At 34.1% G+C, this 49,780-nt stretch carries 44 protein-coding genes and 3 tRNA genes; 21 read left to right on the top strand and 26 right to left on the bottom strand.

The genetic code is table 11. The features are described 5' to 3' along the window. The 7 genes from IE051_RS17950 to IE051_RS17920 all read left to right on the top strand — a co-directional run. The coding region (locus IE051_RS17950; protein ID WP_189362799.1) for a malectin domain-containing carbohydrate-binding protein at nt 1-1,222 on the top strand (1,222 nt) is incomplete at its 5' end. A 487-nt stretch (nt 1,223-1,709) separates the two neighbouring features. Then, complete coding sequence (locus IE051_RS17945) at nt 1,710-4,946, top strand: S41 family peptidase (protein WP_189362798.1); 3,237 nt, start codon at nt 1,710-1,712, stop codon at nt 4,944-4,946. A gap of 22 nt (nt 4,947-4,968) precedes the next feature. Next, the gene (locus IE051_RS17940; protein WP_189362797.1) at nt 4,969-6,198 is read left to right on the top strand and encodes an Nramp family divalent metal transporter; all 1,230 of its coding nucleotides are present in this window, start codon (nt 4,969-4,971) and stop codon (nt 6,196-6,198) included. A gap of 2 nt (nt 6,199-6,200) precedes the next feature. Next, nucleotides 6,201-6,938, top strand: coding sequence for a 5-oxoprolinase subunit PxpA (gene pxpA, locus IE051_RS17935; protein WP_189362796.1), 738 nt, complete (start codon nt 6,201-6,203; stop codon nt 6,936-6,938). Between the two features lies 1 nt (nt 6,939). After that, nucleotides 6,940-7,674 (top strand): 5-oxoprolinase subunit PxpB, encoded by a 735-nt coding sequence (gene pxpB / locus IE051_RS17930; RefSeq protein ID WP_189362795.1) that lies wholly within the window; start codon nt 6,940-6,942, stop codon nt 7,672-7,674. Beyond that, nucleotides 7,667-8,515 carry a 5-oxoprolinase subunit C family protein gene (locus tag IE051_RS17925; protein WP_189362794.1) on the top strand — a complete coding sequence of 283 codons (849 nt, stop codon included), beginning with the start codon at nt 7,667-7,669 and terminating at the stop codon, nt 8,513-8,515. Before pxpB ends, IE051_RS17925 begins: the two co-directional genes overlap by 8 nt. Nucleotides 8,516-8,583: 68 nt before the next feature. Next, nucleotides 8,584-9,321, top strand: a complete 738-nt coding sequence (locus IE051_RS17920; RefSeq protein ID WP_189362793.1) for a DUF6503 family protein — start codon at nt 8,584-8,586, stop codon at nt 9,319-9,321. Here the strand turns inward: IE051_RS17920 and IE051_RS17915 are convergent. From IE051_RS17915 to clpB, 5 genes are all read right to left on the bottom strand, one after another. Continuing rightward, nucleotides 9,314-9,835, bottom strand: coding sequence for a SixA phosphatase family protein (locus IE051_RS17915; RefSeq protein WP_189362792.1), 522 nt, complete (start codon nt 9,833-9,835; stop codon nt 9,314-9,316). The two genes, IE051_RS17920 and IE051_RS17915, sit on opposite strands and share 8 nt — an antisense overlap. Before the next feature lie 5 nt (nt 9,836-9,840). Further along, entirely contained in the window at nt 9,841-10,539 is a 699-nt protein-coding gene (gene deoD, locus IE051_RS17910; protein ID WP_189362791.1) for a purine-nucleoside phosphorylase, read from the bottom strand. A 52-nt stretch (nt 10,540-10,591) separates the two neighbouring features. Then, nucleotides 10,592-11,260, bottom strand: coding sequence for a deoxyribose-phosphate aldolase (gene deoC / locus IE051_RS17905; RefSeq protein WP_189362790.1), 669 nt, complete (start codon nt 11,258-11,260; stop codon nt 10,592-10,594). A 155-nt stretch (nt 11,261-11,415) separates the two neighbouring features. After that, nucleotides 11,416-12,159, bottom strand: a complete 744-nt coding sequence (deoC, locus tag IE051_RS17900; protein WP_189362789.1) for a deoxyribose-phosphate aldolase — start codon at nt 12,157-12,159, stop codon at nt 11,416-11,418. 343 nt (nt 12,160-12,502) lie between these two features. After that, nucleotides 12,503-15,109: an ATP-dependent chaperone ClpB gene (gene clpB, locus IE051_RS17895; protein WP_189362788.1), complete on the bottom strand. Its 2,607-nt coding sequence runs from the start codon at nt 15,107-15,109 to the stop codon at nt 12,503-12,505. Between the two features lie 207 nt (nt 15,110-15,316). Between clpB and IE051_RS17890 the strand changes: the two genes are divergently transcribed. Both IE051_RS17890 and ytxJ read left to right on the top strand, forming a co-directional pair. After that, complete coding sequence (locus IE051_RS17890; RefSeq protein ID WP_229796866.1) at nt 15,317-16,258, top strand: glycoside hydrolase family 16 protein; 942 nt, start codon at nt 15,317-15,319, stop codon at nt 16,256-16,258. Nucleotides 16,259-16,336: 78 nt separating this feature from the next. After that, nucleotides 16,337-16,726: a bacillithiol system redox-active protein YtxJ gene (gene ytxJ / locus IE051_RS17885; protein ID WP_189362787.1), complete on the top strand. Its 390-nt coding sequence runs from the start codon at nt 16,337-16,339 to the stop codon at nt 16,724-16,726. Nucleotides 16,727-16,806: 80 nt separating this feature from the next. Here the strand turns inward: ytxJ and IE051_RS17880 are convergent, their stop codons facing one another. Together IE051_RS17880 and fahA are read right to left on the bottom strand one after the other, a co-directional pair. Next, nucleotides 16,807-17,988: a hypothetical protein gene (locus IE051_RS17880; protein WP_189362786.1), complete on the bottom strand. Its 1,182-nt coding sequence runs from the start codon at nt 17,986-17,988 to the stop codon at nt 16,807-16,809. Nucleotides 17,989-18,111: 123 nt separating this feature from the next. Then, nucleotides 18,112-19,395 carry a fumarylacetoacetase gene (fahA, locus tag IE051_RS17875; protein ID WP_189362785.1) on the bottom strand — a complete coding sequence of 428 codons (1,284 nt, stop codon included), beginning with the start codon at nt 19,393-19,395 and terminating at the stop codon, nt 18,112-18,114. A gap of 199 nt (nt 19,396-19,594) precedes the next feature. Between fahA and glyA the strand changes: the two genes are divergently transcribed. Continuing rightward, the gene (gene glyA, locus IE051_RS17870) at nt 19,595-20,866 is read left to right on the top strand and encodes a serine hydroxymethyltransferase (RefSeq protein ID WP_189362784.1); all 1,272 of its coding nucleotides are present in this window, start codon (nt 19,595-19,597) and stop codon (nt 20,864-20,866) included. A gap of 319 nt (nt 20,867-21,185) precedes the next feature. Here the strand turns inward: glyA and IE051_RS17865 are convergent, their stop codons facing one another. The 7 genes from IE051_RS17865 to IE051_RS17835 form a co-directional block, all read right to left on the bottom strand. Then, nucleotides 21,186-22,301, bottom strand: coding sequence for a DUF2914 domain-containing protein (locus tag IE051_RS17865; protein WP_189362783.1), 1,116 nt, complete (start codon nt 22,299-22,301; stop codon nt 21,186-21,188). 137 nt (nt 22,302-22,438) lie between these two features. Then, entirely contained in the window at nt 22,439-24,028 is a 1,590-nt protein-coding gene (locus tag IE051_RS17860; protein ID WP_189362782.1) for a hypothetical protein, read from the bottom strand. Between the two features lie 87 nt (nt 24,029-24,115). Continuing rightward, the gene (locus tag IE051_RS17855; protein ID WP_189362781.1) at nt 24,116-24,850 is read right to left on the bottom strand and encodes a hypothetical protein; all 735 of its coding nucleotides are present in this window, start codon (nt 24,848-24,850) and stop codon (nt 24,116-24,118) included. Nucleotides 24,851-24,993: 143 nt separating this feature from the next. Beyond that, nucleotides 24,994-26,016 (bottom strand): UDP-glucose--hexose-1-phosphate uridylyltransferase, encoded by a 1,023-nt coding sequence (locus IE051_RS17850; RefSeq protein WP_189362780.1) that lies wholly within the window; start codon nt 26,014-26,016, stop codon nt 24,994-24,996. 20 nt (nt 26,017-26,036) lie between these two features. Next, complete coding sequence (galK, locus tag IE051_RS17845) at nt 26,037-27,185, bottom strand: galactokinase (RefSeq protein WP_189362779.1); 1,149 nt, start codon at nt 27,183-27,185, stop codon at nt 26,037-26,039. A 5-nt stretch (nt 27,186-27,190) separates the two neighbouring features. Then, a complete protein-coding gene (locus IE051_RS17840) occupies nt 27,191-28,081 on the bottom strand; it encodes an aldose 1-epimerase (protein ID WP_189362778.1) in 891 nt (296 codons plus the stop codon). A gap of 17 nt (nt 28,082-28,098) precedes the next feature. Further along, a complete protein-coding gene (locus tag IE051_RS17835) occupies nt 28,099-29,091 on the bottom strand; it encodes a GntR family transcriptional regulator (protein WP_189362777.1) in 993 nt (330 codons plus the stop codon). A gap of 207 nt (nt 29,092-29,298) precedes the next feature. Between IE051_RS17835 and IE051_RS17830 the strand changes: the two genes are divergently transcribed. Further along, nucleotides 29,299-30,927 carry a sodium/sugar symporter gene (locus IE051_RS17830; RefSeq protein WP_189362776.1) on the top strand — a complete coding sequence of 543 codons (1,629 nt, stop codon included), beginning with the start codon at nt 29,299-29,301 and terminating at the stop codon, nt 30,925-30,927. Nucleotides 30,928-31,136: 209 nt separating this feature from the next. Beyond that, nucleotides 31,137-31,210, top strand: a tRNA-Arg gene (locus IE051_RS17825). Between the two features lie 216 nt (nt 31,211-31,426). Here the strand turns inward: IE051_RS17825 and IE051_RS17820 are convergent. Both IE051_RS17820 and IE051_RS17815 read right to left on the bottom strand, forming a co-directional pair. After that, nucleotides 31,427-31,499, bottom strand: a tRNA-Lys gene (locus IE051_RS17820). A 91-nt stretch (nt 31,500-31,590) separates the two neighbouring features. Continuing rightward, nucleotides 31,591-31,663: transfer RNA gene (locus IE051_RS17815), tRNA-Lys, on the bottom strand. Between the two features lie 141 nt (nt 31,664-31,804). Here IE051_RS17815 and IE051_RS17810 point away from each other — a divergent pair. Further along, entirely contained in the window at nt 31,805-32,329 is a 525-nt protein-coding gene (locus tag IE051_RS17810) for a shikimate kinase (protein WP_189362775.1), read from the top strand. Here IE051_RS17810 and IE051_RS17805 read toward each other — a convergent pair. Both IE051_RS17805 and IE051_RS17800 read right to left on the bottom strand, forming a co-directional pair. Next, nucleotides 32,321-32,824 (bottom strand): phosphoribosyltransferase family protein, encoded by a 504-nt coding sequence (locus IE051_RS17805; RefSeq protein WP_189362774.1) that lies wholly within the window; start codon nt 32,822-32,824, stop codon nt 32,321-32,323. The two genes, IE051_RS17810 and IE051_RS17805, sit on opposite strands and share 9 nt — an antisense overlap. Nucleotides 32,825-32,927: 103 nt before the next feature. After that, nucleotides 32,928-33,311 (bottom strand): RNA-binding S4 domain-containing protein, encoded by a 384-nt coding sequence (locus IE051_RS17800; RefSeq protein ID WP_189362773.1) that lies wholly within the window; start codon nt 33,309-33,311, stop codon nt 32,928-32,930. A gap of 147 nt (nt 33,312-33,458) precedes the next feature. On the opposite strand from IE051_RS17800, the gene IE051_RS17795 reads away from it, so the two are divergent. The 8 genes from IE051_RS17795 to IE051_RS17760 all read left to right on the top strand — a co-directional run bounded on the left by IE051_RS17795 (nt 33,459) and on the right by IE051_RS17760 (nt 42,232). Beyond that, on the top strand, nt 33,459-34,436 hold the full coding sequence (locus IE051_RS17795) for an FKBP-type peptidyl-prolyl cis-trans isomerase (RefSeq protein WP_189362772.1): 978 nt from the start codon (nt 33,459-33,461) through the stop codon (nt 34,434-34,436). 182 nt (nt 34,437-34,618) lie between these two features. Further along, nucleotides 34,619-35,749 (top strand): tRNA guanosine(34) transglycosylase Tgt, encoded by a 1,131-nt coding sequence (gene tgt / locus IE051_RS17790; protein WP_189362771.1) that lies wholly within the window; start codon nt 34,619-34,621, stop codon nt 35,747-35,749. 4 nt (nt 35,750-35,753) lie between these two features. Continuing rightward, a complete protein-coding gene (locus IE051_RS17785) occupies nt 35,754-36,830 on the top strand; it encodes an LptF/LptG family permease (RefSeq protein ID WP_189362770.1) in 1,077 nt (358 codons plus the stop codon). After that, the gene (locus IE051_RS17780) at nt 36,817-37,737 is read left to right on the top strand and encodes a DMT family transporter (RefSeq protein ID WP_189362769.1); all 921 of its coding nucleotides are present in this window, start codon (nt 36,817-36,819) and stop codon (nt 37,735-37,737) included. Before IE051_RS17785 ends, IE051_RS17780 begins: the two co-directional genes overlap by 14 nt. A 68-nt stretch (nt 37,738-37,805) precedes the next feature. Continuing rightward, nucleotides 37,806-38,759: an acetyl-CoA carboxylase carboxyltransferase subunit alpha gene (locus tag IE051_RS17775; RefSeq protein WP_189362768.1), complete on the top strand. Its 954-nt coding sequence runs from the start codon at nt 37,806-37,808 to the stop codon at nt 38,757-38,759. A 168-nt stretch (nt 38,760-38,927) separates the two neighbouring features. Beyond that, a complete protein-coding gene (dnaB, locus tag IE051_RS17770; protein WP_189362767.1) occupies nt 38,928-40,466 on the top strand; it encodes a replicative DNA helicase in 1,539 nt (512 codons plus the stop codon). A gap of 159 nt (nt 40,467-40,625) precedes the next feature. Then, a complete protein-coding gene (locus IE051_RS17765; RefSeq protein ID WP_189362766.1) occupies nt 40,626-41,810 on the top strand; it encodes an asparagine synthetase B in 1,185 nt (394 codons plus the stop codon). After that, complete coding sequence (locus tag IE051_RS17760) at nt 41,810-42,232, top strand: secondary thiamine-phosphate synthase enzyme YjbQ (RefSeq protein WP_189362765.1); 423 nt, start codon at nt 41,810-41,812, stop codon at nt 42,230-42,232. Before IE051_RS17765 ends, IE051_RS17760 begins: the two co-directional genes overlap by 1 nt. A gap of 1 nt (nt 42,233) precedes the next feature. Here the strand turns inward: IE051_RS17760 and IE051_RS17755 are convergent, their stop codons facing one another. From IE051_RS17755 to thrS, 8 genes are all read right to left on the bottom strand, one after another. Further along, nucleotides 42,234-43,046 carry an HAD family hydrolase gene (locus IE051_RS17755; RefSeq protein ID WP_189362764.1) on the bottom strand — a complete coding sequence of 271 codons (813 nt, stop codon included), beginning with the start codon at nt 43,044-43,046 and terminating at the stop codon, nt 42,234-42,236. Between the two features lie 82 nt (nt 43,047-43,128). Then, nucleotides 43,129-43,692: a phenylacetate--CoA ligase family protein gene (locus IE051_RS17750; protein WP_189362763.1), complete on the bottom strand. Its 564-nt coding sequence runs from the start codon at nt 43,690-43,692 to the stop codon at nt 43,129-43,131. A 417-nt stretch (nt 43,693-44,109) separates the two neighbouring features. Next, nucleotides 44,110-44,436, bottom strand: coding sequence for a hypothetical protein (locus IE051_RS17745; RefSeq protein ID WP_189362762.1), 327 nt, complete (start codon nt 44,434-44,436; stop codon nt 44,110-44,112). Between the two features lie 100 nt (nt 44,437-44,536). After that, nucleotides 44,537-45,634, bottom strand: a complete 1,098-nt coding sequence (locus IE051_RS17740) for a hypothetical protein (RefSeq protein ID WP_189362761.1) — start codon at nt 45,632-45,634, stop codon at nt 44,537-44,539. A 280-nt stretch (nt 45,635-45,914) separates the two neighbouring features. Continuing rightward, nucleotides 45,915-46,259 (bottom strand): 50S ribosomal protein L20, encoded by a 345-nt coding sequence (rplT, locus tag IE051_RS17735; protein WP_044626052.1) that lies wholly within the window; start codon nt 46,257-46,259, stop codon nt 45,915-45,917. Between the two features lie 99 nt (nt 46,260-46,358). Beyond that, nucleotides 46,359-46,556, bottom strand: coding sequence for a 50S ribosomal protein L35 (rpmI, locus tag IE051_RS17730; RefSeq protein ID WP_044634010.1), 198 nt, complete (start codon nt 46,554-46,556; stop codon nt 46,359-46,361). 51 nt (nt 46,557-46,607) lie between these two features. Next, nucleotides 46,608-47,153, bottom strand: coding sequence for a translation initiation factor IF-3 (gene infC / locus IE051_RS17725; RefSeq protein WP_262891399.1), 546 nt, complete (start codon nt 47,151-47,153; stop codon nt 46,608-46,610). 32 nt (nt 47,154-47,185) lie between these two features. After that, nucleotides 47,186-49,120, bottom strand: a complete 1,935-nt coding sequence (gene thrS, locus IE051_RS17720) for a threonine--tRNA ligase (protein WP_189362760.1) — start codon at nt 49,118-49,120, stop codon at nt 47,186-47,188. Nucleotides 49,121-49,780 lie beyond the last annotated feature (660 nt).

Genomic DNA, 49,780 nt, shown 5'->3' with positions numbered 1-49,780 from the left:
AGATGATTATGATTTAACAGCAGAAGTAGGAGCGCAAACAGAAGTGACCAAAACTTTTACAGTAGTGGTAACAGATGGTTCTCTTGACATGGACTTTGATGCTCTGGGAAGTGACGGCAAAGATCAGCCTAAGCTATCGGCCATAGAAATTCTTGGTCAAGCCATAAATCAGGCGCCAGTAGCTTTAGCCGGTTCAGATCTTACATCAGGGCCTGCACCATTGACGATATCATTTAATTCAATAGGGTCTAGTGACGATAAAGGTATTACGGCTTACGCTTGGGACTTTGGTGATGGAACTTCTGTGAGTAATGAGGCATCGCCAAGTCATATATTTACAGCTGCCGGTAACTATACGGTAACTTTAACGGTAAGCGATGTAGAAGGAGAAACACATAGCGATACCATTGCTATTGAAGTGGAAGAGTCTGTATCAAATGACTTTGCGCTGCGCATTAATGCAGGTGGACCAAGCTTAGATTTCGAAGGAGAGACCTTCATAAGCGATCAATACTTTGAAGGAGGAAAGTCATTTGAAAATATAAGTGCCACGGTAGTGAGTCTTTATCAAACAGAACGTAGTTCGGATGAAAAGGAATTTAATTATAACATACCTTTAGCAAATGGAACCTATGAAGTCACGCTGCACTTTGCAGAGATTTACTGGGGAGCTACAGGTGGAGGAGCAGGAGGCTTAGGTAAGCGTGTTTTTGATGTTGAAATTGAAGGTGCCAAGGTATTGAATGATTATGACGTAAGTGCCGATGTAGGACCTCAAACGGAAGCCACTAAGACATTTTCAGTTGTTGTTATTGATGGAGCTCTTGATATGTACTTTGATGCTCTGGGAAGTGACGGTAAAAATCAACCTACCCTTGCAGGAATTGAAATTCTTGGTCAAGTTGATAATATTGAAAGTGATATTGTTAGCGATGCTGCGGATTCTGTATTGTCCGATGACCCAGAGACATCTATTAATGAAATAGGAATATTTCCTAACCCAGCTTCAAATGAAGTGACATTAAACTTTACGTATCTAATTGAGATTGTTTCTTATGAAATATACGATTTAACTGGAAGGTTGGCGAAAAGAGTAGATGTAAACAAAATGATTAAAACGGATAAGATTTTTGTTAATGAATTAACCGATGGATCATATTTTATTCTAGCAATAGGCAAACAAGGTGGAGTCTATCAAAAACAACTTGTTGTAAAAAAATGATAGAAATAAATTAAATTTAAAAAAGAAAGGCCTCTATTTTTTAGAGGCTTTTTTATGCTTACCAATAATTAGGTTTATTATATTGTTCCTGATAATTTTTTATAGTCACAATTTATCCTCATCATAGATATATTGACTGTACTAATGATGAGAATCATTCTGAAATGTCTATTCAGAAGCGCTTTACAAAGATAAAAACATATTTATAATATAGGTCCTGGTCCCTTATTAGCAGCAGCAATTATAGGACCGGTAACTGTGGATTTTTAAATTCTTATGGGCGTAAATTTTGGCTGTGCTTTATTGTGGGCTATGCTTTTATCCATTGTAACTACAATAGTCCTTAAGGAAATGACAGTATGCTAAGGTGTTATTTCGGAAAAAAGATCAGCTAATATTTTCTATTGTTAAGGAATCATTAATTATGTATTTTTTTATTCAGGTAATTAGGTCTAATTTTGAGTTTAAAATAAAAAAACGCCCGTTAATGAAATTATCCTCAATAATAAGAACTGCATTTGTTTTGGTTGTTAGCACATGTTTGGCTCAAACCCCTTTATTAAATTATCCTTCAATGAGTCCTGACGGGCAAACCATTGCCTTTAATTTTCAAGGTGATATTTGGACGGTAAATAAAGATGGTGAAAATTTAAACCGAATCACCGTACATGAAGCTTATGATACAAAGCCACTGTGGAGTCCTGATGGAAAATCTATAGTCTTTCAAAGTGATAGATACGGTAATAATGATGTTTATTCAATACCATCTCAAGGCGGTTTGTCTAAAAGGTTGACCTATCATTCTGCAGCTGATATCGTTACAGATTATACCTCAAATGGTGATATTTTATTTTCTACAAGAAGAAATTTTGCTCAAGTTGAACGCGAGCCAGAAATTCATATTATAAATAAAAATGGAGGTACGCCAAAGCGTTATATGAGTGCTTTAGGGTTTGATGCTGCGATATCTCCTAGTGGCGAGTTTGTTGTTTTTACGAGGGGTACTTGTCGACTAGAAAGAGAATTTTATAATGGACCTGCGAATAGAGATATTTGGTTGTATAATATAAAAGAGGATAAATACGTACAATTAACCTCCTTTGAAGGGAATGACTTTTATCCGCAATGGGCAGATGATACTACTATTTATTTTCAGTCGTCAAGAAGTGGACGATATAATATACATAAGTTAAATGTTTCAGTTCTTGGGGAAAAACAAGGCAATGTTTCTCAGATTACTAATTTTAAAAATATGGGAATATTTTCTTTTCACTTAAGTAAAAACGGAAAGGATATCATTCTTGCACAAGCCAATCATCTTTATCTTTTGGATGTCATTTCAAAGTCGCAAAAAGAAATTAAATTGGAGATCCCCACTGATTATAAATTTGATCCTATTGTGCATAAAACATATAGTGCTAATATTAATGAATTAGCAATAGCCCCAAGCGGCAAACTGTTAGCACTAGTTGTAAGAGGTGAAATTTTTGTTAGAAAGACAGAGAAGGATAAAAAGCGTACGGTAAATATTTCTAAATCGGAATATAGAGATAGGATGCCAACGTGGTTAAATGATAGTTCACTGCTGTTTATATCAGATAGAGAAGGGCAGAACGATTTATACGTGGTACATTCTGGTGATGATAATGAATCTAATCTTTTTAAGACATTAAAACATAAAATAACTAGAATAACTAATACAAAGGAAAACGAGAGTAACCCCGTGTTGTCACCTGATGGGAAATCTATAGCTTTTAATAGAGGTAGAGGAAAGTTAATTGTTGCAAGTATTAATTCTGATGGTAAATTATCAAACGAAAAGGTGTTGCAAGATGGATGGGCTACTTCAAACGGCGTGTCTTGGTCTCCAGATTCAAAATGGTTAGCATACAGTTTGACGGATTTAGATTTTAATAGAGAAATATATATTCACAAAGCTGATAATTCTATCAAACCAGTAAATATTTCAATGCATCCTAAGCAAGATAGAAATCCTATTTGGAGTCCTGATGGTAAAAAACTTATGTTTTCTTCAAATAGAAATAATAACGATTATGATGTTTGGTTTACGTGGTTGAATAAGGAAGATTGGGAAAAAACAACACAAGATTGGGAAGAAGATACAGATGATCTGCCAGAATCAAAGACTGATAAATCCCCGAATAAGAAAGATGAAAATGGAAAGCAAGAAGATGAAGTACCAGAGGTGGTTATCGATTTTGATGATATTCATAGAAGACAGGTTCAGGTAACATCTTTTGTTGGTGGTGAGCAGGGTAGGTTCTTTTCAAAAGATTGTAAGACTATATATTTTACCACTGGGAATAGAGCAAGAGGTAATGCTAAAACGACATCAGATTTATATAAAATAAAATGGACAGGAAAAGATCAAAAAGCAATTACTTCAAAAGATACCAAGCCAACTAATATTATTATTGATAGGAGCTTTTCAAACATTTATTTTACCAAGGAAGGCGGTAGTTTATCCAGTATAAAGGTGTCAAACGACAAGTTAGTAAACTTACCCTTTTCCGCTAAACTTGATATTGATTATGAAGGTGAGACAAAACAGATATTTAATGAAGCATGGAAAGCGATTAATGATGGGTTTTATGATCCAGATTTTCATGGTCAAGATTGGAATAAATTAAGAGCTACATATGAACCATTAGCTTTAGGAGCATCAACACGTATCGATTTTCAAAATATGTTCAACCGGATGTTGGGGCAAATTAATGCGAGTCATATGGGTTTATATAGCACTGAAAAGAGAGAAGTTGTTCAAAAAGAGGCTACAGGTTTGTTAGGGGTTGAATTTGAACCACAGACCAATGGGGCTCTAAAAGTCATAGGTGTTGTACCCAATATGCCAGCAGATCGAAGCGCTAGCAAATTAGTTCTAGGTGATATTCTAACTCGTGTTAATGGCATAGAACTTAGTAAACAGACTAATATTTATAGTTTGCTAGAGGGTACGGTAAATGAAAAGATTTATTTAGAAGTGGATAGATCTGGATCGACTAAGGAAGTGATTATTAGACCACAAAGTAGTAACCGTACGGCTAATTATAATGCTTGGGTAAAAGAGCGCCAACGATTAACTGCTAAATACTCAAACGGTCGATTAGGATACATACATATTCAAGGGATGAACTGGGAGAGTTTTGAGCGCTTTGAACGTGAGCTTACTGCTGCAGGTCTAGGTAAGGAAGGTATTGTTATCGATGTGCGTTATAATGGTGGGGGTTGGACGACGGATTATTTAATGGCAGTGCTTAGTGTTAAACAACATGCCTATACCGTCCCTAGAGGCGCTGCAAAAAGCTTAGAAGATGAGCATACTAAATTTAGAAACCATTATCCATTTAGTGAACGTTTGCCCTTAGCATCTTGGACAAAGCCTTCAATAGCTTTGTGTAATCAAAATAGTTACTCTAACGCAGAAATATTTTCACATGCTTATAAAGCGCTTAATATTGGCACTCTTGTTGGTAGGCCTACTTTTGGAGCTGTAATATCAACTGGGAGTACGCGATTAATTGATGGCTCTTATGTAAGAATGCCTTTTAGGGGGTGGTATGTTAAGAGGACACAATCTAATATGGAGTTGGGACCAGCAGTGCCTGATATAATAGTTTCCAATAACCCTGATGATAAGGCTAAAAATAAAGATACTCAGCTTAAAAGGGCTGTGGATGAATTATTAAGCCAGTTGAAAAAATAGGACCTTAACAGTTTTGAGCGTTGTGAAACATTTCTTTAAGAATATTGGTCCAGGGCCGCTTATAGCGGCAGCTTTTATAGGGCCAGGAACGGTAACCGTTTGTACACTTGCTGGAGTTGGCTTTGGTTATACCTTATTGTGGGCCATGCTGCTTTCAATTTTGGCAACGGTTGGACTTCAAGAAATGGCCGCTCGATTAGGAATTATTTCTCAAAAGGGTTTGGCTGAAATTATTAGAGAAGAATTTAAAAACCCTGTCTTAAAAACCTTGGCTATTCTCTTAATTCTATCAGCTATAGTCATTGGTAACGCAGCATATGAAGCTGGTAATATTAGCGGTGGTGTTTTGGGTATTGAGACTATATTGGGGCCTCAGCGTACAGATATTATGACATTTTCTCTTAACTTGTGGAGTGTTGCAATTGGTGCTATCGCTTTTTTGTTATTGTATCTTGGAAATTATAAAATTTTAGAAAAGGTTTTGGTGTTTTTGGTCATATTAATGAGTTTGGCTTTTTTAATAACGGCAATAATTACAAAACCAGACTTAGGTTCTATTATCAAGGGGACTTTTATTCCTAAACTTAATGAAGGCAATTTGTTGATGGTTATAGGTCTAATAGGTACAACGGTTGTACCTTATAATTTATTCTTACACGCCTCTTTAGTTAAGGAAAAATGGCAAAATAAAAAGGACTTAAAATATGCGCGAAAGGATACCTTTATTGCTGTAATTTTGGGAGGTTTAGTTTCTATGTGTATTATGATCTCGGCCACTTCAATTGACACTGGACAAGTTCATAATGCTGTTGATTTAGCCAAAGGATTGGAACCTCTATTTGGAAGTTTTGCTAAGTATTTTCTTGGCTTAGGTTTATTTGCAGCCGGCATTACAAGCGCTATTACGGCACCTCTGGCTGCTGCCTATGTGGCAACGGGATGCTTGGGCTGGAATACCAACTTAAAATCGATGCGATTTAGGATGGTTTGGGGTTTTGTTCTTATTATGGGGGTTTTGTTTTCTACATTGGGACTCAAGTCTATTGAAATAATAAAATTTGCACAGATTACAAATGGTATTTTATTACCCGTAATTGCTGGGTTTTTAATTTGGGTAATGAATAAATCTTCGGTTTTAGGTTCATATAAAAACAGTAATATTCAGAATGTTTATGGGTGTATTATATTATTAATCAGTATCTTACTCTCATTAGCAAGCTTAAGTAAGGTGTTCGGTTTTAATATATTCTAAAAATGACAACTCATATTGATATAAACGTAGATGTAGGTGAAGGCATTAATAATGAGGCTGAGATTATGCCTTTTATTTCATCATGCAATATAGCTTGTGGCGGACATGCCGGCGATTTAAAAAGCATGCGACATGTTGTGCAATTGGCAAAGGAATATAGTGTTAAAATAGGGGCGCATCCCTCATTTCCAGATAAAGAACATTTTGGTAGAAAACCTATGGAGATGTCTTGCGTTACGTTGTATACTTCTATTAAGAATCAAATTAAGACTTTAGTAAGTGTTTTAGACGAAGAACATCTACAACTTCATCACGTAAAGCCCCATGGTGCTTTATATAATATGGCGGCGGTAGATGAAAATATTGCCCAGATTATTGTTGAGGTGATGAAGGGGTTAATGCTACGAGCCAAACTTTATGTGCCGTATAAATCTGAAATTGCAAAACTGGCCATTGAGCAGGGTATACCAATATTGTATGAGGCATTTGCGGATAGAAATTATACAGAGGATTTGATATTGGTACCAAGAACGGCAAGTAATGCGGTGATTGAAAATGAAGAGGCTCTTTTTAATCATGTAAATACGATGTTGATGTCTCAAAAAGTAAGAACGGTATCAGGAGTTTTAAAAGAGATTAAGGCAGATACGTTTTGTATTCATGGGGACAATCCAAATGCAGTTCAATTGATTACAAGTCTAACCAAGAGACTGGAAGAAAACGGTATAAAGGTTACCTGAATTGTCATCCTACCAACCTACATATAAACGCTATAATGAACAGGCCATTCTAATTGAATGGCCCACTGATATTAATACGCGTATTTTGTCAGAGATACTTCGGTATAAGGAGAAAATTGAGCTTGTATTAAATCAAGAAGTTAGTGAAGTTCGTTCTGCTTATCAATCTTTGCTAATTATTTATAAATCCTATGTCACAGATGTCTCAGGGGCAATTGATGTTTTGAAAGCGGTTTATACTTCCGATGTAGAATTAAAACCTTTGACCTCTAAAATATGGAAAGTACCAGTATGCTACGATGATAGGTTTGGTTGGGATCTAGAAGAGATGTCCCTTAGTAAAAAAATATCAAAAGGCCGCATTATTAAATTGCATTCAGAAGTTATTTACACCGTTTATTTTATTGGGTTTTTACCCGGTTTTTTATATTTAGGCGGATTAAATGAAATGCTTTTTACGCCAAGAAAGGCTACGCCCAGGATGAACATAAGAAAAGGTGCAGTTGCTATTGGAGGTCGTCAAACAGGTATTTATCCAAATGACAGCCCTGCGGGTTGGCATATTATAGGAAATTCTCCTATTGATTTTTTTAAACCTAAAGCGTCATTACCATGTTTTGCAAAAGCGGGAGACCGTATACAGTTTATTCCTATTTCTTTAAAGGAATACGCTAGCATTGAAAAACTAATTGAGGAAGGTTATTATAATTTAGATAGCGAGGTCTGGCATGATTAAAGTATTAAAACCGGGTTTATTTTCAACCGTACAAGATTTAGGTCGTTTTGGATATCAAGACTTAGGTGTTCCCTATTCCGGGGTTATGGATATGCAGGCGGCTAAAATCGCCAATGTTTTACTGAATAATAGGGAGGACTCGGCTGTTTTGGAAATGACCATGACCGGCCCAGCCTTGCATTTTAATGCGCATACCATAATTTGTTTAACGGGTGCTGATATAAGTGCGAAGTTAAACTCTAAGGCATTAAGTAATTATGAGCTAATCAAAGTTCAGCCAAATGATGTATTAAGTTTTGGTGCTTTGAAAAAGGGATTTAGGTGTTATTTGTCCATTATGGGTGGATTTAAAACTGAAATTTGTATGCAAAGTAGAAGTATGTATACAGGAGTAACTTCAAATAATCGATTGCTAAAAGGAGACTATTTAGAAGTTGAAGAAAATCATGTCATGTTAAGTAATAAAAATGCTGGTTTAAAAATTGATACAACATACATGGATAGTTCTATAGTAGATGTTTTTAGAGGCCCTGAGTTTCATCTGCTTTCTAAAGAGCAACAAGAGGAATTGTTAAATAATGATTTTTCAATTTCAAATTATAATAACCGAATGGCGTATCAGCTAAATGAATTATTAGATAATAATTTGAGTCCAATAATAACCTCACCGGTATTGCCCGGAACGGTGCAATTGACCCCTTCAGGAAAAATAATAATATTAATGCGAGATTGTCAAACTACGGGAGGGTATCCTAGAATTTTCCAACTAACCGTTCAGGGTATAAATAGTATAGCTCAGAAACGAACTGGACAGAACATTACATTTAATTTACGTAAATAATAGCATGTTTTTGTCATATAAAGTAAGCATCACGTGTTTTTTCGACTGATTGAAAAATTAAGAAAATTATGAGGAACACGGCATGTGTTAGTTTGGTGCTACTATTGGTTTTTAATTGTTCTAAGAGTAGACACCAAGATGTCCAAACCATAGTCAATAAGTCTATTGAAATATCTGGTGGTAATCAAATAGATACTGCTACTATGGCCTTTACATTTCGCAATAAAATTTACAAGGCAAAAAGACAAAAAAATCGGTTTCGGTTGGAGAGAATTTCGGTGAAAGGTAAGGATACTATTTTAGATGTATTGGATAATAAAGGATTTCAAAGGATTGTAAATAAAGAGAATGTAAGTGTTCCAGATTCAATGGTTCCAAGATATTCAGCTTCGGTAAATTCCGTGCATTATTTTTCTGTTTTACCTTACCACTTGAATGATAGAGCTGTTAACAAAGAGCTTTTAGGAGAGTATAGTATTAAAGGGAAACCATATTTTAAAATAAAAGTGACATTTAATCAAGATGGTGGCGGTGAAGATTTTGATGATGTATTTTTATATTGGGTTAATACGGAAACTTATAAGGTTGATTATCTGGCATATTCCTATAGGGAATCGGATGGTTTAGGGCTTCGATTTAGGGAAGCTCATAATGAACGTTATATTAAGGGTATTCGGTTTGTTGATTATTATAATTATGAGCCCTTGATTAAGGATGTTAAGCTTAATGATTTGGATGAGCTGTTTCAAAAAGCGCAATTGAAGAAGATTTCAGAAATAAATTTACAGCAAATAACGGTTAATTAAATTTTAACAATTGGCTTGAAATACGGCCATCAATAATACTTACCAGATATAAGTTGCCATTATTTGTGTCTTTTATGGTTTCGTAATAAGTGTTTTTTGTAATAGCATTGACAAATTTGGGTATTGTATTACTATGCCCAACAATAAGTGTGTTTTTTCCATTGGTATGCTTTAAAAAGGTGTCATAATCGATAGTGTTTGGGTCGTAAATTGAAATTTCCTTATTGTTTTTAATGGCTGCAGGTTTGGCCGTTTCTATGGTCCTGTGGTAATTTGTAGAATACACTAAATCCAATGGAACCTGACTTAGAATAGCGCTCCATGTATTGGCTCGGTCAAGTCCTTTTTTAGTTAAATGCGGATTAGGTTCAGATGGATTGCTTCTATCCTTTTCAGCGTGCCTAATAAAGTAATAATTTGACACAATTCCTGTAGTGCTATGTGATGAGTTTTTTGACTCAAAACAGCATGTTAAAATAAAAAATGAAAGGATAAGAGCTATTTTTTGAGTCATAAGGATTAGGTTAATTCTAGAGCTATTTCTATCATATCCTTAAATGAGGTTTCTCGTTCTTTAGAAGTGGTGTGCTCCCCGCTAATAAGTGAGTCTGAAATAGTTAAAATGGAGAGAGCCTCTACCTGATGTTTTGCAGCTATAGTATATAAGCCAGCCGATTCCATTTCAACACAGAGCACCCCGAATTCTGACCATTTTTTATAGGATTCAAAGTTGTCCGCATAAAACTCATCTGAAGTAAGCACATTGCCTGCTTTAATAGCAATATTTTTTGATTTTGCTATGTCAAGTGCCTTTTGGAAGAGTTTGAAACTCGCGGTTGGTGCGTAATCTGCTCCATTAAAACGTAATGTATTTAGTCCAGAATTTGATGAAGCGGCCATTGCAAATACAATATCTCTTAGCTTTATATCTTTTTGATAGGATCCAGCACTGCCAACACGAATTAAATTTTTAACATCATATTCGGTTATGAGTTCATGGGCATAAATGGAAATGGATGGTACGCCCATACCTGTGCCCATTACCGAAATTGGCTTTCCTTGATACAAGCCTGTATAGCCAAACATGTTTCTAATCTTATTAAAGCAAAAGGTTTCCTCTAAATAAGTTTCAGCAATCCATTTAGCGCGTAAAGGATCTCCCGGAAGTAATATCGTTTCGGCGATGTCTCCTTTCTTAGCTTCTATATGTATGCTCATTGTTTCGGAAATAGTTAAAAAATGTCCTTTTGCTTCTGATGTGTCTCGGTATCTAATAGTTCTTATGTTCTGATTTTTCACCAGTAACTATGGCTATTCCTGATGACGTGCCTAAACGATGTACGCCTTGGTTAATATATTCTAAAGCGGTCTTTGCATCCTTAATACCTCCCGACGCTTTAATTTTTGCTAAACCTTGGCTAGCGCTTTTCATGAGCTTGATGTCTTTCTTACTGGCGCCTCTGCTTCCAAACCCAGTAGACGTTTTTATAAAGTCAGCGCCACTTTCAATGGCGAGCTCACTTGCCTTAATAATCTCAATATCATCAAGGTAACACGTTTCTAAAATGACTTTTAAGTTGTTTTTAGGGAGTTGTTTTTTTACAGCCGCAATGTCATTCTTGACCCCATCAAAATCTTTACCTTTTAGAAGGCCAATATTAATTACCATATCAATTTCATCGGCTCCGTTTCTAATTGCAGATGCGGCTTCCTGTGCTTTTGCTTCGGTGCTCATAGCGCCTAAGGGAAAGCCAACAACAGAGCAGATTTTAACATCAGATTCTATCAATTGTGCTTTAGCCAAAGCGACAAAACTACTGTTTACGCAAACAGCGAAGAAATTATATGTTTTGGCTTCTTCACATAATTTAATAATATCGCGCTTTGTTGCCGTAGCCTTTAAAAGTGTATGGTCTATATATTGGCTAAATGGACTCATGTTTATAATCTTTTAAGTGTGCCTATATGACTTCATTAGAATAGCCTAAGAATAAGATATGGCATTCTTTCAAAGATATTAACAATTATCTATTTATACTACTAGTTTGGGAAGAATGGTTGTTTGATTTATAAAATTTAAGTACGACTTAAAACCTAGAGTGTGGTCTTGTTGGTGGTTTTATTTAACTCTGAATTTGGCGTTTCTTGTCCCTTTTCTAAATATTTTCTATAAATTTTTGAGGTTCTAATTTGTCTAGCATTATTAACAGGATTGATGGCGGTAAACGCACCTATTCTATCCGTGCCAATTTCAAGATACTTTAAGGCGGTTTCAATGTCAAAGATATCGCCAGTAGCCTTTATCTGAGCTCTGTTTTTTATCGTTTTCTTTATAATTTTTATGGCAGTAAGGGTGGCGCCACTTTTGGAAAACCCTGTTGAAGTTTCTATCATATCTGCCCGTCCATCCAAGCATATTTCAGAAGCTTTAATAATCTCATTTTTGTTCAATTCTGAAATTTCAATAATCACTTTTAATGGATGTTTACCAATAATGCGTTTGACATCGGTAATGTCTTTTAAAATAGATACATAATTTTTACTTTTTAAATAACCAAGGTTGATTACCATGCCAATTTCTTCCGCACCATCAACAATAGCTTGTTTGGCTTCATACACTTTGACTTTTGTACTACTAGAGCCGAACGGAAACCCGACAACAGTAGATACCTTTACATTAGATTTAGACAGGAACTCTTTCGCTAACGGAACATAACAGCTGCTCACACAAACACTATGATAATTGTATTCTAGTGCTTTTTCGCAAAGCGCTATAATATCACGTTGTGTGGTCGTTGAATCTAATAATGTATAGTCAATATGTTTGGAAATGTTCATGTGTAAACGTAGGTTTTTGTAAGCTATGTACTTTTTAAGGATAATTTTGTTTGAATTTAATATTGGGTATGTATCGTTTTGGGGACTTACATGAAAGCTAATTTATGTATATATACTTTAGTGTAATTGCGTTTTTTACGCTTTTAGACTAACGGTGCTCAATTTGTGTAGATAACAGATTTTTTGCGAATTTATTTTATTATTCAATCTTTTTTTATTAAATCTTTATGATTTAAACAATAAAAGCAACAATCTGCTCATAATGAGCATCATGTTGCTTTTTGTTAATCAACCAATTAACGTTCTATTTGTGTTGCTACTTGTAAGGGGTGTACTGAGAGTATTAAATTTCTTCGGCTACCAAATTACTTTGATTTCTAAAGACGAGCTTCTCATCAAAGGCATCCAATAAAATAATACTATCGGTGGTAACTTTACCCGCTAGGATCTCCTTACTCAAAGCGTTTAATACTTCTTTTTGAATGACACGTTTTACTGGTCTTGCGCCATATTCTGGGTTGTAACCTTTATCAGCTAAATAAGCAATAGCTTCCTGTGTTGCATCAAAAGTAATGCCTTGTTGGGCAATCATTTTGGTAACATTTTTTAGCTGAAGACCTACAATATCTGTAATGTTCTCTTTGCTTAAAGGCGTGAACATCACAGTATCATCAATTCTATTTAGAAACTCCGGTCGCACCGTTTGTTTTAACAAACCTAAGACATCTACTTTAGCAGCTTCAATTGCTGAATCAATGTCTTTTGTAGCCTCAAAACGTTCTTGTATTATGTTGCTTCCCATATTGGAAGTCATTATAATAATAGTGTTTTTGAAATTAGCTACGCGCCCTTTGTTATCTGTTAAATGCCCTTCATCTAATACCTGTAACAATATATTAAAAGTATCAGGATGTGCTTTTTCAATTTCATCCAATAATACCACTGAATAAGGTTTACGTCTAACAGCTTCAGTTAATTGTCCACCTTCATCGTAACCTACGTATCCTGGAGGTGCTCCAACTAATCTGCTTACGGCATGGCGTTCTTGGTATTCGCTCATATCAATTCTAGTCATGGCGTTTTCATCATCAAACAAGTATTCGGCTAGAGCTTTTGCTAGTTCTGTTTTTCCAACACCTGTAGTACCTAAGAATAAAAAGGTGCCTATAGGTTTTTCTGGATTCTGCAGACCAGCACGACTTCTCCTTACGGCATCACTTACTGCTTCTATAGCTTCTTCTTGACCAACCACGCGCTTATGTAATTCAGCCTCTAATAAGAGAAGTTTTTCACGTTCACTTTGAATCATTTTTGTCACAGGAATTCCAGTCCATTTTGCTACAACTTCGGCAATATCGTCATAAGTGACTTCTTCTTTTATTAAGGATGTTTCCGATTGTTCTAGTAATTTCTTTTGAAGCACTTCTAATTGTTCTTGAGCTTCTTTTATTTTGCCATAGCGCAATTCTGCTACTTGACCATAATCACCTTGACGTTCGGCTTTTTCAGCTTCCAGTTTGTAGTTTTCAATATCCTGTTTAATATTTTGAATACCGTCAACTACTTCTTTTTCACTTTTCCACTTTGCATAGATGTCATTTCTAGCCTCTTTATTGTTAGCCAAATCAGCACGAAGTGATTTTAATTTTGTTTCATCTTTTTCCCTTTTAATGGCTTCAATTTCAATTTCTAGTTGCATGATTTTTCTATCCAAAACATCTAGTTCTTCGGGTTTAGAATTGATTTCCATACGCAGTTTTGATGCCGCTTCATCCATCAAATCAATGGCCTTATCAGGTAAAAATCGATTTTGAATGTAGCGTTGAGATAGTTCTACTGCACCAATAATAGCCTCATCTTTTATACGTACCTTATGGTGGGTTTCGTACTTTTCTTTGATACCTCTCAATATGGAAATGGCACTTTCATTATCTGGCTCGTCAACTAATACTTTTTGAAAACGACGTTCTAAAGCCTTATCTTTTTCAAAGTATTTCTGGTACTCATCTAAAGTGGTAGCTCCTATAGCGCGCAATTCGCCTCTTGCAAGTGCTGGTTTCAATATGTTAGCAGCATCCATTGCGCCTTGTCCTCCTCCTGCGCCAACAAGTGTATGGATTTCATCGATAAATAAAACAATATCACCATCACTTGTGGTTACTTCTTTAATCACGGATTTTAAGCGCTCTTCAAATTCTCCTTTATACTTAGCTCCGGCAATTAATGCGCCCATATCTAAGGCGAAAATTTCCTTGTCCTTCAGATTTTCGGGGATGTCACCATCTATAATTCTGTGCGCTAAACCTTCGGCAATAGCTGTTTTTCCCGTTCCAGGTTCACCTACTAGAATGGGGTTGTTTTTTGTTCTACGTGACAATATTTGAAGAATTCTACGTATTTCTTCATCGCGCCCAATTACAGGATCAAGCTTGCCATCTTTTGCCAATTGATTCAAGTTTTTTGCATACTTATTCAAAGCATTATAGGTGTCTTCTTGATTCTGCGATGTTACGTTTTCTCCTTTTCTTAGTTCTTCAATAGCAGATTTTAATCCCTTCTCAGTAACACTTTGGTCTTTTAGCATTTGAGCTATTTTACTGTTTGATTTAAAAACAGCTAAAATTAAATGTTCAATAGAAACGAAATCATCCTTCATTTTTTTAGCAATGATTGATGCTTCGTTCAAGCTTTTTCCGGCTTCGCGTGAAAGCATAAGCTCGGTGCCGGATACTTTAGAAAAACTTTCTATCTGTTTGTCTAAGGCTTGTTTTAATATGTTCACGTTTACATTTAATTTTTTCAAAATAAATGGTAAAACGTTTTCATCAACCTCAAAAATACCTTTAAAAATATGTTCATTTTCAATTTGTTGATGGCCATTACTTTGAGCAATTTGCTGAGCTTGCTGTATGGCTTCTTGCGATTTTATTGTATAATTATTTAAGTTCATTGTATTGTTTTTTATGTTTTTTATACCTCATTTTCGAGGTGATATTTTGTTTTTCATCAGGTAGATTTCAATAATCTTACCAACTCAATTAGCAAGACAAAATGTCGGTATAAGAGCTAGTTATAATGACTTTTTGTCGTTATTGGGTCATTTGTTTGGTTTATATATAGGTTGTTTTTTAGTTTTTTGAAAACAAGATGGTTAATTTTGAGAGAATTAAAATTAAGGGTGATGCGTCGGTATACTTTTTTATTTCCATTTTTTATAGGGACCTTGTTTTTTGTGTTAAATTTTTCTGTCTTAGGAGAATATGATGCTTTCGTTGTTTATGACCGTATTAATTTAAAACAGGTAGGGCGGGACGTGTCTTCTTCTAGATTAGAGAATTTAGATAAGTCCCATAAATTTACGTTTAATACCTTGGTATGGTCAGATGAGTTTGAGGGTCAAGGTGGTATTGATACATCGAAGTGGTTTCACCAAACAAAACTAATTCTTGGTGATCGTTGGGCCAATAATGAAGAGCAGCACTATACGGCTAGAATTGAAAATGCATATGTTGCAAATGGGACGCTGAGAATAAAAGCTAAGAAAGAACCTTATACTGACCAAGGTCATCAAAAAGAATATACTTCAGCAAGGTTAAATTCTAAATTTGCATTTAAATATGGTAAAGTAGTGGTTAGAGCAAAATTGCCAAATGTTGCTGGTACATGGCCAGCTATATGGTTATTGGGAAAGAATATTAAGGAAATAGGAGGGTATTGGACCAATGAAGGGTTTGGGAAGGTTACTTGGCCTCATTGTGGTGAAATTGATATTATGGAACCTAATATAGAAAAAACACAAACTTTAGCAACATGGCATTGGTTTAATGGTAGGGAGTATCAAATGAACTCAAAACAGATACCTCTGTCCAATGTAGATGCCTCGCAGAATTTTCATGATTTTATTTTAGAATGGGATTCTAAATCGATGCGGATTTATTTGGATGATACTCTTGTTAATGAAATGTCAACAGTAAAACCGTATGATAAGGAGTTTTATATTCTATTAAATTTGGCTATGGGCGGCAATCTTGGAGGTATTGTGGACCCTGATTTTACGGAGGATATTATGGAGATTGATTTTGTAAGAGTGTATCAGTAGGTATAGGGGCATTTTAAGAGTAATGTATTTTTAAAAAGTTATAGTGTAAGCTTACAAACATTATACGACTGTTAGTAAATGGGATTAATAAATAAATTGTTTGGAGGTTCAACAGAACCAAAAGAAGAAAAAGTATTGCCTTGGATTGCTTTAAATAATTTAGAACAATTAAATGCAATTCAAGAAAAATCAAAAACAAAAACGCAAGTTATTTTTAAACATTCTACGCGTTGTGGTATTAGCAGTATGGTTATGCGTCATTTTGTGAGTACTTATAACGTAACAGAGAATGACTTGGATTTGTACTATTTGGATTTATTAAACTACCGTGAGGTTTCTAATGAAATAGCTCATAGGTTTCAGGTGATGCATGAATCTCCTCAATTACTCGTGATTAGAAATGAAATTGTAGTAGCTCATGACTCTCATGGCGGAATTAATGAAATGGATTTAAATGCCTTTATTTAAAATACCAGATTGAACTGAGGTAAAAGAATCAAGTTGTGAATTTGAATAAAAAAAAGCCTTCCATATATGGAAGGCTTTTTTTATCTGTTGAAACTGTATGAGTTTATTATGTTTTTCAATTGCAGCTTTAAATCTTCGCCGGTATCATAAACCATTTGCTCATTATTGGGAAAGGGTACTCTTCGATTTTCTAAAAAGTTTATATCTTCTCGTCGCAGGGCGCGTCTATCTCCGGTAGACGTTGCATAGATGTATTCAAAAACAAATTGACTATCAATTGGGAATTTATTCAGAATTTGATTTGTTCTTAAATCTTTATAAACAACATCACCAATTACCTGAGATGATTTGGTCTGGATGGTCTCAAAATATCTACATTGTATTTTAACCAACTTGTCAACCTTAATATCATTGCCCAAGGTGTCTTTGGCTACATTTCCTGCATCATCCAAAACATATTGCCATCCATCGACTATTTCTTTCTCTCTAACAAACTCGCGTTCTTTAATCTGTTCAGGAGAAATATTGATTTGTTTCAAATTTAATTGTAACGTATAATCATAGTCTAGATTAGGTAGTTTATTTACGTGATAGGTGCTCCAAAACTTATTTAGGCCATAGGTATCTACACTTAGTAAGTCATCTTCTAAGCGTTTGGGGATAATTTGTTCTGTTTCATTATTAATGGCTACCAAAATATAATCCATACCACGTTGATGCGCTTCGTTTAAAAGTTCGGCTGTGTTTTCGTAATTTGGATTAATGGTCTGTAAATATTCCAGGGTATTGTATGCCTCTCGCATACTCGTTTTATCTTCATTTTCTAAAAGTGCAAGTCCTTTTTCAAATAAATAATTGGAGGCTTTGTTTCTGTATTGAAATATATTGTCGCTGTAGTTGTTGAATTTGAATGCTACATTTTCGCCATTAATATATAAAGGTAAAATAGGTTTTATAGCCTCCTGTCTTGCATCTAAGCCTTTATATAATTCATAAACCTTCACATACGCTTCTGGATTATCATCTTTTTTAAGATGGGCAATAGAACCTAAATCACGCTCAATTACTTTGTAATAGGCATCTTGAAGCATGACAACATAGTCGTAATTACGCTTTTTGTCTTTATTTGTTCTTAGTTTTCTTAGTGCTGTATTTATAGCTTGGTCATAATTGCCCGTATTTACAGCTTTCTCAACTTGTTTGCGCGTACTACAGGCAAAAGCAATGGCAATAACAGCTATTAAGAGTGGTATTTTTTTCATAGGTTATAGATTTTGATATTTGGGTAACCTTTTCAATAGTGGTGCCAAAATACAAAACCCACGGTCAAAATGCTAATAAATACGACAAAAGGTATTTTAAGGTTAAATTTTGTAGTTAAAGTCCTATTTTTTATTGTAAATAGGTAGTAGTTTACTCGAAACTTCTCCAAAACCAATTCTCGTGCCGTCTTTCTCACAATGTCCTCGCATTATTACGGTGTCATAATCATTTATGAATTTACGTTCACTACCATCCTTCATTTTAAGAGGTTTTTCGCCTTTCCAAGTTAATTCAAGCATGGAACCATAACTGTTTTCTGTTGGTCCAGATATTGTTCCGCTTCCCATCATATCTCCAGAGTTTACAGGACAGCCATTTACGGTATGATGTGCTAACTGTTGAGCCATATTCCAATACATATATTTGAAATTAGACTTACTTACAACATTTTCTTTAGCACCTTTGGGTTGTATAGAAACTTCTAAGTGTATATCATAGCTCTTTTTGCCTTTATATTGCAAATAGTCTAGCTGAGGTTTTATAGGTTTTGGACTGTTTACACGGTAGGGTTCCAAGGCATCTAAAGTCACAATCCAAGGTGAAATAGAAGATGCAAAGCTTTTAGCTAGAAATGGACCTAGCGGTACATATTCCCACTTTTGAATATCACGAGCACTCCAATCATTTAAAAGAACAAGTCCAAATATGTATTCTTCGGCTTCCTCAATAGGAATAGGTTCACCTAGGTCATTCGCATCTGTGGTAATAAAGGCCATTTCTAATTCAAAATCAACAAGTTTGCTTGGTCCAAAAACTGGTGTTTTGGCGCCATGAGGCATGGTTTGACCTTGAGGTCTATGAACGGGAATTCCAGAAGGAATTATTGAGGAACTTCTTCCATGATAACCAACAGGTATGTGTAACCAATTTGGTAATAAAGCATTTTCAGGGTCTCTAAACATAGTCCCTACATTAGTAGCGTGTTCTATGCTTGAATAAAAATCAGTATAATCACCTATTTGAACAGGTAATTGCATTTCAATTTCATCCAATCTAAATAAAATGGCTTCTTTATGTTTTGTGTTATTTCTTAACAAATCATTTTCAGCATCAAAAACTTGAGCAATTCTGTTTCTTACAGCGCGCCAAGTTTTTCTGCCATCAGCAATAAAATCATTGAGTGTATCTTGAAGAAAAATATCATCTGTAAGTGGGATGCCTTCAAAGTATCCTAATTGATGCAATGCCCCTAAATCTATAGCTGTATCACCTATTCTCGTTCCAATAGTTATGATATCATTACGGGTTAGGAACACCCCAAAAGGAATATTTTGAATCGGGAAATCTGAATTCTTATCTACGTGTAACCACGATGTTCTATCTGGATTATTAGCTGATAAAGGCATGACTTATATTTTTAGTGTTATTGTATTCTTATCAAACCTACATAATTTTTTTATTTTAATTGAAAAAATTGCTTAAAATATAGATTAACAATAGCCGTTAATAAAACCGTTAAAAACTTCATTGTTATTCTAGCTTTTTTAACAGTTATAACTGATGTATTTATTATTTTTGCCGAATATTTAATTAGAATTTCATTTTATGCAACGCGACGAACAAATTTTTGAACTTATCCAAGCCGAAAAGGAACGCCAATTACATGGTATTGAACTTATTGCTTCTGAGAACTTTGTGAGCCCACAAGTTATGGAAGCTGCAGGCTCTGTATTAACCAATAAATACGCTGAGGGGTACCCTGGAAAGCGTTATTATGGAGGCTGTGAAGTGGTTGATGAAGTTGAGCAAATTGCTATTGATAGAGCAAAAGCATTATTTGGTGCCGCTTATGTAAATGTACAACCGCACTCAGGAAGTCAGGCTAATACTGCAGTTTATCACGCATGTTTAACACCAGGTGATAAAATTTTAGGTTTTGATTTATCTCATGGAGGACATTTAACACACGGATCACCGGTAAACTTTTCTGGTAAACTTTACAATCCAGTTTTTTACGGCGTAGAGCAAGAGACGGGTGTATTAAATTATGATAAAATTCAAGAGATTGCTACAAAAGAACAGCCAAAATTAATTATTGCTGGAGCTTCTGCATATTCTCGTGATATTGATTTTAAACGTTTTAGAGTTATTGCTGATAGTGTTGGCGCAATTTTAATGGCTGATATTTCACATCCTGCTGGAATGATTGCTAAAGGCATTTTAAATGATCCGCTTCCACATTGTCATATTGTAACTACAACAACGCATAAAACCTTAAGAGGACCTCGAGGTGGAATGATAATGATGGGACAAGATTTTGAAAATCCGTTTGGTATTAAATTAAAGAATGGAAATTTACGTAAAATGTCATCTTTATTAGATTCTGCTGTTTTTCCAGGAAATCAAGGAGGCCCCTTAGAGCATATTATTGCTGCTAAAGCTATTGCTTTTGGAGAGGCTTTAACCGATGATTTTTTAAACTACCAATTACAGGTAAAGCATAATGCTAGCACTATGGCTGATGCATTAGTAGCTAAAGGTTATAATATTATTTCAGCTGGAACAGATAATCACTGCATGCTAATTGATTTACGTAATAAGAACCTATCTGGTAAAGATGCCGAACAAGCGCTAGTTAAGGCAGATATTACGGTAAACAAAAATATGGTACCTTTTGATGATAAGTCTCCATTTGTAACTTCAGGAATTCGTTTAGGCGTTGCTGCAGTAACTACGCGTGGTCTTAAAGAAGCGGATATGGGTGCTATTGTAGATCTTGTTGATGAGGTGATTACAAACTTTGAAGATGACACCGTATTAGCGGCTGTTAAGGAGAAAGTAAATGCTATGATGAAGGATTTACCTTTATTCCAATAATTGAATAATATTAAGTTAATTTACTTTGTGTTTAGATAAATAAAATCCTGCCATGAGCAGGATTTTTTTATTTCAATTATTAATTGTTCATTTAAGCTATAGTACTTTCTCTATTCGTTTTGCGCTTCTTTACTTCGTCATGGACTATACTTTTCCTGCGGTTTAATGAGGGCTACAGGATTCTAAACCAAGAGAAGGAGAAGTTAACCTATAATTTCTGATGCTCTTAAAATTTTGAATTAAGGGGTTTGGTCTCAATTAATTATTTCATAAGCTCTTAAGGCTGTTGACGGACTATTAAAGAAGCAGAGGTGAAGATTTACAGCTTTTCCTGTATGATTTTATTAGGCTTCAAGGTGGGATCTATTATGATTTCAAAATCAATAACGCCAATAACCAATTCTTCACTGGTAATTACCTGTACTTTCCATTCTCCGGGTTTTACATTAGTCTTAAAAGTATAACCTCGGTATCCAGTATCTCTACCGCCTGTAATTCTATAGCCAATATTGTCAGTAATCTCCCATTCTTTAGTTTCCTCATTATACCATTTCCAACGATGAAATATGGATTTTTTAATATCTGTTGGCGCAAATATTGACGCAAAAGCAAATACTTTATCTCCGGGGTTATAGATGAATTTTAACTTGTGATCTCTCCAAAACATTTTGCTATCTGCTCTTTCGTAGCTTACTAAATAGTCATTATTAACCAATGTGACTTCATGTGCTGCGATACCTCTATGTAAAGCAAGTGGCACCGGAGGAATGAGCTTTAGGAAATAGAAGCTATTAATAAGGGCATAGATGGATAAGATAAGTCCAATTATTTTACCTTTATGTATTTCTTTTCGGGTATTTGGGCTAGCGGCATAAATAATAATAATGACCACTAATGTTAATATTAAACTTACTAAACTTGAAAATATAAAAACATTTGTATTCATTTCTTTAATGAACACTGGAATCATGAAAGTGAAAAAAGTAAGGTTTAAAAAGAAATAGACACTAAATTGTAGGTACTTGTTCGATATTCTTTTCTTTAAAAATTCATTGGCAATAAGTAGAATAACTAAAATTACAAAAAATGACATTGTACTTGACAGGGAGACACTTCTTGAGAAATATATAACGTATGCACTAGAAAGTCCACCAAAGAAAAACTGAATGGCTAAAGGGAAGTATTCTTCATAACGATGAAGTATGGTGTTTTGCCATTTACCGTCATAAGCTACATTATAAAGATATAGGGTGATTGTAAGCGCTGACATATGCAGGCATAAAATTATGAGGTCATATAGTCTATCTATGCGTCCTAATGTAAAGGAGTCAAAAATAAAACCACCTATGAAAAAAATAAGTGGTGCATATTTTTTATGCTTTCGTATAAAAATTCGAAACTTGTTATTTCCAAACCTGTCTAATCTCCTTTTCATATAAGTTTTAGAAGTGTAAAAACCTCTAGGCTAAAAAAATATAAAACAAAAATTTCGACAAAAATAAGACTAATTTGGAATTATTGAAGTATAAAGATGGTCTATTGTTTTAATACAACTTTTTGAGAAATGAAGCCTTATTCCTTTTCGGGAAAAGTAACATGTTGGTAAGCTCCAATATCAGGTGAATCTATTCTATTGGTATTTAAAATATCTACAGGGACTTGCGCGGCAAACTCCTCATTTCCTTGATTTATTCCTGCAGATTCAGGACCAACCTCAAGTTGATTTAAATCGGTATTTTTAAAATCAGGTTCTTCATTAAAAATAATATTCTCATAAAGACTCGAGTTCTCAAAATCGTAATTAGGACCTACAAATTCATCTCGGGTGTCATCAAATTTAATTAAGCAATTAGTAAATTTAAAATTAAATTCGACAGTTTCTTCTTCAATTTCATCTAGTAAAAACTCCGTATTTTCATTGCCATAAATAATACAGTTGTTAAAATTAGCCTCAGCTAATTCTGCAATTATCGCATTGTCATCTTCATCAATAATAAAATTATTGATTAATAATGCCGGTATCTGTCTAAATCCTGTATTCCAATAATTGGCAATGGTACTATGTGTTAGGTTATATTTACCACCTAAAGTTCCTGCAAATGAAGCTAATCCCGAATTATTAATGACTAAGTTTTCACCTTCTATTGATGTGTTTCTACCTAAGATGCCAAAACTTGCAGAATTATATATTTGGGTATTGCTAATGCTTAATTTGTCAGAAGAAGTATTCGTGATAATATTATTAGAACCATCAGGATTACCGTCACTAAGAATACCAATAGTTGCATTTTTTATAGTTGCATAATTGATGGTATTGTTCAGGCTGCCTTCAAACAACCAAATAGTGCCCCATTGCCCTGGAATATCTGAAAATAACGGCTCCAGTCTATCACCTTCAAAGATCACTTCATTTTCTAGTAGCTCTTGGTCATTGCTGTAGGCGCCATTAACTTGAATGGATGCATTTGGAAAAACGATAAGTCCAGAATCTTCATGAAAGTGTAATCGGGCACCAGGATCAATTTTTAAAACTTTATTTTCTGGCACGGCCGCATAACCATAGATGACATACGGTTTTTCGTTTGTAAATGTGAGTTCATCTGATAATAATTCCCGTCCTTGGAGATCGGTTTCAAACGTTTCACCGTCTATTGTTATAGTTAAGGTCTCAATAACCTTAGTGGCTTCATCTCGTTCTGGGTAGATAAAAACGGCATCTTTGACCAAGGTCACTAAATCAACTTTTTGAAGTTTATCTCCAGCATCAAATTCAATTTGATCAGTATACAAATACTCATTATCCGGATTAGGAAAATTATTTATATCAATGGTGGATTCTACAAATACGAATAAGCTATCTTTTGCCAATATTTCAATATTTGTAAATGATTTTCCAGTAATACCATCAACGCTTAATCTGTAATTTGAGCTTTCACCTAAAGCTAATCTTACAGAGGGAATTGAAATATCATTTTCACTGCGGTTATAGACTTTAAGATTGTAAGTACTTGAACCTATATTTGTGAAAACGGTATCGAGATAAACCGTGTCTTTTGAAAATTGTAGATTTCCAGTAGAAGGCGAAAACTCAAAGTCTTTTCTACAGGAGCTCCAAAGTATTAAAAAACAAAATGAAATTATAAAGTATAAATAACGTGTCATTCGAAAGTACTGATAATAATAGGCTAAAATATAACTTTTGAAACTATCATTTAGTATATTAAGTGGGAATTAATTGAAAATTATAGATTAATCTTCGTCTGAAAATTGCATGACCTTTTGATGTTCCTCACTTAGAATTACTAATTCCTCTAGAAGTTCTAATTTGTTTTCTTTTTCAGTTAGTTCTTTATTGATTTGACTGGATTCGCAATAATCAAAAAACAACTGTTGCTGTGACTTCGGAATTTTTAAATCATGAATTAATAAGTTTTGGTTAAAGAATTCGTCATTTTTGAATAAAGAATCTAGACTCGCGGCATTTAGCAATTGCACTGGAGAGGGCTTGGTTTTTTTTCCTTTAATTAGTTTACTAACCATGCCAACAATTCTAACAATGTCAAAACCGTACTGCGATGAAGTGCTGTACAGATGAGGGTTTACTTTGGAGTCTTCAGTGATAGTTTTATCAATGCTTTCCTCTTGTTTTACCGCATTGAAATCATTAGGGTCGATATTATTTTCTAATAAGATCTCTTTGAGTTTATTTACTGTTTTAATGAGTTCAACAATCAGGGTGTCTTCAAAATCCTCCTTAGTAAGCGTTATTATTTTTGGATTATGAAATGTAGAATTAAAGGAAAGGGTATCACCAACAGCAGCATAAATTGTGAAATTACCTTCGCCATCGGTATATGCAATGGTTTTCTGGCTGATGTTATATACATCTATCCCTTTTACAGTGGATTCACTGTCATAAACTTTACCCGATATTTCTTGAGCGAAAGCAGTAAGTGGTAAAAGAAAGAATATCAAATACTTCATTTGGCTTGCTAATGTTACTCAAATTAAAGTTTTTTTTATATTCTAATTGTATTATTTAGGATACTTTAACAGCGGGCTATAAAAAACCTGATAAGATTTTAGGCTTATCAGGTTTAAACGTTACCAGTTAAAATGCTAAATGGCTAAAGAAGATCCCTAAGCATTTTTACAGCAGTTTCAGCTGTAATATCGCGTTGAGGCGAACCAAACATTTCATAACCAACCATGAACTTCTTAACGGTTGCACTTCTTAAAAGTGGTGGATAGAAACTCATATGCCAGTGCCAATGTTGGTTTTCATTCCCATCAGTAGGCGCTTGATGTATACCAGCTGAATATGGGAATGACGTATTAAATAACTTATCATATGCCTTAGTAATTACCGAAATAGCTTCTCCATATTGCAAGGTTTCAGCGTCATTCATATCTAAAATATTAGACATCTGTCTTTTGGGCACAATCATGGCTTCAAAAGGCCAAACCGCCCAAAATGGAATAAGTACTACAAAGCCCTCATTTTCAAAAATAATACGTTCTTGTTTCTCTAATTCTTGGGATAAGTAGTCTCCAAGAAGACTGCTATTATTCTTATTGAAATAATTTAATTGCTGAGTATTTTTCTTGTCAACCTCATTGGGTAAGGTTGATTGACTCCATATTTGTCCATGAGGATGTGGGTTACTACAGCCCATCACAGCACCTTTGTTTTCAAATATTTGAACGTAGTTTATTTTTGGATTATCAGCTAATTCTTTAAATTCTCTTTGCCATGCATAAGCTACTTTTTGTATTTCAGCAGGAGACATATCTGCTAAACTTTTTGAATGGTCTGGACTAAAGCAAATGACTTTACAAATACCGGTTTCACTCTCAGCAACTAATAAACCGTCATTAACATTGAATGTAGGTGAATCACTTTGTAAAGCGGCAAAGTCATTTGTAAAAACAAACACATCTTCATACTTGGGGTTTATTTCACCATTAATTCTTGTATTACCAGCACACAAATAACATGTTTCATCATAGGATGGACGCTTTTCATTATTTACAGCTTCATTTTGACCTTGCCAAGGTCTTTTAGCTCTATGAGGAGAAACTAAAACCCATTCACCTGTAAGAATGTTGTAACGCTTATGTGAATAATCTTGTAAATCATTATTTTTCATTTTTATATTTTTGAAGTCTGTTATTTTACGATGTGTGTGCCTTGAGAAAGTTCAATGAAATACACAGAACATTCCTTGCCAAATTTATTTTTGTAGGCTTTAGCGGCTATTTCAGAAAAGGTTTTAGCTTCTTTTTTAGCAACTAAGTTTATGGTACAGCCTCCAAAACCGCCGCCCATCATTCGGGCACCTAAAACGTGTTTGTTTTTTTTAGCTTGTTCTACCAGAAAATCTAATTCATCACAACTTACTTTATATTGGTTTGATAAGCCATTATGTGATTGATATATTAATTGTCCTAGTGTTTCTAAATCATTATTTTCAATTGCCTGGGCTGCCTTAATTGTTCTCGCGTTTTCTTGAATCACATATAAAGCCTTTTGGTAATTAGCAGGTGTAACCTTGTCAATTATTGCCTCTAAGTCGGCTTCAGTAGCATCTCTTAATGCTTTAATGCCTAGTAATTCTGAAATGCTCTCACAAGCCGAACGTCTGTCATTATAAGCACTATCAGATAAACTATGTTTAACATTGGTGTTAATAAGCATTAATTCATAATCTTTGAAATCAATTGTATAAGGCTTAGATTCTACTGTTCTACAATCTAAATGGAGGGCGGTATGCTTTACACCAAACATACTTGCATATTGGTCCATAATACCACAATTAACCCCAACATAATTATGCTCTGCTTTCTGAGATATTAATATCATTTCCTGTTTTGATAAACCCAAATCAAAAAGTTCGTTAAGACCAAATACAACACTGTTTTCTAATGCTGCAGACGATGACATGCCTGCACCTCCGGGAATATTACCTTTGAATATGATGTTAAAATCGCCCACAATTTTATTGCGATTTTGAATTTCTGCGACCACACCAAATACATAATTTTCCCATGAACCTTCTTTAGACGGTTTCAGTTTATCTAGGTCAAATTCTATGGTGCTATCTAAATCTAATGCAATGGCAGTGCAACTGCCAGAATCGCTTTTTTGAATAGCAGCGGCAATACCTTTATCTACTGCTGCTGGAAAAACAAAACCATCATTATAATCTGTATGTTCACCAATAATATTAATTCTACCTGGAGAAAATATTAGTAAAGGATCTGTTTTGAATGTTTCGATGAATTTTTTCTTTACATCTTGAACTAATGTCTTGCTCATGTTTGTTACTTGTTAGTTATACTTAAATCCCATATTATTTTGTAGGTATCATTCGCCTTTAATATTTGCAGGCCAATGTTGTTATTAAAACTATCAGAAACACCTGTAGTGGGTTCAATAGCAATAGTATTCAAACGGGGTGGGGTGTAGGCTTGCACGAAGTTGTTATTATCAGAAGACCCAAAGGTTAAGTCGTAACTAGGTGTACTAAAAACTATTTTGTCAGAATTCAAAATCCAGCAATCATCCAGTTGTTGGTCTTCAATTTTAAATGCTTTTATTGGTTTAATATCTTCAACACCAGTTGTTATATTTCTTTCACCGATGACTATTTTTTTATTGCAATCAAAACTCAGGGTGCTGTTGTGTAAATTATCGCTTATAAAGTAGGGGTGCCATCCCAATGTAAACGGGAAATCATTGGACGAAGTGTTTTTTACTGACAGCTCCATATGTAACGCATCTGCTTTAAAAATGTATGTCACCTGAATGCTATAGGTATATGGAAACCCAGTGGAAGCTTTGTCTTCAACGTACTCTAATACAATACTAGCGGAGTCCTGTTGAGCTTCTTGTTTTACAATATTAAATGACTTATTGTAGACTAACCCATGAAGGGCATTGTTTTCTTCTTTTTGATTTATTTCAAATTGATAGGCTTTACCTTTGAACTCATACGCGCCATCTTTTATTCTATTCGCAAAAGGGAATAAAATGGAAGAGGCATATGTTGAGTCATAAGTTAAGGGTGATAAATCTTGAATAATGGGGTTTCCGTTCAAGGTTAGTTCTTGTAAACTCGCCCCGGCATTAAGGTGAATTTTGCCATAAAGGCTTTTCTCAGAGTCTTGAATTTCTAACGTGTTTAATGCTTCGTCATGTTTAATTGTGTACACAGTAAATAGTTTTGTTGTTATATTGAATTCCTAATTATCAGATGATTAGGGTTTTCTATTTTTAAATGTTCTTTGTTTTTTATCATATCGGCCAAACGGTGCCCCATCTTGTCAAAATCAGTTGAAATTGTTGTAATACCGTCTGCAATAATTTCTTTAAGTAAGGTGTCGTTATATGAAATAATCCCAATGTCTTGTATCATAATAAGCCCTTGTTTTTTCATTTTTTTTATAATCCATAAAAGACTTTTGTCTTCTGGGGTGATGTAAAGATTTCCTTTTTCAACAACATTATGTTTTACATTATCTATTATGTCAAAAGAGAAATTATGCTCTTGACAAAATCTTAAAAAACCTGTTTTCATGCCATGTGGCTGTTTGTCTTCAGAATAGACTAAAACAAGCTTTTCGTATTTTTTTATCTGGTCTTTTACACTATTTAAATTATTGAAGATTGATTTATTGAAATTTTGATAAATAGCTGGATAATCTTGAAGGTCATCATGAAGTTGATCTAAAATGTAAACCTTGTCCGAAGGTAGATTGTTTATAGTTGTAGCAGTGTTTTTTAAATTTGCAGGCATAATAATATAATAGTTATACTCGCCAACATGTTCATTGATTAATTTTTCGAATGTTTGATGGTTGAAATGATGAAAGAAAATATCTACTTGGATGTTTGAATCTAAGTTGTTTAGAAAAGAATTATATAAATCCTCCTTAAAGGCGTTTAATTCATCAAAAAGCAAAAATATTTTTTGTTGTACTTGAATGTTTTCACTTTCTACAAAGTAACCTTTGCCAACAATAGATTTAATAATACCTCTATTTTTGAGTTCATTAAATGCCATTAGAACCGTATCTCTAGATAAATTGTGGTTCTTTTTTATATGGTTGATAGAAGGAATTTGACTTCCTTTTTTTAAAACACCTGAAATAATCGCATCTTCTATAGAATTAATTATTTGCTTGTATTTCGGGATTCCTATATTTTTTTTTACTTCTATCATTTTTGGAAACCAATCCTATTAATTTTTGCAACAAATGTGCTAATCTACGCTACAAATGTAATAATATTTATTCGTAAATACCTACTAGACCCTACTAGTTTGGTTTTTTTTACTAGCTGATACATTTTAAGGGATTGTCCGCTACATTTTTCAATATTAAATATCTATATTTGGGTCAAAATACTAACTAAACTAAATTATTTTATTATGACAGCAGGTTTTGAAATGTGGGACTATATAGTCTTTGTTGCTTACGCTATTTTGATTTTAGGTGTAGGATTGTGGGTCTCCCGAGATAAAGAAGGACACCAAAAAAATGCTGAGGATTATTTCTTGGCTAGTAAATCTTTACCATGGTGGGCCATTGGTACCTCATTAATTGCAGCCAATATTTCGGCAGAGCAATTTATTGGGATGTCTGGGTCTGGATTTGCCCTAGGAATAGCAATTGCATCTTATGAATGGATGGCAGCATTAACACTAATTATAGTTGGTAAATATTTCTTACCTATTTTTATAGAGAAAGGATTGTATACCATACCTGAATTTGTTGAAAAACGTTTTTCTACAAACTTAAAGACCATATTAGCTGTTTTTTGGCTAGCCTTATACGTATTTGTTAATCTGGCCTCTGTTTTATATTTAGGAGGTTTGGCTATTGAAACAATAATGGGTATTGATATGATGTACGCTATTATTGGTTTAGCACTTTTTGCGGCAGCATACTCATTATACGGAGGTTTGTCGGCTGTAGCATGGACGGATGTTATACAGGTAGTGTTTTTAGTTTTAGGTGGTTTAGTAACTACTTATTTAGCCTTAAATACGGTCTCTGGCGGAGAAGGGGTGCTAGTAGGATTCTCTAAAGTATGGGAGGCTGCTCCTGAAAAATTTCATATGATTCTTGAAGAATCTAATGATAACTATATCAACTTGCCAGGCATATGGGTGTTAGTAGGTGGTTTATGGGTTGCTAATTTATACTATTGGGGGTTCAATCAATACATCATACAAAGAACCTTGGCTGCGAAATCATTAAAGGAATCTCAAAAAGGTATATTATTGGCCGCGTTTTTAAAGCTAATCATTCCTTTAATTGTTGTAATTCCTGGAATCGCAGCATATGTTATGGTTAATGATCCTTCAATAATGGCTAATTTGGGCGAAGTAGGGATGTTAAACATGCCGTCTACAGAGCAAGCAGATAAGGCATATCCTTGGTTGTTGCAATTTTTGCCAACAGGATTGAAAGGGGTGGCGTTTGCAGCTTTAGCAGCAGCAGTGGTATCATCCTTAGCGTCTATGTTAAATTCAACATCCACCATATTTACTATGGATATTTATAAGCAATATATTAATAAGGATGCTAATGATAAAACGACTGTAAATGTCGGTCGGATTTCTGCAGCCGTTGCGTTAATTATTGCAGTAATTGTAGCGCCACTATTAGGAGGAATAGACCAAGCCTTTCAATTTATTCAGGAATATACAGGTATCGTAAGTCCAGGTATCTTGGCTGTATTCATGCTTGGATTATTTTATAAGAAAACAACAAATAATGCAGCTATTTGGGGAGCCATTTTATCCATACCAATAGCATTAGCGTTAAAGTTTATTCCAATTCCAGTATTTGAACCATGGATGCATCAAATGGGTATTACGGCATTATTAAGTATGATCATAATAATCGTAATGAGTAATATGCAGAATAAGGGTGCTGATGATCCTAAGGGTATTGAGATAAGTAAAGAGTTATTTAAAACCTCACCATTATTTAATATCGGTTCTATTGTGATATGTATATTGCTAACGGTATTATATTGTTTATTCTGGTAGAAAGAAGAACGGTGATAATAAAACAAAAGCGTCATATTTTATATGACGCTTTTTTCTATTAAATAATGATGTTATTTTTTCTAACGTATTAAAAATGTTAGAGTTCATAAATACACAAAATAATTCATAAAAATTATAAACATTTCTTTTGGTTAGATATATAGTTAATTTTATATTTGCACACCGGAAAACGAAAATGTTTTCTTTTAGGGCTCTTAGCTCAGCTGGATAGAGCACCTCCCTTCTAAGGAGGCGGTCGAAGGTTCGAATCCTTCAGGGCTCACAAAAAGCTTCACTAATTATAGTGAGGCTTTTTTGTTTTTAATAGGGAGCATCTGACTTCAACTAGTTGCTGTGTTTATTTAATGACCACAAAAAGTTTCTTAAACACAACTTTTAGTTTTGATCCGGGTAATACAATATTATTTCCTAAAAACGACGAAACCTTGCTAATTCTAAAATTAGCAAGGTTTCCATTTCGGATATTATTCCTGTCTTGTGACCGGGCTGGGGCTCGAACCCAGGACCCTCTCCTTAAAAGGGAGATGCTCTACCAACTGAGCTACCAGGTCATTGTTTCAAACTAAGATAATACCATTGTTGTTATATTATGTTTGAAATAAAAAATAAAACGTCCGAAACAAAGGTTTCAGACGTTTTTAGTGACCGGGCTGGGGCTCGAACCCAGGACCCTCTCCTTAAAAGGGAGATGCTCTACCAACTGAGCTACCAGGTCATTATTTCAAACTAACATATTACCGTTAGCGGGTGCAAATATAAAATGTTTAATTAATAAAACAATACTTTTTTTAAATAAATTTTTGTTTTTTTGCAGTGCTTAAACCTATGTTTTTAATAATCAATTTATAACGAAAATATGACCATTGTATTAATAGGCTATATGGCTTCTGGAAAAACTTCTGTTGGAAAACTTTTGGCCAAAAAGTTAAATTATAGATTCATTGATTTGGATGATTTCATTGAAGAAAAGGAGGGCGCTACTATTAAGGAAATATTTAATTCTAAAGGTGAAATTTACTTCAGAAAAAAAGAAACACAATATTTAAAAGAACTTTTACAGGCAAATGAAGAAAATACAGTCTTGTCTTTGGGAGGTGGTGCGCCATGCTTTGGTGAAAACATGGATGAGGTACTCAAGGCAAAACATGCCATCAGTATTTATTTGAAAGGAACAGTTCCTTTTTTAGCCAATAAATTAGTACAGAAAAGAAGTAAACGCCCTTTAATTTCTCATATTGATAATGTAGAGGATATGTCAGAATTTGTCGGGAAACATTTATTTGAACGTATGCCCTTTTATAGTAAAGCTGAAAAGCATGTGGTTATCGATCACAAATCTAAACCAGAAATCGTTGAAGACATGGTGTCGATACTATTCTAAAGTGACTTCAAAAGATTTTCCCTCTAAAATGACGTTTACATGCTCATGCAACGATGTTGATAAGGATATGCCCTTAAAATCTGCCTTTACTGGATATTTTTTATGATTTCTATTGACCAATACTGCTGTTTTAAATTGTTTTAGAGGAACGTCTAAAAAATGTTTAACCCCATAAATAAGCGTTGTACCAGAATTAAGGACATCATCCACTAAAACCAATGACTTGTTTTTATAATCATCTGGTGTAATAGAGGTTGAGATAGGCTTCCAAGGTTGTTTTTTATCAATTATTACTTTACATAATGTGGGGTCAATATCAGATATGTTTTTAAGAACAGTTTTAAGTTTTTTAGCCAGGGTATAGCCGTTTTTGTCAACACCAGCTAAAATGACCTCAGTCTCATTGACATTACTCTCATAAATCTGAAAAGCAATGCGCCTAATTTTATGGTTAATTTCGTTATGCTTAAGTATAATGTTATTATTAACAGTCATTTCTTTAAGTTATTAAAAATATTGAAAGATAAAATTACTTATTTAAATCTGTTTATTTTAGTTTTTAATTGGTGAATTCTACGGCTTTACTAGCAGTATTTTTTTATTGGTCATCTTCTGCAGTATTATCAGTGTAACCCTCAATATCCCTTCTATCTTTTTTTGTTGGTCTTCCTGTACCCTTTTTTCTATAGTAATCCTTTGAGTATTTTAACAATTCCTGTGCTTCAAATTGTTCTTTTGGCGTAATATCTGTTCGGTATAGGTCTACTAGTTTTGCACCAACGCGATTTGGAGGGATATCATTGACCTTAATTTTATAGTTAATTTGATTCTTCCGCAACTCTATAGTATCAGTAGGGAATACTTCTCTACTTGGTTTAATGACCTCCTGATTAACCCGAACATGACCCTTTTTACAAGCTGTGGTTGCCAGAGTTCGCGTTTTGTAATACCTAACACACCATAAAAACTTATCTATACGCATATATTTAATTCTAAAACTACGTTAATGTTGTTGTACAAGAATATATTAAAATTGTATCTTGCGCCTTCAAAAATAAGGAATATTAGAGATTACTTGGTACATATGAATTTTATAATTGTTATGTCCGCTTTTTAAATTGTAGAAGAAATGAAATTGATTAAAATAAGTTTGATCACTATATGTTTAGCCATTGGTTTAGCCTCATGTAAGAATGATGATAATGGTGGTTTTGAGACCGTGCCTATTAGGGATAGAGATGAACAACAGATGGCTGATAAAGATTCTATTGTAGCATATTTAGATAGCCATTATTATAATTCGAGTGTCTTTGACGGTTCAAACCCGAATGTAAGCTCGAAAGATTTAATTATAACTGAACTTCAAGTTGGAGAGTCTATACCAGAAGGACATAGATTATTGGCTAAAGATACTATAATGAAAAAGGTAAATTATGCTGATACAGATTATGAAATATGGTATATTGATTTAAACCCTAAAACAAATGATCCTGAACCTTCACCAACTTTTGCCGATAATATTTTGGTAACTTATGAAGGCTTTACATTAGATAGCAATATATTTGATAGTGCCGTTTCTCCTACCAATTTTGATTTAACCGCTTTGGTAGCCGGATGGCGAAAAGTATTGCCGGAATTTAAAATCGCAGAGAATTTTATTGAAAATGAAGATGGAACAGTAGAGTATACCAATCATGGTGTGGGGATTATGTTCGTACCTTCTGGTTTGGCATATTTCTCAAATGCTACAGGTAGCATTAGTGCCTATGAACCTATCAATTTTAAATTTGATTTGTTTCAGAAGTATGAGAACGATCATGATAATGATAATGTACCTTCCTATAAGGAAGATTGGAATACAAAAGATGGTGAGTTTACTCTAAATTCTAGTTTGGATGTTCATGATGGAGACGATAGAGATGGTGATGGTACTCCAGATTATTTTGACTCTGATGATGATGGTGATGGTGTACCTACTATATTAGAAGATATGAACGAAGATGGCGATCCAACTAATGATTATGGAGATGGAAAGAGTGCTGAAAATGGTGATCTTCCTCGATATTTGGATCCAGAAGAGACAGATTCCTATAAGGATAAAAAGTAAAAAAAAGCCTCATATTTAAAACATGAGGCTTTTTTATGCCTAACCCTCAAGTATAGCTTACATTAGAAGGGTATATATAGGTTAGTAAGATTTATAATGCTCAGTTACCTAGCCATAAATTTCCAAGCATACAATCAATATCCTATTTGAGTTAATTATATTTGTTCCCTTATCTCAATAAAATGAAGTTTGAATTAAAAGCACAAGATGCACAAAGTAAGGCCAGAGCTGGTAAAATAACTACAGATCATGGTGTCATAGAAACGCCAATTTTCATGCCAGTGGGCACAGTCGCTACCGTAAAGGGCGTGCATCAACGTGAGTTAAAGGATGAGATTAACCCTGATATTATTTTAGGAAACACGTATCATTTATATTTAAGACCGCAAACCCATATTATAGAAAAAGCTGGTGGTCTTCATAAATTCATGAATTGGGATAGAAATATACTAACTGATTCTGGCGGGTATCAAGTCTATTCACTTTCGGCCAATAGAAAAATTAAGGAAGAAGGGGTTAAGTTTAAATCTCATATAGATGGAAGCTATCATACATTTACCCCAGAGAATGTGATGGAGATTCAACGCGCCATAGGTGCAGATATTATAATGGCTTTTGATGAATGTACACCGTACCCATGTGATTATAACTATGCAAAGCGTTCTATGCATATGACACACCGTTGGTTGGATAGATGTATTAATCATTTAGAGAAAACACCTTTAAAATACGATTATAACCAAGCGTTTTTCCCTATAGTTCAGGGGAGTACATATACAGATTTGCGTAAACAGTCAGCAGAATACATTGCTAATTCGGGTGCTGTTGGAAATGCCATTGGCGGTTTGTCGGTCGGAGAACCAGCTGAAGAAATGTATGCCATGACCGATGTTGTCTGTGCAATTTTACCCGAAGATAAGCCACGTTATTTAATGGGGGTAGGTACACCAATCAATATTTTAGAAAATATTGCGTTAGGTGTAGATATGTTTGATTGTGTGATGCCAACAAGAAATGCAAGGAATGGGATGTTATTTACTGCACACGGAACCATTAATATTAAAAATTTGAAGTGGGCTGACGATTTTTCTCCAATTGATGACATGGGGATAACGTTTGTAGATACCGAATATTCAAAAGCATACTTAAGGCATTTGTTCACTGTAAATGAATTATTGGGAAAACAAATAGCAACAATACATAATTTAGGTTTTTATTTATGGTTGGTTCGTGAAGCAAGAAAACATATATTAGCCGGAGATTTTAGAACATGGAAAGATAAAATGGTAAAGCAAATGGATACGCGTTTATAGGTAAATGAAAGTTTTAGATTGGTACATATTAAAGCGTTATTTATTCACATTTTTCATGATGTTATTGCTCTTTATTCCAATTGCAATAACAGTGCACCTAGCTGAAAAAATAGGAAAAATTCTTGATAATGAGGTGCCATTGAATGCTGTTTTAATCTACCTTCTTGATTTTACTGTCTATTTTGCGCATTTACTTTTTCCGCTTTTTTTGTTTTTATCTGTGATTTGGTTTACATCAAAATTGGCCAATAATACGGAAATTGTCGCATTTTTAAGTTCTGGTGTTTCATTCACTCGATTTTTAAGACCATATCTTATTGGTGCAAGTGTTGTAGCCTTTTTATCTATTATTCTCGGCCTTTTTTTAGCACCTAAAGCTAGTGAAGGATTTAATGATTTTAGCTATAAGTACTTGAAAAGGGGTAAAAGTGCTGTAGATAATATTAATGTATTTAGACAGATAAATGATAATGATATTATTTACGTGAGTAGCTTCGATATAAAAAATAATTTAGGACATAACTTCACTTTAGAGCATTTTGAAGAAAACCAACTCAAATACAAAATATCTGCTAAAACTATAAAATATCTTGAGAATGATACGGTATACAGATTAACCAATTATGTTAAAAGAGATATAGGGATAGATGTAGATTTACTGGAAATAATTCCTAAAAAAGACACGCTTTTTTCTTTTGAGGTTGATGATTTAATTCCGGTTATTTATGCTGCGGAAACTAAAATGTACAACGACTTAAAAAACTTTATCGAAAAGGAGGAATCCCGAGGGTCTTCAAATGTAGGACGTTTTAAACTGGTGTTATATAGAAAATGGAGCTTACCTGTATCAGTATTTATTTTGACTATAATTGCTGTAGCGGTGTCTTCTATAAAAAGACGTGGCGGTATGGGGGTGAATTTAGCTGTTGGAATTTGTATAGCTATGGTTTTTGTTTTCTTTGATAAGGTATTTGGTGTAATGGCCGAACAATCTGATTTTCCACCATTAGTAGCGGTATGGTTTCCTAATTTCATTTTTGGTATTTTAGCAGCATACCTCTTGTATAATGCCAAACGATAAACGTTTATTACAAATTAATAACCAACTTAAAAACCAAATACATCTTCATTTTTTGGTTTTTATTGCGGGTTTTACTGCAATTTTAGGGGAGCTTATTACAATTGAGGCGATATCTTTGGTTTGGTATAGAATGATTATGGCTTCAGTTTTAATGTTTGTTTACATTAAAATTAGGCGAGTTAATTTAAAAATTAATCTTAAATCACTCATAAGGCTTTCTATAGCCGGTGTAATAATTGCGTTACATTGGATAACTTTTTTTGGTGCTATTGATGCGTCAAATATTTCCATTACACTAGCTATGTTTTCAACTGGGGCATTTTTTGCTTCATTTATAGAACCATTAATTTATAAACGTGGTATTATATGGTATGAAATTCTTTTTGGAGGACTTGTGGTAATTGGAGTTTTTATAATTACACAAAGTGAAATTAAATACCTTACAGGGATATTATTAGGCATAGTGTCGGCTTTTTTTTCATCATTATTTGCTGTGCTAAATGGGATGTTTTTAAGGCAGCATAAGGCTTCGGTGATTTCATATTATGAATTTTTGAGCGGTGTATTTTTTATTTCGGTGTATATCCTATGTTTTGGTGATGGGTTTACTAAAGATTTTTTTAGTATTAGTCCTAGTGATTTTAAATACCTTTTTATTTTGGCTTCCATTTGTACGGCTTATGCCTTCATTGCCTCTGTACATGTTATGAAGGTCATTAGCCCCTACACAGTGGTTTTGTCTTATAATTTAGAACCTATTTATGGTATAGCTATGGCAATAATTTTATTCCCAGAAAAAGAAAGGATGAGTCCTAATTTTTATTATGGGGCTATTGTTATTATTAGCGTAGTTATTATTAATGCTGTTTTAAAACATAGGAGAAAATCAAAAAGAGATAATTCTTAACTGTATTTCAAGATTAAAGTTTTTATATTTGCAGTCTAACCAACAATTAATAGCTAAATTAAATTCTTATGGAATATTTAGAATTTGAACTCCCAATAAAAGAACTCGAAGACCAATTACAGAAATGTAAAATAATTGGAGAGGAGAGTGAGGTTGATGTTACTGAGACATGCCAGCAGATAGAAAAGAAATTAGCTGCGGCTCAAAAAGATATATATAAAAACTTAACAGCATGGCAGCGTGTTCAGTTGTCACGCCACCCAGAAAGACCGTATACTTTAGATCATATTAGAGCCATTTGTGGAGATTCCTTTTTAGAACTTCACGGAGACAGAAGCTTTAAAGATGATAAAGCGATGATTGGTGGCTTAGGTAAAATTGGAGACCAAAGCTTTATGTTTATTGGTCAGCAAAAGGGATTTAATACAAAAACGAGACAATATAGAAACTTTGGGATGGCAAATCCTGAAGGATATAGAAAGGCACTAAGATTGATGAAATCTGCCGAAAAGTTTGGTATTCCTGTAGTCACCCTTTTGGATACGCCGGGAGCTTACCCAGGATTAGAAGCAGAAGAACGTGGTCAAGGCGAAGCTATCGCAAGGAATATTCTAGAAATGACACGTCTTAAAGTTCCTGTAATTACCATAGTTATTGGAGAGGGCGCCTCAGGTGGAGCGCTTGGAATTGGTGTGGGAGATAGAGTATTAATGCTAGAAAATACTTGGTACTCTGTGATATCTCCAGAATCATGTTCATCCATTTTATGGCGTAGTTGGGAATATAAAGAACAAGCAGCTGAAGCTTTAAAATTGACAGCAGTTGATATGAAAAAGCTTAAGTTAGTTGATGATATTATAAAAGAACCATTAGGTGGTGCACATAGGGATCGTGATAAGACATTCAAGGCTGTTAGTGATGCTATTGTTAAATCTTATGAGACCCTTAAAAACTTATCACCAGAAGATTTGGTTTCGCAGCGCATGGAAAAATATGCAAACATGGGAGTCTATAAAGGCTAAGTCTTTTAAAACTACAACTTTTTAAAAATCTGAAGTTCATCACTTCAGATTTTTTATGCTTATTGACAATATTTTTAACTTATTAACAGTTAAATTGTTAATAGGCAGTTAATAAACCTATTACACCTAATTCATAACAACCTTTTCTTTTTAATTACTTTCGTAGCTATGAAACAACCAAATCAATTAAGCGGATATAAAGTAGATAAGAGTACCCTAATAAACCTTGAGAAAGGCAAAATACCTCCGCAAGCTATTGATTTAGAAGAAGTTGTGTTAGGGGCAATGATGATTGATAAAAAAGGGGTTGATGAAGTTATTGATATCTTAAACCCTGAAGCATTTTACAAAGAAGGGCATCAGCATATCTTTGCAGCTATTTTTCAGTTGTTTGAAAACAGTGAACCTGTGGATTTATTAACGGTTTCAACCCAGTTAAAGAAGAATGCCAAGCTTGAGCTAGCCGGTGGTGATTTTTACTTGATTTCTTTAACACAAAAAGTATCCTCTTCGGCACATATAGAGTTTCACGCTCGTATTATTTTACAAAAATATATTCAACGTAGTTTAATAAAAATATCGAGTGAAATCATAGAAGATTCTTATGATGAAACTAAAGATGTTTTTGATTTATTGGACGCCGCTGAATCGAAGTTGTATGAAGTTACTCAAGGGAATATTAAGAAATCTAGTGAAACAGCCCAAGATTTAGTAATTCAGGCAAAGAAGAAAATTGAAGAAATTTCAAATAAGGAAGGCCTTAGTGGTATTCCTACCGGTTTTCATAAATTGGATAAATTAACTTCAGGATGGCAGCCTTCAGATTTAATAATTGTGGCAGCACGTCCGGGTATGGGTAAAACAGCTTTAACCTTGTCTATGGCCAGAAATATTGCTGTAGATCAAAAAATTCCTGTTGCTTTTTTCTCGCTTGAAATGGCATCAGTGCAGTTAATTATGCGTTTAATCTCTAGTGAAACGGGGTTGTCCTCTGAAAAACTTCGAACAGGTAAATTAGAGAAACACGAGTGGGAACAACTAAATGTTAAAGTTAAAGATTTGGAAAGTGCGCCATTATTTATTGATGATACACCGTCCTTGTCCATTTTTGATTTAAGGGCAAAGGCACGTCGTTTGGCGTCTCAACACGGCATCAAAATGATTATGATTGATTACCTGCAATTAATGACAGGAGGAACTAGTCATGGCGGTAACCGTGAGCAAGAAATTTCTATGATTTCAAGGAACTTAAAGGCGCTTGCTAAAGAGCTTATGGTTCCTGTTATTGCATTATCACAATTGTCTCGTGCTGTTGAAACTCGTGGAGGAAGTAAACGCCCATTATTATCTGATTTACGTGAATCTGGAGCTATTGAGCAAGATGCGGATATTGTTTCTTTTATCTATAGACCAGAGTATTATAAAATTGACGAGTGGGATGATGACGAACGTTCACCTACCGAAGGCCAAGCAGAATTCATTATAGCGAAACACCGTAATGGTGGTTTAGAAAATATTCGTTTAAAATTCTTAGGGCATTTAGGTAAGTTTGACAATTTAGATGATTTTGATTCACCATTTGAGTTTCATTCTAAAATGAATGCTGCGGCTAATGACGATACCTTTAAAGCAGATAACTTTAAAGCAAGTCCAGATCAAGCTTTTGGTAGTTCGTTTAATGATGATGACAATGAAGTGCCTTTCTAAGCTATAATGTTCTGTTAAACGCATTTAAAAGAAGTAAATTTTAGGTATCTTTCTGCTCATTTAAATTGGATATTTTCATTGCATACCAGAAGACTCGTTATTGTATTTTTATTTTTGATTTGTGGTTATAGTGCTTTTGCTTCCTATATCTTAATTCCGATGGATGCAGAAACTCAGAAAAATCACCTCAAGGCCTATGGTATTACCTATTGGACCCTTAGTAAAGAATTAAAAGTAAAATGGTTATTAAACTATAGGGGCGGGGCGTTTTTATTGCCTGATACAGAGGCCATACAACGTGAATGTCAAATTAGAGGTGTGTCTTTTGAAATCCTATCCAACGCACAGACTGAAGGTATTCTTGAAGAAATAAATAGTCCAAGTCAAAATATGGAAGCTGTGGTGCTAGAAAAGGCGCCAAAAATAGCTGTTTATACACCCAAAGGAAAAAGACCTTGGGACGATGCTGTGACTATGGTACTGCAATATGCAGAAATACCTTATGAAACTGTATACGACGAAGAAGTTTTAAATGACGGACTACTCGTTTTTGACTGGCTGCATTTGCATCATGAAGATTTTACAGGGCAATTTGGAAAGTTTTATGCCCAGTACAGAGCTTCTGCTTGGTATATTGAAGCCAAGAAAAATGCGGAATCTCTGGCTCAAGAATTAGGATATAATAAAGTATCTGAAGAGAAATTGGCTGTAGCTTTGAAGATTCGAGATTATGTTATTGGAGGCGGTTTCATGTTTGCCATGTGTAGTGCTACCGATAGCTTTGATATTGCTTTATCTGCGGAAGGGTTAGATATATGCGAACCCATGTTTGATGGGGATGGCAGTGAAGCTGGTTATCAGAATAAAATTGATTACAATAAAACATTTGCATTCAGCAATTTTGTGCTAGAAAGAAACCCTAAGGTTTATGAGTTTTCTTCTATTGATATGACTAGAAAACGCATGATACCTAAAAGCGCAGATTATTTTTCTCTAATGGAGTTTTCTGCTAAATGGGATCCTATACCAACCATGCTTTGTCAAAATCACACGGCACTTGTTAAAGGGTTTATGGGGCAAACGACCTCATTTAAAAGGAATGAAATAAAATCAAATGTATTGGTACTAGGAGAAACCAAATCTAATGGCGAGGCAAAATATATCCATGGCATCAAAGGGAAAGGTTTTTTTACGTTCTATGGCGGACATGATCCTGAAGATTACCAGCATAGGGTTGGGGATGCTAAAACAGAACTAGACTTACATCCAACATCTCCAGGATACCGACTTATATTAAATAACGTTCTATTTCCAGCTGCTAAGAAGAAAAAGCAAAAAACCTGATGAACTATTTTCAAAAAGAACTGCAGTTAAAAAATTACACAAGGGGCTTTCACTTAATAACTGATGAAATTTTAAATGCTGTTCCTGAGATCAATAAAATAGGAATTGGACAACTTCAAGTTTTTATTAAGCATACCTCCGCTAGTCTCACAATCAATGAAAATGCTGATTTTACAGTAAGAACAGATTTTGAGAGTCATTTTAATGTTATGGTGCCAGAGCATGCTTCATATTTCGAGCACACTTACGAAGGGTCAGATGATATGCCAGCCCATATTAAATCGTCATTATTGGGCGCATCTGTGCAAATTCCCATTACCAACGGCAAGCTCAATCTTGGAATTTGGCAAGGCATATACTTATGTGAACATAGAAATTTTGGAGGCCGAAGACGCGTGGTTGTAACGGCATATGGACAATAAATTACTTAAATTGTTTTCTTGCTTTAATTAACTTTTCTAATATTAATTCAACACCATTATCATTATTGCTTTTAGTTTCAAATGAAGCAATGTTTTTAATAGTTCGGTTTGCGTTTTTCATAGCAACACTATATTTGGATTGAAGTAGCATTTCTATATCATTATCATAATCACCAAACGCCAAAGTTTCTTCAGAGGTAATGTTGTACATATTTTGGATGAGCTTTATAGCATGTCCTTTGTTGGCTAATTCATGAGAAATATCCACCCAGTGTTGTCCGGAGACGATGACTTTATAATTAGATTTAAACCGTTCAAATAGCGGATAGATCAATTTCTGTGCATCGTCATTATTAAATAAGGCTATTTTTAAGATTTCATTTTCAATGTCATCTATTGAGTTTATGAGTTGATAATTTGGATAGTATTCTGAAAGTATGGGTAAAATAGCAACGGAGCTGTTTTTAAAAAAAGCTTTTGACTTTGTGCAAAATACGGGATGAATATGAGCATGGCAATCAATTTCGGTTTCTATTTCTTTTAAACCCTCGAGGTTTAAGGGGGTTGAAAGCAAGGTTTTATCATTAGCAACCACCAAACCGCCGTTTTCTGCAGCAACTATAATATTACCTTTAATGGTACTTAATTTATCTACAATACTATAGTAGGGTCTACCACTTGCTGCAACAAAAATAATGTCTAGGTTTTTGAGTTCTTCAAATAATTCAAAAAACAAAGTACTTACTTCGTGTTTTGAGTTTAACAAGGTGCCATCCATATCAGTGGTCACAAGTTTTATTCCTGTTAAATTCATTTTAATGGTTTCCTAGAGTGTTTTGTAGTCTCATAGTGCGATTAAAGTATATAACGATATTAACGATATTTCAACAATAAACTTATGCCGACCAAAGGTTAACCACTTTCTTCCTTTTTCCCGATGCCAAAGGCGGAATTTCATCAACATATTCAATTTTAATATTCGCATCATTTCCAAATTCTTTTTTTAAGGATATAATTAAATCTTTTTCATGAACAAACTCATGTTTAATATTCAATTTAACTAGGTAGTCCTTTTGAGCTGTTTGAATAAATTGATACTGATTTAATAACGAATAAAAGGGGTAGAAGTTTGTGTAAACCACAAAAGAAGATATTAAATTTCCTTGAGTGTCATAAATTAAATCCATTCTACGCCCTTCAATACTCTCAAATTTTAAAGTACCATCGTCTGTTTTCAACATTTTTGCAATATCACCTGTATCATATCTAATAATCGGCATGCTGTAGTTGAACAAATCTGTGACTACAATTCTTCCATGTTCTCCCGCCTCAGCAGGTGTATCTTCATCAAATTTCAATAATTCAATATAATAACTTGCATTGTTGACGATGAAATGTTCCTGAGAGTCAATTGTCTGATGCGCTACTATACCAATTTCTTCACTAGAATACCTAGACAAAACGGGCGCATTAAAGTGTTTTCCTAAATTTTCTTTGGTATATGAATTTAAGTATTCTGAATTAGCTAGTATGGAGTTTATATTGAGATTTGATACAGATGTATTTGATTCGTCAAGATACCTACAGATATTTTCTAAAGCAGAAGAAAAACCAAGAATAGTTTTGGTTTGTTTTGATGACTTTAATTTTTCGATTAATACAGCAATATGGGCATCCGTTAATTTTGATATATCAAACTGTGTTACATTCTGTATAAAAGACTTTAATTTACTTTTTTGATTATGCTTTCTCCAAACTTCAAGTTCAAATAATTTATTACCAATGGTATAGCCTGATAATTTGGCGAAAAAGAGTACATCTGCTGTATTTCTACTTCTTTTATTGGAGTTTTGAAATAGGAAAAATGGAAGCCCTGTTCAGCCACTTGTTGAAACCTTATAGTTCTTAGCCTTAAGATATTTTTCTGAATTAAAAGCCTCAAAGTTACTCTGAATCACCGTTTTTTTAATAACAGGAAAATCATTTATACTTTTATAATTAGCGTAGGGTTTGTAATACTCCGTAGAGGAAGTAGCATGTTTTAGCAGATTATTTAGATTGTTTTTTCTTTTTTCTACTGATTTAGGAGAATTTGGTTGTAGTATGAGAGCTTCTATTTCTTTATAGTGGCTTCTAATATTTCCTCCCTTCAAGAAATCTATAAACCAAAAAGAAGAGTTTCTAATTCTATTTAAAGTATACATAATAAATGATTTGGGGCGATAAACATACGTAATTTGAATAAATAAACAAAATCCGATTCAATTAAGAATCGGATTTTGTTTATTTATTCAAATTAATATATCAGCCATATTTAAAATATGTAAACCAATTGTTTCCTGGGAAATCGCATCCAGCACCCCAGGCTGTTTCACTACAGTTACCACAAGGTGCAGGAATGGTAACAAAAATAGTTTGCTTGTTATCTGTTGGCACTAATAGAATTACTACATTTTCACCACAACTAGGTACAAAATCAGTTTGCTCTAAGGCCAGAGCAACAAGCATGTCAATTCTTTCATTATTATATGGACCTGTATAATCACAATCAACGCATACACTATCATCTACTAACTTCCATATAGCAATTTGAATATCTCCAAAAGTGTAATTGCCCAATGTTTCAGAAGCTTCTGTTCCTATAAAGTTTTGATTCATTAACCAATTAACCGCACCGAAGTTTTGAGCGTTTTCGAATTTGTTAACAGGAAGGGGTTCATAAGAAGAGTACACATCTCCAATAAAACTTTCATTACTATTTAGGGATGCATCTTGATCAACACACCATGCATCAAATTCGCCGCTTAATATATTACTAGTGGCAATTTCAATGTTAAAATAGCTATTAGGAACTCCTTTTGCATTTACTTTAACATTTACTTGGTTGGGTAAAGAGTAATTAAATGAGTCAGAAGTTACATCATCTACACAGTTGACTACGGCATGTGCACCAATAAATAATCCTTTTGATGTTGGAACTTCATAAGTGTATGAGGTTACACAATCATGATTTTCTTTATATTCAAATTGACCTGGGATTGGGTTACCCTTTTTAGTCATAGGGAAATCTCCTGTATTTACAACTACTGATAAATGTGTGCTAGTTAGACAATAATCGTTATTTGTAATATTATAACTGATTTCGTAATTGTCTCCCACTATTACAACTGAGATATTTCCAACCAAAATATTTTGGCCTGCTAAAAGGTCGGTTGTTTGATAGGTCTGGTCACATTTATCAAAAGTGATAACAGAAGATGCTTCAATTCTCTTTGCTTTCTTATCTAATTCTGACAAAGAGGCTTCATCATAATCGACTTGCTCAGTTTCACAACTGTACGCAATAATAAGTAGCAAGGAAAGAAAGATGATTTTTAAATAGTTAAAAGGATTTGTTTTCATAATAGCTTGATTTAAATGTTTAGTTTTTAAATACTAATAATTCAGAGCTAGGGAAAGGTTTTAGATTACCCTTAATATATGATAATCTTTTAAATATTTTGGAAATTAATTGTTGTAACCATTGAATATCTCGATTAAAAACAAATTATTTTGGAGGTTCCTGATATAAAAGTAAACCTAATAATTAAGATTTTTTAATAAATAAAAAAAATCCGATTCAATTAAGAATCGGATTTTTATTAAGCGAATAATATGTTTTACAATCGGCTAAGTGCCTTATTTATTTTACTTTTTCTACAACAGCTTTAAAAGCTTCAGGGTTATTCATAGCTAAATCTGCTAAAACCTTACGGTTTAATTCAATATCATTAGCTTTTAATTTCCCCATAAATTGAGAATAAGATAATCCATGTAATCTAGCTCCCGCGTTAATACGCGTAATCCATAATGCACGGAATGTTCTTTTTTTGTTTCTACGGTCTCTGTACGAATATTGCATCGCTTTGTCAACCGCATTTTTTGCTACTGTCCAAACGTTTTTACGTCTTCCAAAGTAACCTTTTGCTTGTTTAAGAACCTTTTTTCTTCTGGCTCTTTTTGCTACAGAATTTACTGATCTTGGCATAATTTTTAATGTGTTTTGTAGTTGGCGGTTAATTGCTTAACTCTTTTAAAGGCCTAACTCCAGGGTTTATAATTTTTGTTTTAACCGATTAAAACAATGTTACTTTAAACGCATCATTGTTTTAATATTGTTCTCGTCAGCCTTATGTACTAAAGTATCATGAGTTAACGCTAGCTTACGCTTTTTAGATTTCTTTGTTAAGATATGACTCTTAAAAGCGTGCTTTCTTTTAATTTTACCAGTACCCGTTAACTTAAATCGTTTTTTGGCACTAGATTTTGTTTTCATTTTAGGCATTTTCTTCTCCTAGTTTTTAATTATTTCGCTTAATTATTTTTCTAATGTTTCTTATTTTTTCGGGGCAATAAACATCGTCATACGTTTACCTTCCAATCGAGGCATTTGCTCTACCTTTCCATATTCTTCAAGATCTTGTGCTAACTTTAATAATAAAATTTGCCCTTGTTCTTTGAATATAATAGATCGTCCTTTAAAGAATACAAATGCTTTTAGCTTTGCACCTTCTTTTAAGAATTTCTCTGCATGTTTCTTTTTAAACTGATAATCATGATCATCAGTTTGTGGACCAAAACGAATTTCTTTTATGATAACTTTCGTTGCTTTAGATTTTAAAGCCTTATCACGTTTCTTTTGTTCATAAAGAAACTTTTTGTAATCCATAACTTTACAAACAGGAGGATCCGCTTTTGGCGAAATCTCTACAAGATCTAATTCCTGCTCATTGGCAATACGCATGGCGTCGCCTTTTGTGTAAATACCAATTTCAACATTGTCTCCAACAAGACGCAGTTTTTGTGCAGTAATTTTAGAGTTAATCTTGTGTTTGTCTTCTTGCGAAACCCTTCTGGGTTGCTGTCTTCTTCTAATAGCTATGGCGTTATGGTTTTAAATTAAACTTATATTTTTTAAAACGATTTCAACGTTTTTTTAATGTCTTCTTTTATTATTTCTGAAAAACTTTCTACAGTAATCATCCCTAAATCGGCACCACCGTGCTGTCTTACAGAAATCTTACCCTCTTTCTCCTCTTGTTCACCAATGATAATCATATACGGGTGTTTTTGCATTTCGGCTTCCCGAATTTTTTTCCCGATAGTCTCATTTCTATGGTCTACAAGGGCGCGAATTTCGTCATTTTCTAGCAAATTTAAAACTTTTTCAGAGTATTTTTCGTATTTCTCGCTAATTGATAATATTATTGCTTGAGTTGGCATGAGCCAAAGCGGAAAATTACCACCAGTATGTTCCAATAATAAGGCTACAAAACGCTCCATACTTCCAAACGGTGCACGATGAATCATAACAGGTCTATGTGACTCATTATCACTGCCTTTATATGTCAAATCAAAACGTTCAGGTAAGTTGTAATCTACTTGTATTGTACCAAGTTGCCAACGTCTTCCTAAGGCGTCTTTTACCATAAAATCTAGCTTAGGACCATAAAAGGCGGCTTCGCCAGTTTCTACAACAAAATCTAAACCTTTGTCTGTAGCAGCATTAATAATGGCTTGCTCAGCTTTTTCCCAGTTGTCAACATCTCCAATATACTTATCAGGGTTTTCTGGATCTCTCACAGAAACTTGCGCTGTGAAATTTTCAAAACCTAAAGAACCAAAAACGTAAAGGACTAAGTCAATGACATCTTTAAATTCTTTGTCAAGTTGTTCTGGCATACAAAATAGGTGGGCATCGTCCTGGGTAAATCCTCTTACACGCGTTAAACCATGTAATTCGCCACTTTGCTCATACCTGTATACAGTACCAAATTCAGCATATCGCTTAGGTAAATCTTTATAACTCCATTGAGAACTGTTGTAAATTTCACAATGATGTGGACAATTCATGGGTTTTAATAAAAATTCTTCATCTTCCTTTGGCGTTAAAATAGGTTGAAAACTATCTTCGCCATATTTTGCGTAATGGCCAGAGGTCACATAAAGTTCCTTTTGTCCTATATGAGGCGTGACTACCATTTCATAACCAGCTTTTTTTTGTGCAGCTTTCAAAAAGTTTTCTAAACGCTCGCGCAATGCTGCGCCTTTAGGTAACCATAGTGGTAAACCCTGTCCTACTTTTTTCGAAAAAGTAAAAAGCTCCAATTCTTTACCAAGTTTCCTGTGGTCACGTTTTTTAGCTTCCTCAAGCATCTGTAGGTATTCGGTCAATTCCTTTTGTTTTGGAAATGAAATACCATAAACACGTGTAAGTTGCGGTTTGTTTTCATCCCCACGCCAATATGCACCTGCAACACTTAATATTTTAATAGCCTTTATAATACCAGTATTTGGAATATGACCACCACGGCATAAGTCTGTAAATGTAGAATGGTCACAAAATGTAATGGTGCCATCTTCTAAATTTTCAATCAACTCAGTTTTAAAGGCGTTGTCTTTATATAATGCTAAAGCTTCAGCCTTTGAAGCCGATCGCATTTTAAAATCATGTTTTCCTCTAGCTATTTCTAAAACTTTAGTTTCAATAGTTTTAAAGTCTTTTTCAGAAACAGTATGCTCACCAAAATCCACATCATAGTAGAAACCATTTTCAATAGCTGGTCCTATGGTAAGCTTAGATCCTGGATACAATTCTTCAATCGCCTGTGCTAAAACGTGCGCTGATGAATGCCAAAAAGCGGTTTTACCAGCATCATCTCTCCAGGTATATAGTACTAGGGAGCCATCAGTGGTTAATGGTGTCACGGTTTCTACTGTTGTACCATTAAAGTTTGCTGAAATAACGTTTCTAGCAAAACCTTCACTTATGCTTTTCGCAACATCCATAGGTGTGACGCCTGAATCAAACGTCTTCACACTGCCATCAGGTAATGTAATATGTATCATAAATCTATTTGAAATTCGGCTGCAAAGATAATAGTATAAACAAATCCATGCAATATATATCTATTATATATGATACTTATTCGCTTATATATATAAATCAAGGGAGGGTTATATGTATAGAAGGTCGTTATATACATATATAATGTAGGGAATTGATCCCAAGTTAATTGGTGTCTTTAAAGAAAGGTGTTTATTTGTTTAGATGGTAATTCACAATTAAGTATTCTTATTTACGGTAGTCTCACATTAAAGATGGATGTATTAAATACTACATATACAGAAATAAATTACATTTAATACTCAAAAGGGGTTTATCTATTGGGTTAATTAGGTATAAAGTCAAAAAAGATTTGAGATGTAAGTGTTGGTATATAAGGTGTTTAGTGCTTAATAAAAAAAAGGTTTAAAAAAAGGTTCAAAAAAGTTTGTTTTGGGATAATAAATGGTGGTATATTTGCAGCCGCTAAAAACGGTAGTATACGTTTGCGGTAATACGTTCTACAGGTAATATTTTGGATTGATTAAAAGGGATTAAATTTTTTTTAAAAAAAAACTAAAAAAAGCATTGTGGGATTAAAAAAGGGTTTTATATTTGCACCCGCTTAGCAAGGAAACGCGTTAAGAAAGAAAGATAAAAAAGTTCATAAACATATTGAATTG

This window comes from Algibacter mikhailovii (genome assembly GCF_014651495.1).
GTDB classification, from domain to species: domain Bacteria; phylum Bacteroidota; class Bacteroidia; order Flavobacteriales; family Flavobacteriaceae; genus Algibacter_E; species Algibacter_E mikhailovii.
This window is presented reverse-complemented; position numbering and strand designations above follow the sequence as displayed.

What these genes read in the sequence shown, in the direction of transcription:
- IE051_RS17945 (WP_189362798.1), top strand. Translation starts at nt 1,710, where the DNA reads ATGAAATTATCCTCAATAATAAGAACTGCATTTGTTTTGGTTGTTAGC.
- pxpA (WP_189362796.1), top strand. Translation starts at nt 6,201, where the DNA reads ATGACAACTCATATTGATATAAACGTAGATGTAGGTGAAGGCATTAAT.
- IE051_RS17925 (WP_189362794.1), top strand. Translation starts at nt 7,667, where the DNA reads ATGATTAAAGTATTAAAACCGGGTTTATTTTCAACCGTACAAGATTTA.
- IE051_RS17920 (WP_189362793.1), top strand. Translation starts at nt 8,584, where the DNA reads ATGAGGAACACGGCATGTGTTAGTTTGGTGCTACTATTGGTTTTTAAT.
- IE051_RS17915 (WP_189362792.1), bottom strand. Translation starts at nt 9,835, where the DNA reads ATGACTCAAAAAATAGCTCTTATCCTTTCATTTTTTATTTTAACATGC.
- deoD (WP_189362791.1), bottom strand. Translation starts at nt 10,539, where the DNA reads ATGAGCATACATATAGAAGCTAAGAAAGGAGACATCGCCGAAACGATA.
- deoC (WP_189362790.1), bottom strand. Translation starts at nt 11,260, where the DNA reads ATGAGTCCATTTAGCCAATATATAGACCATACACTTTTAAAGGCTACG.
- deoC (WP_189362789.1), bottom strand. Translation starts at nt 12,159, where the DNA reads ATGAACATTTCCAAACATATTGACTATACATTATTAGATTCAACGACC.
- clpB (WP_189362788.1), bottom strand. Translation starts at nt 15,109, where the DNA reads ATGAACTTAAATAATTATACAATAAAATCGCAAGAAGCCATACAGCAA.
- ytxJ (WP_189362787.1), top strand. Translation starts at nt 16,337, where the DNA reads ATGGGATTAATAAATAAATTGTTTGGAGGTTCAACAGAACCAAAAGAA.
- IE051_RS17880 (WP_189362786.1), bottom strand. Translation starts at nt 17,988, where the DNA reads ATGAAAAAAATACCACTCTTAATAGCTGTTATTGCCATTGCTTTTGCC.
- fahA (WP_189362785.1), bottom strand. Translation starts at nt 19,395, where the DNA reads ATGCCTTTATCAGCTAATAATCCAGATAGAACATCGTGGTTACACGTA.
- glyA (WP_189362784.1), top strand. Translation starts at nt 19,595, where the DNA reads ATGCAACGCGACGAACAAATTTTTGAACTTATCCAAGCCGAAAAGGAA.
- IE051_RS17865 (WP_189362783.1), bottom strand. Translation starts at nt 22,301, where the DNA reads ATGAAAAGGAGATTAGACAGGTTTGGAAATAACAAGTTTCGAATTTTT.
- IE051_RS17860 (WP_189362782.1), bottom strand. Translation starts at nt 24,028, where the DNA reads ATGACACGTTATTTATACTTTATAATTTCATTTTGTTTTTTAATACTT.
- IE051_RS17855 (WP_189362781.1), bottom strand. Translation starts at nt 24,850, where the DNA reads ATGAAGTATTTGATATTCTTTCTTTTACCACTTACTGCTTTCGCTCAA.
- IE051_RS17850 (WP_189362780.1), bottom strand. Translation starts at nt 26,016, where the DNA reads ATGAAAAATAATGATTTACAAGATTATTCACATAAGCGTTACAACATT.
- galK (WP_189362779.1), bottom strand. Translation starts at nt 27,185, where the DNA reads ATGAGCAAGACATTAGTTCAAGATGTAAAGAAAAAATTCATCGAAACA.
- IE051_RS17835 (WP_189362777.1), bottom strand. Translation starts at nt 29,091, where the DNA reads ATGATAGAAGTAAAAAAAAATATAGGAATCCCGAAATACAAGCAAATA.
- IE051_RS17830 (WP_189362776.1), top strand. Translation starts at nt 29,299, where the DNA reads ATGACAGCAGGTTTTGAAATGTGGGACTATATAGTCTTTGTTGCTTAC.
- IE051_RS17810 (WP_189362775.1), top strand. Translation starts at nt 31,805, where the DNA reads ATGACCATTGTATTAATAGGCTATATGGCTTCTGGAAAAACTTCTGTT.
- IE051_RS17805 (WP_189362774.1), bottom strand. Translation starts at nt 32,824, where the DNA reads ATGACTGTTAATAATAACATTATACTTAAGCATAACGAAATTAACCAT.
- IE051_RS17800 (WP_189362773.1), bottom strand. Translation starts at nt 33,311, where the DNA reads ATGCGTATAGATAAGTTTTTATGGTGTGTTAGGTATTACAAAACGCGA.
- IE051_RS17795 (WP_189362772.1), top strand. Translation starts at nt 33,459, where the DNA reads ATGAAATTGATTAAAATAAGTTTGATCACTATATGTTTAGCCATTGGT.
- tgt (WP_189362771.1), top strand. Translation starts at nt 34,619, where the DNA reads ATGAAGTTTGAATTAAAAGCACAAGATGCACAAAGTAAGGCCAGAGCT.
- IE051_RS17785 (WP_189362770.1), top strand. Translation starts at nt 35,754, where the DNA reads ATGAAAGTTTTAGATTGGTACATATTAAAGCGTTATTTATTCACATTT.
- IE051_RS17780 (WP_189362769.1), top strand. Translation starts at nt 36,817, where the DNA reads ATGCCAAACGATAAACGTTTATTACAAATTAATAACCAACTTAAAAAC.
- IE051_RS17775 (WP_189362768.1), top strand. Translation starts at nt 37,806, where the DNA reads ATGGAATATTTAGAATTTGAACTCCCAATAAAAGAACTCGAAGACCAA.
- dnaB (WP_189362767.1), top strand. Translation starts at nt 38,928, where the DNA reads ATGAAACAACCAAATCAATTAAGCGGATATAAAGTAGATAAGAGTACC.
- IE051_RS17765 (WP_189362766.1), top strand. Translation starts at nt 40,626, where the DNA reads ATGGATGCAGAAACTCAGAAAAATCACCTCAAGGCCTATGGTATTACC.
- IE051_RS17760 (WP_189362765.1), top strand. Translation starts at nt 41,810, where the DNA reads ATGAACTATTTTCAAAAAGAACTGCAGTTAAAAAATTACACAAGGGGC.
- IE051_RS17755 (WP_189362764.1), bottom strand. Translation starts at nt 43,046, where the DNA reads ATGAATTTAACAGGAATAAAACTTGTGACCACTGATATGGATGGCACC.
- IE051_RS17745 (WP_189362762.1), bottom strand. Translation starts at nt 44,436, where the DNA reads ATGTATACTTTAAATAGAATTAGAAACTCTTCTTTTTGGTTTATAGAT.
- IE051_RS17740 (WP_189362761.1), bottom strand. Translation starts at nt 45,634, where the DNA reads ATGAAAACAAATCCTTTTAACTATTTAAAAATCATCTTTCTTTCCTTG.
- rplT (WP_044626052.1), bottom strand. Translation starts at nt 46,259, where the DNA reads ATGCCAAGATCAGTAAATTCTGTAGCAAAAAGAGCCAGAAGAAAAAAG.
- rpmI (WP_044634010.1), bottom strand. Translation starts at nt 46,556, where the DNA reads ATGCCTAAAATGAAAACAAAATCTAGTGCCAAAAAACGATTTAAGTTA.
- thrS (WP_189362760.1), bottom strand. Translation starts at nt 49,120, where the DNA reads ATGATACATATTACATTACCTGATGGCAGTGTGAAGACGTTTGATTCA.